Raw genomic sequence first — 57,671 nt, forward strand, 5'->3', positions numbered from 1 at the left:
CATCTTTTAGTCCTCCATATATGATCGCCAGGCGGAGGCTTTTCAGGCATCCGTGCAATTCGTATAAATCTAAGTTCCTATTATAGCATGTAGCCAGCGACTTGTTTTACTCTTTATTGTTCTTTTCAAGCAGCTGTATTATTCGGTCCAGCTTTTGTTCTACGCTCTTAGAATTGTCAGGTTTCTTTATAATAAGTGATCTGACAACGTAGAATACTGCAGAAACAATACCCATTAGCAAAATGAAAGAAATAAGCTGAAATAGTAAATCCCCAATGTTCAAAATACTTCCCGCCTCACACTGTATTTTCCATCATTATACTATATTGATTTACATTCCTCCTTCCCGGATTTACTATTAAATTAAATTCTGGACAGGGGTGGTATTTTTGGAAAAGTTTAGAGTGGGTATTATCGGAACGGGTTTTGGCGCAAAGGTACATGCACCAATGATGGATTATCATGAAGGGTTCGAGGTTGTGGCATTATCGAGTGTTTCAAGGGGAAACACGGAAGAAGCAAAGAAAGCAAGCGGGATTGAAAACATTTATACTGATTGGCGAAAGATGCTTGATGAGGAGAATCTCGACTTAGTGGTCGTCGCTTCTGCCGTCCATTTACATAAAGAAATGGTTGCCGCTGCTTTCGAGAAAGGCGTGCATGTTGTCTGTGAAAAACCAATGGCTTTGAATATCGATGAAACAGAAGAAATGAGCACAGAAAGAGATAAGTCGGGGAAATTCGGGCTGATCAACCATGAATTCCGCTTCCTTCCAGCTCGAACTAAGGTAAAAGAAATTCTGGATCGCGGGAAACTCGGGGAGATTTTGCACGTCCGTTATCAATGTTCATTTGCCAGCTACACAGGCCTTATTTCAAAACCTCGCGGCTGGCTGGGACAGGAAGACAAGGGCGGCGGAATGCTTGGCGCAATCGGCTCCCACATGACGGATGCTCTCCATTGGTGGATGGACAGCACTTTTAAAGAAGTATTTGCCCAGCTGCCGATCCATGTCCCAAATCAGACTGATGAGCACGGGAACACTGAACATCGGACAGCCGACGATGCTTTCCAGATTATCGGTTCTCTGGAAAACGGGGCAACCGTCACGCTCGAACTTCTTTCTGCAGCACTCCAGACTGAGCATACATGGCGGCTGGAGATTTTCGGAACGGAAGGAACACTTGTGATGCTGGATGACAACAAAGTCCTGCTTTCTGCAAGAAATTCCGCACTCGAAGAAGTCGAGTTAGCAGCCGATTTAGAGGCTCCTTCCACTATGCCGCAAATCGCAGCACGGTATTATAATGGCTTCCAAAGAGCTTTGGATGCGCTCCATGAAACGCTGCTTTCCGGAACCAAGCATCCCTATCTTGCTGATTTCGGGCATGGACATTCCACTCAAAAAGTATTGGATGCAGTCAGGACCTCTGCACGTGAAGGTCGAAAAGTAGAAGTGAATTGATAGATTCGCTGTTTCAAAAGGCATGAGCCAGGAACTTGACCTGTCTCATGCCTTTTGTTTTTTACATAGAAGACACACCTAATTCTCCAAGTCTTTCATCGGAAAAGCTTCCTAGCAGGATATTAATCAAACGTTTGATTAAAAGTGCCTAAAGCTATGGCCTATGGGAAAAATGGGTTTAATCAAACCTTTGGTCAATATTTTTACAGTTTGCTTGAATATCTGCTAACCAGGCATGAGCTCGTTTTTTTATCCAGCTCATGCCTATTTATTTTCCTTCGCGATATGGAAGGTTGAGCAGAGAAAGCAACAAAGTTTTACGAAAGAAGTCTCGCAAAAAGAAAAGCCTGATTCCTTTCCGGAATAGGCTCGGTTTGGTTTTCAAGAAACCTGGTTTCTACAGATTACCCGTTGTATTTTAAGGAGCTTTTTTTTCTACAGATCACGCAGGATTATATTCTTAAGGAGCTTTTCCCTACAATTCACGCAGCATTGTATTTAAGGAGCTTAATTCCTCTTCAATGGCAGCCAGCCGCTTCTCCAGTGGATGGAGATTTCCTTTTACCGATTCCAATTTTTCGAGATTATGCTGAAGCTGCAAGTACTCGTCCTTCAGTTCGACGATTTTATATTCAATTTCTTTTTTGTCCATTATATGAATCCCCCTGTTTTCGCTACTTCTTTCCTTTAGAATAGTCATCCAGAGAATTTTATTCAAGTTTCCTGGCACACAAAAGGCGTACAGGTTCAATTTCTGTACGCCTTTTCCGCTGATCTTTTATTCACTTTTGATAAAAGCGTGATGCTGTAAATAGCTGCGTGCCCTACAAGGATGTAGACCACTTTAGCGATTGGACGGTCCATGCCTCCGAAAAGACCGCCGACCAAATCCAGTTCAAATAATCCATCCAAAAGCCAATTTAAACCGCCCACATTAAGCAATACTAATGATACCACATTCAGAGTTTTCTTTTCGGCACCACCCATTGTATAATTTTTGTATAATCTTCCGAAATTAATTATACAATTTGCTTGTATAACTTATCTATAATGAAAAGTGGAGGTGAGGAATTGTATAGCATCAAGCAAGTATCAGAAAAACTAGACATTCCCGCCGTTACGATCAGGGCATGGGAAAACCGTTACAATGTCGTTACTCCTACCAGGACCGAGGGCGGCCATCGTTTATATAGCGAAAAGGATCTAAAGACACTCAAGTGGATTAAGACACAAATACACGAAAAAAACATGAAGATCAGTGACGCAGTCAGGCTGCTGCAGGCATCCCCTCCGGATCCGGCTCCTGTCCCGTCTTCATCACAGAATAATAAGTACGAAGAGCTGCATGAAAAGCTATATGAAGCCCTGGTTAATCTTGATACACAGAAGGCAAACCAAATTGCCGATCTCGCTTTTTCTCTGTATGACTATGAAGAAGTGTTCCATCACATATTAGTTCAGGTTTTGTATAAGGTTGGCGATGAATGGGAGAATGGTTCCATTAGCGTAGCTCAGGAACATTTTGCTTCCCAGTTCATTATCAACCGCTGCACCCAATTCCTAAGGATCCTTCCTGTCAATCCCGCACTCCAGAAAGTGCTGGCGTTCTGTCCAGAAGGTGAGCAGCATCAAATCGGATTGATGGTCTTCAGCTTATTTTTAAAGAAGAAAGGCCATGACGTTATCTACTTGGGCCCCAATACGCCATTTGAGGGATTGGCAGAATTGATAACATTGAAGGATGTCAGTGTAGTTGCGATATCGATGACCAACCAAGGTCCAATTGGCAAGGTGGAGGATTGGATTTCTTCCACACTAAAAATAAAGCCATCTTTGAGATTCATTGTTGGCGGCAGCTGCGTCAAAGACTGTCCAAAATCAGAGTCCAAATCTGTGACCTACTCCCTTGGGTTGGATTGGGATAAATGGTATGACTCGTTTATGCGTTGAAATTCATTAACAAAGTTGCCTTTTTTTGCAGAGAAATAGAATGGTAAGATTAAAATGGAATCTAATTAGGGAGGTTTACTAGTGAAAAAGCTGTTGTATCCAATTACGGATTGGGTTTCAACAAAGCGTGGAATGTGGATTACCATCATTGCCTGGCTGGTCCTCATGGTTGGCTTGAGTGCAGGACCAATGCTCAGTGAATATAAAACAACCAACTTCCAATCGCTTCCTGATGAAGCACAATCAATGATTGCTGAGAAAAAAACGGAAAAACTTTTTCCGAATGAACAAGGAACACCGGGAATCCTGGTATTTCATAATAAAAACGGCGACATCAATCTAGATGAAGTCAAAGAAATCCTTACCGGAATCATAGCGGAAGATATCGAGGGAATTGAAACAATCGTTGATATTAGCGCTCTTCCTCCTCAAGCGTTGGGAGGGTTCATCTCAGAGGACGGTTCGACAATGATCGTCCCGATGGAGCTGGAAAAAGGGCTCGGAAACAGCCAGTATTCTGAAATCAATGACAAGGCTCTGGAGACTGGCAATGAGATCACTGAAGATCTTGAAAGCACAGAGTTTTACATTACCGGTCCAGCCGGAATTGCCGGCGACACCGTCAAGCTGTTTGAACAAGCTGACTTTGTTCTGCTGATTGCAACCGTCCTGATTATTTTGATCTTATTAATTGTCATTTATCGTTCACCGCTGCTCGCAATCATCCCGCTGCTTGCTACTGTGATTGTTTATCAGGTCGTCAACCAGAGTGTTGCCTTGATGGGAGCGGGCGGCCTGGAGGTCAGCAGCCAGACATCTTCTATCATGAGTATCCTGCTTTTTGCAGCGGTCATTGACTACTCGCTGTTCGTCTTTTCACGTTATCGCGAGGAACTGAACAAGTATGAAAGCAAATACGAAGCAATGAAATATGCGATGCGCGCAACCGCTGAGCCTGTGTTTTTCGCAGGCGGCACAGTTCTTGCCGCGATGCTCATCTTATTCTTTGCTGATTTCCGCGATTACCTGAATTTCGCACCTGTTTTTGGTACTGCCATGTTCTTTATCATGATCGCTTCCGTTACCCTGCTGCCAGCTCTATTCACCTTATTTGGCCGCAAAGCATTCTGGCCGAAAGTTCCGAAATACGGCCAGGAAACCGAAGTGAAACATGGAATCTGGGGACCGGTCGCTCGCTTCGTCGTGACCAAACCTGGAATCTCAGGCGGAATCGTTGCCGCATTCTTAGTTCTAACAGCATTCAATGTCTTCAATCTCGACTTTGAATTCGATACCGTAAAAAAATTCCCTGAGGACCTTCCTTCACGAGTCGGCTACGAAATCGTCGAAGCAAGGTATGACAAAGGAGAACTGGCACCGACCACACTAGTGATTGAAAGTGATGAGGCTTTTACTGAGGAAGATACAAAAGCCATCGTTGAACAATGGCAAAGCTATGATGAAATCGCCTCCGTACGGTTGTCTGCTCAAACCAAGGATGCAAGGGCCATGAAGCTTAGTGTTGCGCTATCGATGAATCCGTACTCTACTGAAGCCATTGATTTTATCGGGGATTTGCGCTCGGAAACTCCAGAGTTATTGGAGGAACTATCCATTGATGGAGAAGCATACTATAGCGGGGTCACCGCCAAACTTTTGGACGAGCGGGAAATCAATAACCGTGATATCGTAAAAATCGTCCTTCTCGAAACGGTATTGATCCTGGTTCTTTTATACGCTCTCACCCGCGCGATAAAGATGTCCATTTACATGATGGGAACGATTTTGCTATCCTATCTATCGGCGCTGGGGCTGGGAATCTTCCTCGTCGACGTCTTGTTCGGCTTCGAAGCCTTAAGCTCGCGTGTCCCAGTCTACGCCTTCATCTTCCTGGTGGCATTGGGTATCGATTATAACATCATCCTCGCCTCCCGGTTCATCGAAGAGCGTAAGACGCACAAAGTTAAGGACGCCCTTGAAATTGCGATTCGCAATACCGGCGGCGTCATCTCATCCGCAGGTGTCATCCTGGCCGCGACATTCGCAGCGCTGACCACGATGCCAATCGCCGACCTGTTTGTCTTCGGCTTCATCGTCGCAGTCGGCATCCTGATCGACACCTTCCTCGTCCGCGGCATGCTGCTGCCAGCATTGATTCTTTTCTTTGAAAAAGACAAAGAAACATCCGCAGTAAAAGGAAAATAAGATAAAGGCAGTCCCAGCGGTGGGACTGCCTTTATTCGTGTGGTGAACTCCGTTGCAGAACCTTTGACGATGACGGACACTTTTTCTTGTTTGCCTCTGGTTTTTGTCCGTCATGGCTCTGATGACGGACATTTCTTCATGTTTCTCTCGAGGTTTTGTCCGTCATGGACCTGATGACGGACACTTCTTCATGTTTCTCTCGAGGTTTTGTCCGTCATGGACCTGATGACGGACACTTCTTCATGTTTCTCTCGAGGTTTTGTCCGTCATAGCCACGATGATGGACACTTTTTCAGGATGCCCACATGCTTTTGTCCGTCATAGCCATGATGATGGACACTTTTTCAGGTTTCCCACATGGTTTTGTCAGTCATAGCCATGATGACGGTCACTTTTTCAGGATTCCGACATGCTTTTGTCCGTCATACACCTATAACAGCGACATTGCCCACCTTAACGCTTACGTACCACAAAATGTACGATATGGTCTTGCTGCTGGTGGTGCAGGTTTGCAGTATTCTGCCTGTTCAGCTGAATGCTCATATGGGTTGGCAAGGATTTCGAGCAATTTCACCATGACACTCAAGTCACCGTTTACAGCCGCTTCCAACGCTTCCTCCACCCTATGATTGCGCGGGATGACGCCTGGATTGCTGTCGCGCATCAGCTCCTGTGAGTCTTCTTTTGATTGCTCCTGGCGACCGAGTCTTTCCTGCCATTTTTCATGCCACTTTTTGAACTCCTCAGCTCCGAACACCTCCGATCCTTCAAGCTGGTCGAATGTCAGGGCTTTAAACGTATTCGTAAAATCAGCTTTGTGTTGGTGCATCAGGTTCAATAAATCCGAAATAAGGCTTTTATCTTCTTTTTCCTCATTAAAAATCCCCAATTTCAATCTCATTCCAGATAAGAATTCAACCTCAAATATCTCTGGGAATTCAGAAAGAGCTTCCTCTGCCAGCTTTACAGCCTCATCTTCATCTTCATGCAGCAAAGGCAACAATGCTTCAGCGAAGCGTGAAAGATTCCAGCCGCCGATATACGGCTGGTTCCCGTAGGCGTAGCGCGCATCCCTGTCGATAGAACTGAAGACGGTCGCCGGATCATACGAATCCATGAATGCACAAGGTCCGTAGTCAATGGTCTCCCCGCTGATTGTCATGTTATCGGTGTTCATGACACCATGGATAAAACCAACATGCTGCCATTTCGCAATCAATGCTGCCTGACGCTTGATTACTTTTTTCAAAAAGGAAAGATAGCGGTTATCCTCCGCTGCGACCTCAGGGTAATGGCGCTCGATGGCATAATCAGCCAGGGCACGCAGGTCCTCTGTCTTACCCCAGTTCGCCGCAAACTGGAAGGTTCCAACCCTCAGATGGCTTGCTGCCACACGTGTAAGGACTGCCCCTGTCTGCATCGTCTCGCGGATGATTTGCTCTCCCGTTGTTGCTACTGCAAGACTTCTGGTAGTCGGGATTCCCAATCCAACCATCGCTTCACTGATGATAAATTCCCTGAGCATAGGCCCGAGCCCCGCCCGGCCATCTCCCCCGCGAGAATACGGTGTCCGTCCTGATCCTTTCAGCTGAATGTCGAACCTCTCACCATCCGGTGTAATCTGCTCGCCCAGCAGCACCGCCCTTCCATCCCCAAGCATGGTGAAATGACCGAATTGATGTCCGGCATATGCCTGGGCAAGTGGAGTTCCACCTTCTGGGATCTCGTTGCCGCCCAACAGAGCAGCACCTTCATCAGCTTGTAAGGCTTCTGGGTTTAGACCCAGCTCTTCCGCAAGCGACTCATTGAAAATGACCACTTCAGGATCTTCTACAGGTGTTGGACTCTGCAGTCTATAAAATATTCCAGAAAGGCGCGAATAGCTATTATCGATATTCCAGCCAGGTTGATTGTTCGTCATTTGGATTGCCTCCTTTTTCATACTGCTTTTCATTTAATATACCCTTCGCTAATGCAGGAAAGCGGTGTTTAACATAAAGGAATTTATACCCAGTACTATCCATATATTTATTTTACATCATCAGGGGAGTGATAAACACATGACAGCTTCTGCAAACTGTAAGGAAAGCCAGCTTCGCTTTGCCTCAACAGCAGCGATTATTGGTGGTTATTCCCCATCCTCCACCACCCCCCGCACACTTCGATACAGCTCGCTGCTCTTCATCCTTTAAACACCTATTTAAAATCTTATTTAATGGTCATTTTTTGCTCTCCTGCTCGTCAAAATGTCTAAGAAACTCCTTTTTATAGACATTTCCTTACCCTTCGCTTCCCAAAGTGTCTAAGAAACACCTTTTTATAGACATTTCCTTACCCTTGGCTTCCCAAAATGTCTTAGAAACACCATTTTATAGACATTTCCTTACCCTTCGCTTCCAAAAATGTCTAAGAAACTCCTTTTTATAGACATTTCCTCCCCTTCGCTTCTCAAAATGTCTTAGAAACCTCTTTTTATAGACATTTCCTTCCCTTCCACTTCCAAAAATGTCTAAGAAACGCATTCCTAAAGATATCTCCACCATTCAAGTTCCAAAATGTCAAAGAAACTCCTTCCTAAAGATATCTCCATCCTTCAAACTCCTCAAAATGCCCGTCCTCCTTCCTCATATGCTAAAATCCAAACCAATAATTGTTTGGTTTCCAATTAAAAAAATACTTTTTAAGAATAATAAATAAGGGTAAATAAATAGCAAAGAAAGGAGAATGACCATGAATTATAAAAACATCACTGTCGCCGGAAGCGGCGTTTTAGGAAGCCAGATTGCTTTCCAAACTGCGTATAGCGGTTTTCATGTATCTGTTTACGATATCAGCGACGAGGCAATAGAGGGAGCTAAAAATAGAATCATGCTCCTTAAGCCGCGTTATCAGCAGGATCTTGGTGCTTCTGAACAGGATCTCGATGCGGCCTACAATCGCATTACTTTTTACAGTGATCTTTCCCAAGCTGTAAAAGATGCTGATCTCGTTATCGAGGCTGTCCCTGAGGTTATCGGAATCAAGACTGATTTTTATACAAAACTAGGACAGGCCGCTCCTGAAAAAACAGTATTTGCAACAAACACTTCTACTCTGCTGCCAAGCCAGTTTGCCGAAGCGACTGGGCGCCCGGAAAAATTCCTCGCTCTGCACTTCGCAAACGAAATCTGGAAAAATAACACCGCCGAAGTCATGATGCATCCTGGAACAGACAAGGCCGTATTTGATGATTTATTGGAATTCGCTAAAGCTATCGGCATGGTCGCCTTGCCATTATACAAAGAGCAGCCAGGCTATATTTTGAATTCATTGCTTGTTCCATTCCTGGAAGCAGGTCAAATGCTGCTGATGAAGGAAGTCGCAGATCCGGAAACAATTGACAAAACCTGGATGATTGCAACCGGAGCACCGAAAGGACCATTCGCGATCCTCGATATCGTCGGGATTACCACAGCCTACAATATCGCCAATGCCAAAGGAGAGGCAGGCATCCCAGGCTTCAAGGAGCTGGCGGAATTATTGAAAACAGAATACATTGACAAAGGAAAACTTGGTGTTGCAACCGGTGAAGGATTTTACAAGTATCCGAACCCAAGCTATGAGCAGCCAGGTTTCTTGAAAGAGTAAATAGAAAATAGCCTAATCCAATTGAGGATTAGGCTGCTTTTATCTCTACCCTTGGACATACTCCATGCCGCGGATTTCTTTTTCAAATAGGAAGTAGTTTTGGATGATATCTTTGTCCGAATGCGGGATCCTTTCTCCTTTTACCAGCTGTGCCCCATTGATACACCCGCTGGTCAGGACAATCAAATCCTGTTCTCTGCTTAGATTTAGAGCGGCCAGGACACCTTCATGACGAGTAGGCGCTCTATGAATATTGCCAGCGCGCGGATTTTTAAAACCGCTAAGAACCTTATTGATAATATCCTCCGGATCATGAAAGCCCGGGTGATCAACCGAAACCACGATTTCATCGGCTTCTCCTTCAATTGCCTGGGCCATTTGCGGCATCTTCTCCCAATCCCTGATCCCGATTCCCGCGATCATCACAATCAGGCGGCGATGAGGCATTTTTTTCACCTCTTTGATCAGGTTTTTCAAGGCAGGAGGCGTGTGTGCGTAATCAAGGATGATGTTGCGATTGCCATATTCCTGCAACACTTCAAGCCTGCCTTCAGGGCTTTCAAGCATTGTGATTGCAGGGAGAATCTCCTGAACTGTGAACCCAGAATGCAGCGCGGTACATACTGCTGCCAAAAGGTTAGCGACATTATAATTGCCGAAAACCGGAGCCCTGACGATATAAGACTCTCCTCTGACGACCATTTCAAAAACTGTCCCTGCTGCAGACATTTTTAAGTTGCTTGCTTTCACGTCAGCCTTAGCATTTTTATCAAGGCTGTAGGTCAGCACCGGACCGTTGAAAATTTCCAGGATTTCAGCTGACATTCCCTCATCATCCATATTCACCACAGCCTGTTTTGCCTGGCGGAAAAGCTTTAGCTTAGCTTTGCGATAATTTTCAAATGTTTGATGGAATTCAAGGTGTTCAGGGGTCAGGTTGGTATGTATGGCAACATCAAAGACGATTCCCTCTACCCGCTTCTGTTCAATGGCCACAGAGGTTACCTCCATTGAAGCAAGCTCGTCACCCTGAAGATGCATTTGATTGAAAATCGAATGTAAATCAATGGATTCAGGTGTGGTCGGGGTTGTCTGGCTGAATTCAATCCGGCCCTTTGAAGTAAACATGCCAATCGTTCCAATATATCCGCTTGGCATGCCCAAATTTGTCATCAGCGACTTCACATATGCTGCAACAGTGGTTTTTCCATTCGTACCTGTGACCCCCACCGTTTGGATTTTTTCATGTACCCGGCCATGAAAGATGATGGAGATATTCGCCAGGAAGCTTCGCGCGTTTTCAGTTAAAATGAATGTCACTTCGGGATACTGCTGAGACCCTTCCTCAAGCCGCTCAGTGTTCTCACCGACAATGACAGCGGCTCCCCTCTCAACGGCTTCTTTTATATACAAATGGCCATCATGGTTTTCCCCGCTCATGCAGACAAACATCGATTCCTTTGTCACTTTCCTTGAGTCATAACAAATAGCTGATACTTCCTGATCTGTTTTCCCCCAAATCCTCTTAATTGAAAGCTGGCTGTGTTGTTTGAAATGAATATACATACTTTCTCTCCTTTTGAGTGGAATATCGTCGAAAGGTTTTCGGTGGATAGTCATCGTGGAGCAAAAACTGGAGATGCGGATTTTACTATTTAGTCTGCGTTTTTTTCCCAATCCTAGTCAGTCAGACTTTACCCTTTACCCAAAAGAAAAGTGGATACTCCCTTCCCGGCACATCCGTTACCTGCTTTTTGTTCATTCTTTCAGTTCCCTACTTCTCGCATCCTTACAATTTCCAGCAAATTTGTTAGCTCATCACTTTGCGCATTTTCAGTTTCCCTAAAAATCGCCCAATGCAGCTGCATGTACGAAAGCTTCACTCACATACGAATACAGCCTTTTCAACACAAAAAGACGAACAGTCCCAAAACTGTTCGTCTTTTAAAAACTATTCTATTATTGATTTCCGTTTTTAACCCATCCAGCAACCGTTACAGTGCGTTTAGCCTGATATTTTACCGCAGCTTCGACGTCTTCAATCATGTTGCCGTCCTGGTCTACGGTTACGCTTGTGCCATATGGATTGCCGCCGGCACCGAATGTTACCGGGTCGCTGTAGCCAGGTGCCGCAACGATTGCACCCCAGTGGTACATTGTCGTATAGAGTGACAGAATGGTCGCTTCCTGCCCGCCATGCGGGTTTTGCGCAGAGGACATGGCGCTTACGACTTTGTTCACTAGCTTGCCTTGAGCCCAGAGGCCGCCTGTTGTATCAAGGAATTGCTTCATTTGAGACGGCATGTTTCCGAATCGTGTAGGCACGCTGAAGATGATGGCATCTGCCCATTCAAGGTCGTCCGGAGTCACTTCAGGGATATCCTTTGTTTTTTCTACAGTCGCCTTCCATGCTTCATTGCCTTCAATCGCTGATTCAGGCGCTAATTCCTTCACTTTAAAAACCTTCACTTCTGCTCCAGCTTCTTTAGCACCTTCTGCAGCCCATTTCGATAGCTGTACATTCGTTCCACCCATGCTGTAAAAAATTACGGCTAATTTGACCATATTGATTGCCTCCCTTATTTAATACTACATTAAGGTATTTCCACTAATCTCCTATGACAAACTACCTTACAGATACTCTTTTTCAATATTACGTGAACTGCGGACTGTATCGATCGGGCGTACAAAGTCCTCAATCTGCTCCCGCTTCGATTCAAGGAACGGCGGCAATGACAATTTTTCACCGAGTGTTTCGTATGGTTCGTCACCCATGAAGCCCGGTCCGTCTGTTGCCCATTCGAACAAGATTCCCGGTGCAACACGGGCATACAAGGATTCAAAGAAGAATCGGTCAACATAACCAGATGTGCCGAACCCAGCAGCTTTCATATGATCGATCCACTCATAAAGAACCGATGTGTCGGCAACACGGAATGCTGTGTGATGCACGGTACCGAATCCCTGGCGTCCTGCCGGCAGCACTTTATTGTCCTCAACGATGACCTGCGCACCGTTCCCGCCTTCACCCATTTCAAAAAGATGCAGGGAACCTTCCTGTCCGACTTCACGCATATGCATGACTTTTTCCAGTACCTCTTTAAAATAGTCAAAGCGCGAGATCCGAATATGGATTGGTCCTAAACCCGTGATTGCGAACTCCAGCGGAACAGGTCCGTTTTGCCAAGGAGTTCCCGAAGCGACTCCCTCATTGAACTCATCCGATATCAGCATGTATTGCTGATCATCAAAATCGACGAATGAAAGAGTCTTTTTACCGAACAATTCCTTGATGCCCGTATGCTTGACGTCATATTTATCGAATCGCTTCACCCAGTAATCGAGGGCATCATCTGTCGGCACACGGAAGCCCGTTTTATAAATCTCATCCGTTCCATGGGACCCTTTTGGGATTCCCGGAAAATCGAAGAACGTCATATCTGTGCCCGCTGACCCTTTATCGTCCGCGAAAAATAAATGATAGGTGCGGATATCATCCTGATTGACCGTCTTTTTGACAAGGCGCATTCCCAGAACATAAGTGAAGAACTCATAGTTCTTCTCCGCACTGCTGGTGATGGCCGTAACATGGTGAATTCCTTTTAACTCGTTCAAGTTGTCTCCCCCTTTATCTCGAAACCGAGATATTAATCCAAAAAATATCTATTCTTACTTTATCCTTAACGACTTTGGAAAAAACACAATATCTTGAATTCGAGATAATTTTATCATGTGGATAGTTTCATGTCAACCTGGACAAAAGCGCACGTGCTTTAGTTGCCCTAACAATCGACGCCCATGTTCAAGAGCAAAAGCCTTTGAGCTGACCCAAAGGCTTTCAGGCTATTTCTTTAGAACTTCCTTGTACTCCGATTTTCTCTCGAATTCTCTTTGCGCAAAGGAACAGACCGGCTCGACTTTCAATCCTTCATATTTGGCCTTTTCCACAACTTGGCGAACCAATTCCTCTGCTACTCCTTGGCCGCGATTCGCAGGGTCGACGCCCGTATGGTCAATAATGAGAACTTCATCTCCATCACGCGTATAGGTTACTTCCCCTACCTCAAGTCCATCTGCGTCCTTTGCAACAAAACGACCATCTTCTTCTGTATATTCGAACGACATAATTCTTCCTCCTCATGGAAAAACCTTTTCTTCCTCTTATTCCCGCCAAAGAAGAGATTACTCGTCTTTCTACAATTTTTCCTAACGAAAAACTTTAGAAGGTACATCAAAAGTATTCCACAGAAAAACAACAAAAACAGCCGAGAAGATCCAGGCTAATAGCGGTCTATGAAAATGGACTTTCAATATAAAGAACATGACCGCATTAAAAAGAACGGACCAGCCAATATTCCAGCCATTGTAGTACTTGATTAAATGGAAATGCCAGTCGATCGTTTCATTGATATAATAAATCATCACCCATGCTAAATAATAAAACCATTTCATGAAGAGGCCTTGCCTGGGAAAATGAGCTAAATAGGCAAGAACTGTCGCAGGATATTTTAATAACATAATTGAAAACGAAATATGCGTATTGGTGATTCCTATTTCCCTGTCTGCAGATGAGGGTACATATTTCCACATTGGATAATGATCAGACAATAAGTACATGTAAATAAAATCACCGAGCATAAAGAATAGGATAGTCGGATAGTACCTTCTCCAGTTCCTCCAATCCCCCAATATTATTAAGATGCCCAGCCAAAAAATCGCATAAATCGCATTCGTCATGGTTTTGCCTCACAAATCATTATTTACAAATAAAGGAAACTCCCATCTATTATACCCATTCCACTGATGATTATATCTACATCCAGTTATTTGCTGGCAATAATCTAATCCAAAGGAGCAATGATACAAATGGCCGGAATTAGAAAATTAGCAAGCAGTTCTTTAATTGAAATGTCTAATCAAATAAAACAAGCAGGAGAACAATGAAGTTCCCCTGCTTTCTTTTTGCTTATTTAAGTTGTCATTTCTAGTTATTCTAGTTCTGCTTTGCTTAATTCGAGTCAACTTTGTTTATTTCAAGTCTTCCAGTTCTGCTAATGTCGCCTGGATGTCTTCGTCAGACAGTGGAGCGAATCCTGTTTCAGCCGCAACATCCTGTGCATTTTCCATTGTGAAGATTGCATAGTCAAGCACTTGTGGCTTTTCTTTTGCCATGTTCACGTTCAAGTATGTGAACACCGGACGTGTGAATGGAGCGTATTTTCCATCTTCCTTGATCGATTCAAGAGAAGGTTCAATAGGACCGTTACCGAAATCCACTTTTACAGCAGACAATTTGTCTTTGTTGCTTGCATAATATCCATATCCGAAGAAACCGATACCGTTCTTGTCTTTTGATACTAGATCAACAAGGGTTGCATAGTCCTGCTGAAGATTGATACCTTCTACAAGATCTTTTTCCTCGAGGATTTTTTCGAACATGAACTCATATGTCCCGTGGTTTTCGTTAGGGCCGTAAGTCTTAATCTCTTCAGCTGGGAAGTCAGCGCGGACATCAGACCACTTTTTCTTTCCGCCTTCAGCCAGGAAGATATCAACGATTTCTTCTTTTGTCAGTTCCTTAGCCCAATCATTCTCTTTATTAATAACGATGGTAATACCATCTAAAGCTACTTTCATTTCTTTTACATCGATACCTAGCTCTTCAGCTTGTGCTTTTTCTTCATCTTTGATCTGGCGTGATGCATCATTGTAGTCTGTTCCATCTTCAACTAGGAATTTCTTGAATCCGGCAGAAGTTCCAGAGCGGCTTACTTCTACAGAGACATCTTCTTGTTTGCTCATATAGTTCTCAGCCATTTTTGCCATGAAAGGGTAAACCGTACCTGAACCATCAATTACGACGCTGCCTTCAAGTTGAGTTTCAGTTTCATTAGAACCATTTGTCGCTTCTGCGTTGCTTTCTCCATCCGAACAAGCTGTTCCGAAAGCCATTACACCAGCAAGCATAGTAAACATCGCTAACTTTTTAAAACTCTTCATTCCTTAATTCCCCCTAATATTATGTCCCTTGCTACAAGAACAAGATTACTAGAGAGTTATTAATGTGGTTTTAAGGAGTTGTAAATAAATCGAAAAGGATTGTTAAGGATTGTTAACAATTGTAAAGTTGTTTGACCATCCAAACTTGCTCTTCCCATTGTTTAAATCCACATTCCGCTAATAATTCCAATAGCTCAGTATTCTCTTCGGGCGTATTGACCGTTGTTCTTTGGAAAGCCCTGTCCAGCGGCGAAAAAGAATATTTCAGGAGCCCCTTCATGATATCTTGCCGATCGTCCCTGCCTTTCGCGACTTCCAGCTGCAGCAGTCCGATACTTGAAACTGCCCCTTCTTTATAAAACTTTTTAAAAAGAGAGTAACCTGCAATCTCGTTCTGCTCATCCCACAGAATCACTGCATTCCCACCATGAACATTGTCTTTGTGATTTTGCCAAGAGGTTTCATGCCGGTAAAAATCAACCTTGTTTAATTCAATCGGTGCCACGAGCTCGGCATGATAGGTCGAGATGTTATTAAATATGCCTTTCGGAAATTGCTCATTATATTGTAGGAACATCATCTTCTTAACGAGTTTAAAACCAAGAGATTGATATAGTTGAATGGCACCTTCATTTCTGGAAATCGCCTCGAGAGTTGCGTACCTCACCTGGTTCTCCCTGTAAATATCCAGTGCCGTATTCATCAGTTGCTTCCCTATCCCCTTTCCCCTCAGCTCCTTCGCTACCCCGGTCCCGCCATTCCAGGCAATCACTTCACCATTAATTCTCTTGATACCGCTTAGCACTATTCCGGCAGGCTTGCCTTCATAGTAAGCAACAACAGAGTGCTCCGGCGAAATCCCTTCCAATCCGAAGCGGCTCGCAAATGTCTCAATCGTTTTTACCTGGTCGTAAAAATAACCTTCAAACCCTCGATTATAAGCCTCTACCCCATCTTTTAACGGACAATCACTCAACCTCTTGATTTCGACTTTCATGAAAAATCCCTCCTTAGCTTTTTAAAATAAACCGACTGTTTAGTTTATTTTATGATCTATTTTCATAAAATTGCAAAAATATATTTCGACAACATCCAAACTTTTCATTACGGAGGAACTTCTATATGCTTTTACTAAAGGATGTGATTTGATGAATTATGTACTGGAAACTACCAATACTGAGCAAACCATCACATTAGAAGAAGCCATTCAAGGCCGGAAAACAATGGTCGTATTTGTCCGCCACCTCGGCTGACCAATCTGCCGACAATACCTTGCGCAGTTGCGCGAGCGAATAAATGAAGTAGAAGCAGCAGGCTACCGGGTCATTGCGGTTGCTCCTTCAAAAGGAACATTTATCAAGCAATTTGTGGACCAGTTCGGTCCATTCCCTTTTCCGATTTTAGGGGACCCTTCGCGAAAAGCGTATCGGGGCATGGGACACAAAACGATGCCGAAATGGAAGCTTCTCGCGAAAGCAGGCATCGGGTTCATTACGGGACAGGTCAAGGATTTTATACCTAAAGAAGAAAAGCAGAAAGAATTCGTCATGAAATCGATGAAAACACAGGATGTGTATATCCAGGGAGGAACCTGGCTTTATTCAGCAGAAGGCAAACTCTTGTGGAAGCATATCGATGACTCACCAGAGGACCATGCCAAAATCGACGAAGTCTTGGAGCAAATGAAAAAACGCTGATCAGCTTAACCCGCGATCAGCGTTTTTTCTTATCATTTTTATCAGAAGCTTGTTCAAACAACTGTGAAATATAGCCTTTCAATTCAAAACCTTCTTCATTCATGAATTCCTTGATTTGTTTCATCTTAATCTACCTCCGTTATTAATATGCTGTTGGTTCTATTATTCCCACTCTAGCAAACTTTTATTCACCCAATTTTTAGAATTATTGGTAGTCTATTAGTTTAGACGGAGGATAGATTAAAATAGTTGCATAATTCAGTAAAAAATTATTCCTTATTTAGTGTCCACATGCTGTAATTGAGCTGAAGCGCATAAGCAACCCATGCTATATACGGCAGCATCAATCGGCCGGCAACTTTATCTTTTTGATAATATTGATAAGTTGTCAATGTAATCATGCCTAGTAACAAGCCAATCTCCGCAAACGCAACTCCGCGAAGGTTCCATTTAAAAAATAAGAACGACCAGAGAAAGTTCAATCCAAGCTGGATATCATACAGAGCCTCCGCGGTGGCAGTCGGTTTCTTCTTCATCGACACCCGGTAATTCGCCAGCCCCATCGTCGCGTACAGGCCCGTCCACATCACCGGAAACACCCATGAAGGCGGCGCATAATCCGGCCTCTCCAGCTTGCTGTACTTCTCCTTCGCCTTCCGGGTCGCAATCATACCCGTCACCATCCCGCCAACAACCGGAATCAGCAGCTCCTTCAGTAACTTGCCCTTATCGACCTTTCCATTTACCGAAAACACACTCATCTAGATGATCACCTGCCTTTATCATATATTTTCCTATTTTCGAGTAAAAAAACACATGCGACGGAAATGATTATGACTTGAGCCACCCATTCGGACAGCTTTTGCTTTGTTGCGCCATAACTTGTCTTAATAACTTCGGTTTCTTGACAGCTTTGGGCTTGTTGAACTCAAACCTGTCTTAATTCCTTCGGTTTCTTGACAGCTTTTTGCTTGTTGAACCCAAACCTGTCTTAATAACCTCGGTTTCTTGACAGCTTTGGGCTTGTTGAACCCAAACCTGTCTTAATTCCTTCGGTTTCTTGACAGCTTTGGGCTTGTTGAACCCAAACCTGTCTTAATTCCTTCGGTTTCTTGACAGCTTTGGGCTTGCTGAACTCAAACCTGTCTTAATCACTTCGGTTTCTTGACAGCTTTTTGCTTGTTGAACCCAAACCTGTCTTAATAACCTCGGTTTCTTGACAGCTTTTGACTTGCTGAACCTAAACCTGTCTTAAATTGCCCTTTCTTCTGACAACCTTCCCTCGTTTGACACCAAACCTGTCTAAACTTCCTCACCAGCGGCACGCAGAAACAACAAAAAAAGCGCCAGCCAATATGGCTAGCGCTCTCCCTTAATCAAGCTATTTTACAAACACATAAGGATTTCCGCCGATGGATTTCCTCATTTCTTCTGTAATGACGATGCTTTTTGGCTGGCTCGCTTCAGAAACTTGTTTGTTTTCTCCGTGTCCATCATAAAACATTGGCTTTGCTTGCATGTTCATTTCCCCCTAGAATGGTTTTGTTGACATAAGTACGATCAGTACAACGGCTGCGACATGAGCGATGCCGTTAAGCTTTGCGGCTTTTCTATCCAGCTGGTGATATTCTGGCGATAATTCGCCGTCATTGCTGTTCATGACGATATCGACCTGTTTTTCGATTGTCTTTGGAAGCATTCCTGCAACGACAGGCTGAATCAGCACATATATAACCAATGAGCCGATGAACCATCCTTGTGACCACAATGTTGGGTTGACAATCGCCATCAAAATCCCGCTTGCCAACAAGGTGAGCGATCCCACCTTGGCAAATACTTCTATCTTTTTATTAATCTCAAAACATACTTTTGCATTGGTTACTGATTTAGCACCGAACTTGGCGACAACCGGCATGCCAAAGCTCGCTCCTAAACCAACAACGGCCGCGATCACATGAATAAGCACAAATAATCCATATAATGTCATGTAAATCCCCCTAAACCTTTTTACCTATTATTTATACCATAAATATTCCTTTTTAAGGGTAAAAATTACTATATTTCCAACTTATTTATAGTGTTTAACTCACACTAAAAAAAGAAGCATGAAAAAATTCATGCTTCCTCATCCTTACTCACCGGCACTCAGCCACATTTCCATCGCCATTTCAAGCTCGGTATTCAAATACTGCTTCCTGCTATACAGCTGATCCAGCTCTTCATAATCCTGTTTGACGCCCATCACAAGATCAAGCTCCGTGATTTCTTTTTCCAGGCTTTCAATCCTTTTCAAAAGCTTCGCACCAGAGTCTGGTTTCGCTACTCGCTGACCCCTTTCCTTTTTTGCACCCTGGTCAGGTTGCCCAACTCGCTCCATCTTTTTCTCCTTCACACTCGACACCACTTCAAGCTTAGTTTTCTCCCTTTTATAATCATCATAATTTCCGGCATAGCTCTTCAAGCCGCCATCCTCAACGGCAATCACGCGCTCACCGATTTTATTGATAAAATAACGGTCGTGGGAAATGAAGAAAATCGTGCCCTTAAAATCTTCAAGTGCTGCTTCCAGTGTCTCAATGGAATCGATGTCCAGATGATTCGTCGGCTCATCGAGGATCAGCAAATTGATATCCTGATACATCAACATCGCCAGCTTTAAGCGAATCCTCTCACCCCCTGACAGGAACTTCACTTTCTTGAAGACACTCTTTTTGTAAAACATGAACTTCGCCAGGTACTCACGTGCTTTCCCTTCGACAATTGAGATATCCTCACGAAAACACTCCAACACCGTCAGCTCTTCATTTTTAAACTCGATCTTCTGAGGCAGGTAGGCGGCCATCACATTTGCGCCCAACTCAATCACACCCGCGTCAGGCTGTTCTTCACCTAGAAGCATCTTCAGGAGAGTCGTCTTGCCGCTGCCATTCGGCCCAACAAGACCGACTCGCTCACCGTAATGAACCATTAAATCAGCATTATCAAAAATCACCTTATCCTCATAACGCTTGGAGACTCCGATCGCCTTGATCGTCTCTTTTCCCGACCTCATACCATCGCTAAAATGAAGCCTCATATTCCTGCGCTCAAAAATCGGTTTATCGATGCGATCCAGCTTATCGAGCTTCTTTTGGATGCTCGCTGCCCGCCTGAAGAATTTGTTATTGTCCGCCCTCAGCGCCCAATCGCGCAGGCTCGTCACCTGATTCTCCATATTATTGATTTTCTTCTGCTGCTCGCGGAACTGATCGTATTGGACCCGCATGTTCTCTTCTTTTTGACTGATAAAAGCAGAGTAATTCCCTCTATAGCTGATCGTTTCCATATCTTCAATCTCGACGATCTTATTGACGACGTTATCAAGGAAATAGCGGTCATGTGAGACAATCAGCACGATGCCTTTATAATTTTTCAGAAATCCTTCAAGCCACTCAATGGAATCCATATCGAGATGGTTCGTCGGCTCATCCAGCAGCAGGATATCCGGCTGGTGTACCAGGATTTTCCCGAGACCCACAGTTGTCTTCTCCCCGCCGCTCAGTAAATCGAAATCCCTCTGTAAAAAGTCCTCGGAAAACTTAAGCCCAGTGCAAACCTTGCTCAGCTTCTCCTCCTGATCATATCCTCCTCTTGCTTCGTATAAATTCACAAGATCACTATATTTATTGAGCGCTTTTTCCAGAGCACCATCTTCCAACACCTGCATCTGTCCCTCTATCTCGCGCATCTCTTTTTCAATCCCGTGAACCTCTTCAAAAGCAAGGTTCAGCACATCGATTACTTTCAATCCGGCCGGATAAGATGGCATCTGCTCAAGGTAAGCAAAAGACGCTCCTCTAGGGCGATGAACCAGCCCCTCATCATATCCCGGGCTTGATGTCTGAGGGTAGCCGGGATAATAATGCATCCTCTCGATTCCAGCAATCACTTTGAGAACCGTGCTTTTTCCGCTTCCGTTCGCGCCTACGATTCCTACCTTATCCCCTTCAAATGCTTCCAATGTAAAATTGTTCACGACCAGCGTCGCTTCCATATATTTTTTGATTCCGTGCACTTTCAGTTCTAACATATCCATTCCTTCTTTCATCCATAATGAAGCTACGCTTTTATGGACAGCCAAGAAGAACTCATTTACTATTCGATTTTTCTCATATAAAAAAGACCGTAGAAACTCCTACAGTCTTGAATCAACATTTTTCAGCAAGCTCAAATAAGCCCATGCCAAAAATTCACGATCACGATTCAGTAAAGTAAGTTTTCTTCTAATTGCTGTGATCCCATAAAGAGCATAACGAAATAAACCTATGCATATAGGCTTTTTACACTCTGTACAAAATCCCTTATTAATAAAATTAATAATTAGCAATTAGATGTTGGTTCCATAAACTTACTTTCCCTCCTCAAACATTTGCTTCATTATCTCAGATTTACATTATTTTGTAAATAACAATGGATAATTTTTCATGATTCTTCTTCTTCCAAGACAAGCATAGGATGGTAAAAAACTTGTCCGCTAGAAAGGATTCTGTGCCATGATCCCGTTTCGAACTAAGCTTACCGCGTCTGTTTATGCTTTATTATCGATCAGTTTCTGGGGAGTTTCCTTTGTTTCTGCGAAAGCTGTACTCGGGAAGCTTGACCCCTATTCCCTATTGGTGCTTCGCTTTGGCATCGGTGCTTTGTTTTTATTGTTTATCCTGCTGTTAAATCGTTATCGTTTGCGGATTTCGATCAGATACATTCCTCATTTGGTAGTCCTCGGAATTCTCGGTGTATTCATTCACCAAGTCCTCCAGGCAACAGCCTTGTTAACAATCAATGCTTCATCGGCCGGATGGCTCATTTCGTTCTCTCCGATTTTCACCGTTCTGCTGTCGGTCCTTTTTTTGCATGAAAAGATGGATCTAAAGAAAGGAATTGGAATGGTGGTCGCTATAGCAGGTGTCTTTCTTGTCACCACCACCCGGAGCGGCCATTCCTTCGAATTCGCCTTAAACATCGGTTTCATTTTGATGATTCTGAGCACACTGAACTGGGCGGTCTATTCCATCCTGTTAAAAAGGCTGCAAATTCCCTATCCGGCTCTTTTGGTGACATTTTACATGAGCTTGATCGGCTTTGTGCTCACCCTCCCTTTTATCATCCGCAACAAAGGCTGGGAATCCCTGCCCTTGCTGACACAGACAGAGTGGGCACATCTTCTTTTCCTGGCGATATTCGTGTCTGGAATTGGCTATTGGTATTGGGGAAAGGCGTTGGAAGTATTGGATGCATCAAGGGTGTCCACGTTCATCTACCTCGAGCCTTTGGTCACCCTGGTTGCCGCCATCTTTCTTTTACATGAAAAATTCATCCTCATAAGTGCCATTGGCGGAATCATAATTATTATAGGAGTGGCCATTGTCAATGGCGGGCTTGCGCGCTTACTGGCAAGCACGATTTTAAAAAAATGAAGAAGGTGGGAGTGCCATGACTTTAAAACTTCAGGCAAAAAATGTGTTAGATGAATTACAAAACCCATCGAGACATGAGATGAAGGAAGCGCTGGAGGAGCTCAACCTGTCTATAGATGAGTTGATGCCGTTCCTTCAATCATCTTCCGGAAAGCCTTATTACCGGAAGCTCCTTTATAAAAGCGAGGATGTCGAGCTGCTCGTGATGAACTGGTCGGATTTAGAATGTGCTCCCCATGACCACGGGAACTCCCATGGATGGATCTACGTGCTGAACGGGACTTCCATCAACTCCGTCTACGAGGCCAAAAACAACAAACTTCCTAAAGAGCTATTCAAAGAGTATCATCATCAAGGCCAACTCTTTTTTGCCCCCAAAAAAGGTGTCCATAAAATGCAAGCTGGCACCACAGAGGGACTCGTCACTCTCCACCTCTACTCCCCGCCAATCAGCGGCATGAAAGTTTACGACCTTGAAAAATGCGCAGCCTGTATCGTATCCGATGATTGCGGGGCATGGTGGCCAGATGAACAGCGTCAGCAACTGAAAGAAATTAAGCTAAAAAAAGAAACATAGGGGCATCATTGCACCCTATGCTTCACTCCTATTCCCTATACTTCAGAGCCAAGCCCTTCAGGAAATTACGCGCGAATTTATCGCCGCATTCCCGGTAGTTTTTATGCCCCTCTTTTCGTAAAATAGCACCCAGCTCGCCTTTTGAAACACGGACTCCAGCCAGGTCAAAAAGTTCGAGCATGTCCTCACTCGTCAGCGCCAGAGCGATTTTTACCTTCTTCAACAGCTGGTTATTCACACTCTCCCCGGTCAGCGGCGGAGTGCCCGTCTCCCCAGGACGCTTTCCTCTTTTAAAAGTAACAAGACCATTCAAGAACTGCTCCATCATTGCATTGTTGACTCTTATGTAGCCCTCTGGGACAATCTCTTCACCAAATTCATCTTCATGGATTCTCTGCAGGATCATACGGACATCGTCCTTCGCAACGTTCACGCCGCCAAGCTTGAAGATCTCTACCATATCAGTATCTTTAATATCCAGTCCGTAACGCAAACGGATCATTATATCATTGTTAAGCATGAAAAAACCTCCTATTGAAAGCTGTACCATTAGTATTCCCGATTACCTACTGCAGTCTACCATTAAATAATGAAAAAGCCTATTCTTTTCAATCCCAAAGCGCACCAATTCACGGTTTTATACGAGGGTATGTATTTAATATCAAACATCAGCTGGGGTTTATAACCCCATAAGTCTTGAATAATAGATAAATCGTAATGATTACGAAAATCATTTACAAACACGAATTTCTGTTTTACACTTTAAATCGTAATCATTTCGATTAAAGAAAATATCGTTTAAGGAGATCACTATGAAAAGGACTAAACTATCACTTGGCCTACTGCTATTAGTAGGGTTGACACTAGCCGGCTGCTCTTCCAGCAAGGAATCGGCCAACAAAATTAATTCAGAAACTTCTAAGCTGACGGTCTATACAACGATCTACCCTCTTCAGGATTTCGCGGAAAAAATTGGCGGGGAATTCGTGGATGTAGAAAGCATCTATCCTCCGAATGTAGACGCCCACAGTTTCGAACCAAGCACGAAGGATATGATGAAGCTTGCTGAAGCAGATTTATTCATTTATTCCGGTGCGGGAATCGAAGGATTTGCGGAAAAAGCGGAGAAAGTTTTGAAGAATGAAAAGGTCTCTATTGTAAAAGCCGCAGAAAACGTGGAAATGATCGAATCCTCCCATAAGCATTCCCATGAAGGAGATGCCGCCCACTCCAATGATGAGCATCAAGATGATGACGCTGCTCACTCCGATAAGGAGCACCATGACGATGAAGCAGTTCACTCTGATGAAGAACATCATGACGATGAAGCCGCCCACTCCGATGAAGAGCATCATGACGATGAAGCCGCCCACTCCGATGAAGAGCATCATGACGATGAAGCCGCTCACTCCGATGATGAGCATCATGACGATGAAGCCGCTCATTCTGATGAAGAACACCATAACGAAGCTTCACGCTCAGAGGAGCATCATGATAAAAACTTAGATCCACATGTTTGGCTTGATCCTATCCGCTCTATTAAACTGGCATCAAATATCAAAGATTCCTTAATTGAGCTGATGCCTGATCGTGAGCAGGAATTTGAACAGAATTTCGCGCAGCTAGAGAAAGAGCTAAAGGAATTGGACAATGAATTCAAAGATGTGATTGACCAGGCTGAACACAAGCATTTGCTTGTCGCCCATGAAGCCTATGGGTACTGGGAAAATAGGTATGGAATCATCCAAATAGCTGTAAACGGGCTTTCTCCTACACAGGAGCCTTCCCAAAAAGAATTAACTAATTTAATTGAAGAAGCAAAAAAGCATGATCTGAAATACATTGCATTTGAACAAAATGTTTCTTCCCGCGTGGCAGAAATGATTCAAAAGGAAATCGGAGCTGAGACAGTTACCCTGTATAACCTGGAATCCATCTCGACCGAAGATATGAAGAATGAAGAGGATTATTTCAGCCTGATGCGAAAGAATCTTCAGACGCTAGAAAAAGTTTTAAATTAATTGTCTTTTTACTAGAAAATGCATAACTCTTCTATTCAACTTATATAATCTAGTAAACGTAAAAATAGGAGGAAAACATGATTCGATTAATCCGATCCAATCTTATGGATATTACAGGGTTTGCTGTCATTCTTGCATTTATGATGCTGTTAAGCCTGGGGATGGGGTTTCAAAATAAGCTGGAGATTCCGTCTTCCATTCTTAATTTGAATACAATATTCCTCAGTATTTTAATAGAAGCCTTCCCGTTCGTCCTGATTGGTGTGCTGATTGCGGGAATGATCCAGATTTTTGTTACTGAAGAACATATAAGCAGGTGGATTCCTAAGAACAAATATTTGGCGATTGTCATGAGCTGCAGTGTTGGCGCACTTTTTCCAGCCTGCGAATGCGGAATTGTGCCAATCATCCGCAGGCTAGTGGGCAAGGGCGTACCGATAGCCGCTGCGATTGGTTTTATGCTGACGGGCCCCCTTATCAATCCAATTGTCATTGCGTCTACATACATGGCTTTTGGCAACGATGTTAAAATTGCTGCGCTTCGAATGGGATTAGGATTTGCCATCGCGATTCTTGTTGCCTTTATGGTTGGGATGATTTTCAAAGGAACGCAGTTCAAAAAAAGCACCTCAATGCCTATCCATAGCCATTCTGGAAAACAGTCCTTTTTTGAAAAATTCTGGGCCATGCTCCAGCATTCGATTGATGAGTTTTTCGACATGGCCAAGTATTTGATCATCGGTGCATTCCTGGCAGCTTTAGTTCAGACTTATATGCCGGCGAAAACTTTATTGGAAATTGGCAGTGGTGCTGCATCCTCACTAGCTGTCATGATGGGACTGGCGTTCTTCCTGTCCCTTTGCTCTGAAGCAGATGCCTTCATTGGGGCTTCCTTCAGCAGCATCTTCCCTTCAACCTCAATCCTTGGTTTCTTGATTTTCGGTCCAATGATTGACTTGAAAAATACGCTGATCATGATGAGTGTGTTCCGGTTTAAATTTGTCATGACCGTCCTTGCGCTCGTCGCTGGGACTGTATTCACCATTCTCATGCTGTTTGGCGGCATGCTATAGGAGGTCTTGTCCATGCAATTCCTTGCACAGCAGGCGGCAAGGTCACTGATCCTGCTCGGATTTTCCGTCTTGATTTATATGCTGCATTTTACAGGAAAGATTTATTTATTCATCAATCCAAAGTATTTGCTTTTAAGCCAGGCAGCCGCGTTCCTATTCTTGCTCCTGTTTTTCATCCAGATTACACGAGTCTGGACAATAAAAGGGGCACATGACCACAACTCCTGCAGTCATGCGGGCGAATGCTGCTCTCATGATGATCACCATGATCATTTTCATGACCATGGGACAACACCTTTTTCGGCAAAAAAACTGGTGTCCTACTTGATTATCGTCCTCCCCCTGCTATCAGGCTTCATGCTGCCAGCAAAGGTTCTCGACTCTGCGATTGCCGATAAAAAAGGCGCAATGCTGTCAATTGCTGGTTCTAGCAAGAGCGGGCAGGAAAACCAGGCAAAAAGTGAAAAAACAGAACAGGCAGATAGCCAGGGAATTGGAGATGACACTCAGCCGCCAGAGAAGAGTGATGATCAGGCTGAACAAGGCTCTGCCATACCTGAAGGTACCGAGACTGCCACGGGTTATGAAAATCTCATGACAGATGAAGAATACAATAAAGAGATGCAAGAGTTGGAGTCAGAATCGACCATCTTTTTCAATGACAGTATCTATTCATCCTATTATGAAGCTATCAGCTCCGACATCGATCAGTACCAGGGCCGGAAGGTAAGCCTCTATGGATTCGTTTATAAAGAGGAAGGATTTGCAGAAAACCAGCTGGTCGTATCACGATTCCTGGTTACCCACTGTGTCGCCGATGCGAGCATCATTGGCTTTTTGTCAGAATTCCCGGATGCAGCAACAATTGAAAAGGACACATGGATTAAAATAGAAGGTTTCATCGAAACAGGGTCCTACATGGATACCCCTATCCCCCTTGTAAAAGTCTCTAAATGGGAGATTACTGAAGAACCAGAAGTTCCATATTTATATCCTGTCAGCATTCAAAGGAATTAAACAACGAGCCTTGATTCCAGAAATTGAATCAAGGCTTGTTTGATGCAGTGAATTGTTCGTTAAACACTACTTTTTTGCGATTTACATATGACAAATCCATAGAATATGAAGTGCAGGTCATCTGGGAGGAATATTTTTTGTATCCCTGCATTCGTGGCTTGCGTCATCATCACCATTGTTATCCTAGGATTCTTCACGCTGGCCGATGGACTGAGAAAACATTTCCAAAAAGGATATGAGTTCTTATGACATGAGGGTGTCCCAAAAGTATAAACTTTTGGGCACTCTCTTTATTTAATTTCCTGTCCAGCTCATACAGTAGGACATTGAATGAGCTTATACGAAATGCGTTAGCATTTTTGGAGGAGTCTTCGCGCCTCACTTCAACCTAAGGTTCCAAACATTAATTTTAAGCACTTATCACATAGATCTAATATTTTCATTCATGTCCATGTATCGGCAACACCGTAGAATCCTTGATTTCCCTTAGTGCCAGACTTGTTTGTATTTTGGTTATGCCCAATTCATTCAACTTTCTAATGAAAATTTCCAGCCCCTTGCGATCCTTGCAGGCAACCTTTAGCAAATAGTCATATTCCCCCGTTAAGCAATGACATTCTAAAACTTCCTTCATCGATTCCAATGTCGCTTCCAGGGATTCAAGCTTTTCAGCCTGGTGCATATTCGTGCTCATAAAAACAAAGCAGAGTAAATCAAAGCCAAGCTTCTCGTGGTTTAAAATCGCGACCTGCTTTTTGATATATCCTTCTGATTCCAGCCTTTTGATTCTTGCATGAACAGCTGGCGCCGATAAATTCACACGCTTTGATAATTCAAGATTGCTTAGCTGCGCATCCTTTTGAAGAAAATCCAGTATTCTTATGTCCACATTGTCCAAAACCTTGCTTACAATCGATTCCATGATCCATACTCCCTTTTCAATTATTCTAAATATACGGCAAACAACTATCAGAAAATGAATTTTTCAAACTAAAATTCTACAATACTTTTATTTATTTCAAATTACTTAAATTATACAAAATATTCTTCTGTCATTTAAGTAAAATGTTAAAATAATTCATATGAACAATGTCATTGTGCACAATGGCTCTTTTGGAAAGGGAGCTAAATGACGTGAAATATTATTTATTATTACTTCTGACCAGTTTTCTTTGGGGCGGTAATTTTATCGTGGGGAAAACGCTAGTTGAACATGCTTCCCCTGCCACCTTGACTATTCTCAGATGGGCCATCGCAATTATCTGTCTGATTCCGCTTGTCTGGTGGAAAGAAAAAAAGCTGATTCCTCCAAAAAAAGCCATCCTCCCATTATTCTTAATGGGAATCACCGGGGTGGCCTTGTTTCAGGCATTACAGTTCATGGCCCTGGAAAAAACCTCGGCTACGAATGTCGGTTTGATCTCGACATTAAACATGTTTTCCATCGCTGCATTCTCTTTCTTTTTTCTAAAAGAGAAAATAAACTCTCTACAGTTCTTTTCAATGCTTGTCTCACTATTTGGCGTTCTGCTCGTTCTGTCAAAAGGAAATTTCGAGTTATTGTTTTCATTGCAATTCAATACTGGCGACCTCTATATGATGGCCGCTGTGGGCATGTGGGGAATATATTCCGTTTGCAGCAAGTGGGCGATGGCAACTGTCACACCGATGATGTCCATCCTCTACTCTGGCATATTTGGCCTTCTCGTCCTCCTGCCTTTTAATATCACTGAATTCACGGTAAGAACTATCAATGCACCATTTATTCAATCTATTTTATATACAGGCCTGATTTCAACAGTCCTTTGCATGGTTCTCTGGAATATCGGAGTGAACAAACTCGGACCAAGTACCTCCGGGCTGTTCCTTAATTTCAATCCCATCTTTACTGCCGTTTTAGCCTTCGCCTTTTTAGATGAGAAAATGACCTGGACCCAGGCCGTCGGCAGCATCATCGTCATCGCAGGCTGTTTCTTATTTACCATCCTAAAAAACAAACCTGTTCCTTCAAAAGAAAAGCAGCTGGCCATTCCTGCACCTATTTTAGCTGGCGAGCCAATCAATCATAGGTAATAACAGAAAACAGCCTTATCCATAATCGGATAAGGCTGTTTTGTTTTACATACGATTAATCTATCTATTGATTATTCATCCATTACATTCAACACAAGCTCCAGCTTTGTCTCTTCATCATGGCTCCACTTCCCTATCGTGACTGTGATATGTTCGTATTGTGTATCGAAATAAGCTTCGTACACATTCTCTTCTGGCTGCCACTCATGAGAAGGTTTGCCAAGTTTACTTTGAAGCAGAGATAAGATCCCATTATACTCATTTTTAATATCAGATAGGCTCAGATCATTATATATACGTCTGTAGGCAGCGAACTGACGGTCAAATGAGATGTCCAAACTGTCTACAGGATAATCATCAAGTAAAGTTACATTTTCTTCGAAGTACATGGTTGATTTCTTATCATCCCAATAAAAAGGAATGTTGAAGAGAGTTTCGACTGAACTTGGTTTGGAATCCCACTTCAGCCCCGGGACCAACGCAGACAGATAGCGTGATGGTTTAGACAATACTATTGGTTTTAAACCAGGTGATTCCAGGTGAGTCATGGAATCGATCATAAACAACACTTCTGAGAATCTTTTTTGGAAATGGTCGGTTTTAAACGGATTATATCCTTTATCGACTTTTCCGTTTCGCATGTCATAATCCCAATAGGACAGAGTATATTCGTAAGGAACACCGTCTTGGTCGATGACAATATAAAGCTGAGATAATTGAATTCCCCCTCCCTTAACTGCACCAATAAACAAGACATTTTCATGAAGTTTTGGGTACGGGCTGAAGAGATCTTTCAAGTCATGATCTACAATAAGATCATTAATTCCCCGGTAATCAGCCAGTTCACTTTCGACTAAATCCCGGTCCAATCGTTCAATGGATACCTCTATATTGTTTGTTTCTGTATCCTCTGGAGTGGCTTCAAGCAATTGTCCGATGTTTTTACGATTATTGCGAAGTTCCATGTCCTTTGAGCTTTCATCAATTAGCCAAACCGAATATCCATAGAGTTGTTTTATCGAGATATTTGCTTTTTTTGAAGCAACAGATTCGAACAGCGTCGATTTCTCATGCCCATCAATGTACTTCACATCCACTCTTGGAGTGTTACGGATGGTCCTTAAGGCTGCCCAAACATTCGGTAGATCCTTGATGTTTTCATGAATGTCAGCAGCATATACCGTGATATCGTAATACATTTCATCCAACATTAAGTATGTATCATAATGTGTATAGGTGACTGGTTGATTTTTATGATAGGAATCTTTTGCTACAAATGTTTCAGCCGTATCCAAGAATACAATCGTCTTATTCTCGAAAAACGGATCCTTCATGGTAGATTGGTCTACTTCTACAGCTGCCTCATTGTATTCCATAAGGTCTCGAGAAAAGGAGATGAAGTTTTCATCTACAGCTTGAAATGGAAGGACATCTCTCTTCATTAGTTTCACAGATGCCTCACCACATTTAAATTCATAGGGGCTTCGTTCGTATTCAGTTTCTAAATTTGTGCAGCCCGGGGGCAGCTTAATCGTTAAATTCCGTTCTTTATCTTCAATAAGTGTATAGGATTCATATTCCACACCTTCCTCATAGAAAATCGGAATGGTACCTTCTGGTGCCTTTTGATCGTAAGCTGTTGCTCCATTCGAATTTTCCTCAGCTTTCTCTTCCGCTTTGGGCTCTTTAGGCTGTGTTCCCTCGCCCGAACCACAAGACGATAATGATACCAACAAAAAACTTAAAAAGAGCAATCTAAAAATAGTACGTTCCATGGGTTCTCCTTGCTTACTATGTATTTGCAAAATTGCAGAAATATTATTATAGCATAATAACCTTCTCTCAAAGGAAATTCTAGTAGTGTTTTCTAATGGAGTCATTCTTCACTTCCAATAATCCACATATTTTAACTCAAGATAAAAAGAAGAAAGCTGGGAATCCGTCCCTCTGCATCCACCTACACCGCAGCGATTGAATAAATGGACATCACAATCTACTGGTTAGACCCTCTAAATGGATGAACACCCCAGTACCGTTATGTGGCTGAAATATTTGTCAATGTGGTCGATAAAATCAAAAATCCGCTGATATATTATGAAATGTGGTCGATATATTGGAAATTTCGCCAATAAAATTAATTGTTGAAGCCAAATACCATGACTCATCTGGAATGATTCACCCGCCACTTTTCTTCATCTTCCCCTCCGTTAACGTAAAAACCCCTCTTTCGGTCACTAATCTTTAAACCAGACCTCAATTTTCCGTTATTCGAAAAAATAAAAACCCCAATAGGTGTTTTCCCTTACCTGTTCCCTACTTCCTGTCAAAAAATGTTCAAGACTTTTTGACAGAATTGTGATGGTGTTCTCAGATGTGAGGTTCGTCACACCTCGCATGTGATATAAATGGTTTATTAATCTTGTAAACACCCATTCAAAAATATTTGGAGGAATTAAAATGGCACGTATAAATAAATGGAATCCTGAAGACGATGGTTTTTGGCAATCCGAAGGCAAGAAGCATGCCCAGCGGAATTTATGGATCTCTGTTCCTTCCTTGATGCTCGCGTTCATAGTCTGGCAAATTTGGTCTGTAGTCGCAATTCGCTTGAATGATATTGGTTTTAGTTTTACTGATCAGCAGCTTTTCACTTTGGCAGCGATGCCTGGTCTTGTAGGTGCAACTTTACGATTTGTGTACACTTTCGGCGTAGGTATGATGGGTGGACGTAACTGGACGGTCCTCACAACTGCAGTCCTTGCCATTCCGGCTGTCGGTATTGGATTCGCCGTTCAGAATCCAGAAACACCTTACTCCGTGATGCTTTTGCTTGCTGCACTTTGCGGCCTGGGTGGCGGAAACTTTTCAAGTTCTTCATCCAACATCAGTTTCTTTTTCCCGAAAAAAGCACGTGGAACTGCGCTTGGCATTAACGGCGGTTTAGGCAACATGGGTGTATCAGTCGTTCAATTCGTTACTCCACTGATCATCACAACTGGAACTTTCGCATTTGTTGCTGGCGATGGACAGCAATTGTCTAACGGCCAGGAAGTATGGCTTCAAAACGCAGCGTTCATCTGGCTGATTCCGATTGCAATCGTTACAATCGCAGCATGGTTCGGCATGGATAATCTGCCTGGCACAAAGCAATCATTCTCAGATCAGTTCGTCATCGTAAAAAGAAAGCACACTTGGATCATGACTTGGCTTTACGTGGCAACATTCGGTTCATTCATTGGATACTCAGCGGCATTCCCGCTATTGTTGAAATCTCAATTCCCTGAATATATCTCTTTAGCATTCTTAGGTGCATTCCTTGCGGCAGCATCCCGTCCAGTAGGCGGATGGCTGGCTGACAAGATGGGTGGCGCGAAGCTGACAGCAATCGTATTGGCTGTCATGATGGCTGGTGCAGGAAGCGTCATTTACTTCCTTGGCACTAAGCAGTTCGGCGGCTTCCTGGCTTCATTCTTGATCTTGTTCATTGCTTCCGGAATTGGATCTGGTTCAACATTCCAGATGATTCCTGGAATCTTCGTCCCGAAAGAAGCAGCACCAGTGCTTGGTTTCACAGCTGCATTCGCAGCCTACGGATCATTCTTGATTCCAAAGCTGTTCGGCTGGTCCGTCAATATTTCCGGAGGCTATGCACCAGCATTCTTTATCTTCATCGGCTTCTATGTACTGTCCATCGTCCTCAACTGGTACTACTACCAGAGAAAGACTTCCGATGCACTCATTGGAGTTAAAGAGACTGCATAAGAACTTCAAAAGCCTTGCCCGGTCAAATTGGGCAAGGCTTTATTTTTCGAAGATTTAAGATGCCCAGAAATCAGATCGCTGCTCTATGTCATTAAATGCAGTATAATTTTGAAATTTGGGATGTTTGGCAAAAAAATTACCGGAAGAACTCCTCTTAAATTGAAAACGACCCTTATTTCCTTAAGAATAAGAGTCGTTTTTTCGTTTATTTCATTCAAATCGATGAATTTTGTCCTTTTTACAGCAGTTAACCGGAATATCTCCGCTAATTGCTGCTTCCAAAGCACCCTCTAATAACAATAGCCGGAAATTCTCCGCCTATGTATTCTCCTACCTACACGAAAATCAACAATGTACTATTTTAAGAAAGCTGGTGTTCCTGAGCTTTCTTAAGGTTCTCAGCTGGTGCAGGTCTCCCGAAAAGATACCCCTGGAATAGTTTATAGCCCTTTTCTTTCAGCCAGTCAAAGTCTTCCTGCTCCTCGATTCCCTCGGCCAGTGGTACTGAACCAAGCTTTACGGCTTCCTCTAAAAATGCGAGTGCCGTTCGCTGTTTTTGCTGGTCATTGGAAACTCCCTGGACATATTTCATATCCAGTTTCATATAATGCGGCTGCAGGTCGGCAAGCAATTCCAGAGTACTATACCCCTCGCCTACATCATCCAGCGCATAGCGGAAGCCCTTTTCTTTGTAGAAAGCCAGAATCCGTTTCAAATGATCTGTGTCTTCCACATTTTCCGTTTCCACGACTTCAAAGACTAGACGGCCTGGGTGCACTCCTAAGCGATGAGCCAGCAAGGTGGTCGACCTCAAACAGAATTCCGGTGAATAAATGGAGGTCGGAATGAAATTAATAAAAACCTTTTTATCTGTAAAAGCTGCCGCCCTTACTGCAGCCATCCGGCAAATTCGGTCAAGTGCATACAATCGGTCCCTTTTCCTCGCCGCCCCAAAGATCTCCCCTGGATAAATCATTGACCCATCTTCACGATAGAATCTCGCCAGCATCTCATACGCATAAACTTCCCCTGCTCCATTAAGGATCGGCTGAGCGTGACAGGTCACCAACTCTTTGCGGATTACCTCATCAATCCATTGGCTCTCGAGGACATCTTCCGCTTCAGCGACCAGCAGCCAGCCCTTGCCTTCCAGACGGAAAAAAACCCTCTCCGACTCCATATGGTCCCGGCAAAAATCAAGAAAATCCCTCATGCCTGATTCCTTTACCGCCAATGAATCATCTTTAACCCAGAGCAATTCGCCATTACGTTCCATATGCTCAATGACTTCAGGAAAGATCAACAAATTCCGTTCCCCTTCGACCTTGATCTCAAACTGCAAACTCCCAACCGAACATGCATTACACTTCATGGATTTTAGCTTCCTCTCAAGTTAGTTATTTATCACTATATCATTAATAGGTAAAAGGAACCAACGGCAAAGAAAGCTGCAACGGTCCAACCTGTAAAAATAGGGGGAGAGGAATAGGCGATTGTACGGCGCTCATGTATAATGTAATGGTTTTTCTAAATTAATCACTAAGGAGCCAATCATGTCATACATACAAACCATTTCCCCTCAACACGACCCCTGGGAAGCATATCTTGATGTTGAACAATATGGCAGCCCTCAACTCACCAATATTGAATTCACGACTACAACCCTTTGCAATATGCGTTGCGAGCATTGCGCTGTCGGCTATACATTGCAGACCAAGGACCCTGCCGCACTTCCATTGGAGCTGCTTTTGCACCGTTTGGAGGAAATCCCGAAGCTCCGGTCTTTGAGCATTACCGGCGGAGAGCCGATGCTTTCCCTTTCTTCTGTAAAAAATTATGTTGTGCCGATTTTGAAATATGCTTCTGAACGTGGCGTCCGGACGCAAATCAATTCCAATTTAACAATGGACCTTTCGCGGTATGAGTTGATCATTCCCTATTTGGATGTTCTCCATATCTCCCACAACTGGGGTACTGTCGATGACTTCGTTCAAGGCGGTTTTGCGATGATGGAAAAGAAGCCTGACTACCAGCAGCGCGAGAAATATTTTACAAGAATGATAGAAAACAGCAGAGAGCTCGTCAAAGCCGGAGTCATGGTGTCCGCAGAAACCATGCTCAATAAACGTACCTTGCCTTATCTTGAAAAAATCCATCGGCAAATCGTTGATGATATGCACTGCCAGAGGCATGAGGTGCACCCTATGTATCCTAGCGATTTTGCCAGCAGCCTGGAATCGCTGACGCTGGAAGAAACTCGCCATGCCATCCACCATCTGCTCGACATCCGTGATGAAAATGTGTGGATGTTGTTTGGAACGCTGCCTTTTTACGCCTGCAGCAGCCAAAAGGAGGACCTGGAACTCCTGAAACGTCTATACAGCAGCAAGAACGTCACCGTCAGGAATGACCCAGATGGACGTTCACGACTTAATGTGAATATTTTCAATGGCGATATCATCGTCACCGATTTCGGCGACACCCCTCCCCTAGGCAATATCAAGGACACGAGGCTAGAAGACGCCTATCAAAAATGGCAGGAAACCGAAGTCGCCAAGCAGCTAAGCTGCCACTGTCCAGCTGTAACCTGCCTGGGCCCAAATATACTCGTAAAAAACAGCTACTACCAGGAGACCGACTTCAGCAAGAGGCAGCATAATATTACTAAATACTAATTTAATAGGCCCGATCCAATTGGATCGGGCCTTGTTTTAGATCATAAAGCTTTCATCGCTTCAGCTGCCGCTCGTTCGGCTGCTTGAAGTGCTCCTTCCAGATGCCCGCCATGTCCAGATGCCGTTTCTGTACCCGCGAAAATAACGCTCTTTTCCCACGAAATCAATCCTGCCGGCAGGCCGTATTCCGGAAATGAGGTCAATGGTTGTGCATCTTCCTCCACAGCTGTTGCCTGATCGATCGCCCAATCTTTGTAAAATAGAGCTAGAGGTTTTTCTGCTGAAGGGCCAAAGAGCCGTGTCAATTGGTCGATGACAAGCCTCAAAATTTGTTCTTCTCCTAGTTTTTGCCGCATTTTAGCCGTAATGCCGAAAAAGCCAAAAAGTGCGCCATATTCTTTGTCAGGTGAGGCGTCATGGATTTCCTGCAACGGACCTGCCCAGCTGGTGACTTGTCCGGAAAGACCATCCTCCCTCCAAAATGGCCGATCATAAACCGCAACCACTTTCGCCTGTCCGCCCATCCATGTCGGCTTTCCTTTCAGGCTGGCCATTAGTCCATCATTTAGCGGCGGAGAAAAAGCAATCCTTCCTGCCACGATTCTAGGCGGCAATGCCAGGATCACGGCTGGCGCAGAAATGGTTTGCACGGTTCCATCCATTTGCTCAGCTTCAATTGTGACCCCGCCAGCCTTCTCCAGATGGATTGCCTTTACCTCGGTATTCAATTCAACACTGCCATCTGGAAGCGATGCTGCCATGGCCTCAATAAGGGATTGAACACCTCCGGCCAGCCTTACAGATCTCTCAACAGCACCATCCGGAAGGACATGCCGCTGCACAGGACCAGATTGCGATTGTTCAAAAAGCATGGCTCCTGCGGTATGCTGGTCTATCGTAGGCAGCTTAAGGTCTGTGACCAATTTTGTTATGGTAGGCTCATGATCCGGCCAGAACCAGGTGGGACCTAAATCATACCTGCCCAACTCGGGCCGATCTTCGGACGACATACTTAAAATCCTGCCCCCGATTCGACTTCTTGCCTCCAGCACTTTGCAGCTTATTCCTTTTGAAACAAGCAAAGCGGCTGCACGAAGGCCAGACAAGCCAGCCCCAACAATCACGACCTGTTCTTTCATCATGTTTTCCTCCATTTATTTACACCTCGTTTCAGGTGAGATCCAAGAATGGACATTTCGTTCCGCGCTTTTTCGTCCGCAGCAAGGTCAAGTCTTCCCACACTGCCCGCTAAGAAGCTTACCTGCTTAAAGTTCAATCTTCTTGATCACCCTTGCTGGATTGCCGCCAACCACGACATTATTCGGCACATCCTTCGTCACGACTGCCCCTGAAGCAATCACGGCATTGTCACCAACCGTCACTCCCGGGTTGATGATGGCACTTCCGCCAATCCAGACATTGTTTCCAAACGTAATCGGCTTCGCATATTCCCGTCCCGAATTCCGTTCAGTCGGGTCAAGCGGATGGGTGGCTGTATAGATTTGAACACCTGGTGCAAGCATGCAATTGTCGCCAAAACGGACTTCACAAACATCGAGGATCGTACAGTCGAAATTGGCAAAGAAATTCTCGCCGACATGAGTGTTATAGCCATAATCGAACCTAATATTCGGCTCCATCACGACGGTCTCACCTGTTGAACCGAGCAATTCATTTAGTAACTTCGTCCGTTTTTCGCCTTCTGTTTCTAATGTTTGATTATAGAGTCTCACTTTTCGCCTTGCTTCTTCACGCTCTTTAACCAATACCGGGTCTGCAGGGTTGTACATTTCCCCTGCCAGCATCTTTTCTTTTTCAGTTTTCATGTTGATGACCTGCTTTCCAATCAAGTATAGAAGACGTAAAAAAAAATGGAAGCGAAAGGAACGTCCCCTTTGCTTCCATTTTATCAATAGTAGCGAAACTTATAAAATGAAGGACCGCAGTAATCTACAGTTCATCAAATCCATTCTCATCGGAGGTCTTGGTGTACTGTCTTGATTTTTGCTCAAAGAAGTCTGTCTTTCCGAGGTCCACTTCCTGATAGGCGATGATCCATCTTAGCGGATTGGTGCGATACCCTTCGAAGGGAGCAGCAAAGCCCAGTTGTTCTGCCCGTTTGTTAGCCATGAATTTTATATAGGCTTCAAGGTCTGATATGAGCAGACCGTCAATCTCGTTGCCGATGATATACTCTGCCCAACCGATCTCCAGCTGTGCTGCTTCCCGGAAGGCGACAGTGCCAAATTCCCTCAAGGAGCTAGTATCATACTCTGTATTTTCATGCAGGATTTCCTTGAAGATTTTTTCAAAAAGCCCTACATGAAGCTGTTCGTCACGGTTGATATAATTAATCATCGTGCTCGTGCCGACCATCTTCTGATTACGCGCCAGATTATAAAAGAAAGCGAAGCCTGAGTAAAAAAACAATCCCTCAAGTATGACATCATAAACAATGGAATGCAGCAGGTTTTCAATGCTAGGGTTCTGTGCAAAACCTTTGTAACCGTCCGTGATGAATTCGTTTCGTTTGCTTAAAGTCGGTTCTGTCCTCCAGTAGTCGAACACTTCCTCCTGCTTCGATTTGGAAACGATGCTTGACAGCACATAGCTGTAGGAATGGTTATGAATCACTTCCTGCTGTGCCAGCATGATCATCAGCGCATTCAAACTCGAGTCGGTCAGGTAATCAGCCACTTTACCAGCATAGTCAGTTTGAATGCTATCGAGCAATGCGAGCAGCCCAATGATTTTCAAAAATGTATCCTGCTCCTTTTCGGAAAGTGTGGAGAACTGCTTGATGTCCTTTGACATATTGATTTCAAACGGAGTCCAGAAGTTCCCGAGCATCCGCTTGTATTTTGGATAGGCCCACTGGAAGCGCACGTCATCCCAATTCAGGATATTCGAACTCCTTCCATTGATAATTCCCGTCGAAGCATTAGGGGCTTCGACATCAATCAGTACTCTTTTTTCCATGGATTTTTCCCGTCCCTTCCTCTTAACTATGGCAGCTTTCACATTCCACAAAATCACTGCTCGATGTGGAACGCACATAATATGTGGTCTTCAATCCGGATTTCCAGGCATCGAGATGCAAATCCAGGAGCGCCTTTGCTTTGATCGTATTTTTCACATAAAAATTAAATGAGATGGATTGGTCAATATGGCGCTGGCGACTTGCATTCTGCCTGATGCTCCAGTGCTGGTCCACGTTGTAGGCCGTCTTGTAAAACCACAACGTTTCCGCTGTCAGGTCTGGTGCAGTCACTGGAATCTTGTAATCTTTCTTCTCCTCAGAGTACTCGAGCCTGAAAATCGGGTCTATGCTTGCTGTCGACCCTGCCAGGATCGAGGTTGAAGAATTCGGAGCCACTGCCATCAAGTAACCATTCCTGATTCCATGCTCTTTTACTTCCTCTGAGAGATTCTCCCAGCTTTCGCCTTTATACTGTCTCTTCTCGAAAAACTGTCCTGTACACCAATCGGAACCTTCGAAATACGGATAGGCCCCTTTTTCTTTTGCCAGCTCCAGGCTTGCGCTGATCGTTAAATAGGCGATTTTTTCATAGAGAGTATCACAATACTCGACAGCCTCTTCACTCTCCCATTTGATTCCTTCCAGAGCGAGGAGATGGTGCCAGCCGAATGTTCCCAGTCCGATTCCCCGATAATTCTTATTGGTCAACTGTGCCTGCAGTACAGGGATTTCATTGATATCGATGACGTTATCAAGCATTCGCACCTGTATATGAATCACTCTCTCAAGAACCTCATCCATGACACTTTTCGCCAGGGAAATCGAGGATAAGTTACAGACGACAAAGTCGCCTGGCTTTTTATAGATTAAAATCTTCCCATCCTCGACTGTTTCTTCTTCCAGGAGGGTCGGGCTCATGTTCTGAGTGATCTCCGTACAAAGGTTGCTGCAGTAAATCATGCCCTTATGATGATTGGCATTCATCCTGTTCACCTGGTCCCTGTAAAACATATAAGGAGTCCCGGTCTCAAGCTGAGAGATCATGATGGATTTAAAGATTTCGATGGCAGGGACCACTTCATGTGACAAGTCTGGATGATAGACGCATTCCCAGTACTTGTCCCGGAAGGAGCCTGTCCCCTTCTCCTCGTCAAAGAAATCCTCTAGCGAATAGCCCATGACGCGTCTTACCTCATGAGGGTCAAACAAATACCAGTCCCCGCGTTTTTCTACTTGCTCCATAAAAAGATCCGGGAGGCAGAGGCCTGTGAATAAATCATGTGTCCGCTGGCGCTCGTCCCCATTGTTCAGCTTTGCGTCCAGGAATGGGAATATGTCTTTATGCCACACATCCAGGTAGACAGCGATTGCACCCTGGCGCTGCCCCAATTGATCGACCGAAACCGCTGTGTTATTCAGCTGCTTCATCCATGGAATGACACCTGAACTGATCCCTTTAAAGCCCTTGATATCACTGCCGCGGCTCCTGATTTTTCCGAGATAGACACCAATGCCTCCTCCGTTCTTGCTTAAGGTAGAAATGTCCGTGTTGGAATCATAGATGCTCCTTAAATCATCAGCCACCGTATCGATAAAGCAGCTCGACAGCTGGCCATAGCTTTTGCCAGCATTGGCGAGCGTTGGAGTCGCCACAGTCATATAGAGGTTTGAAAGCGCCCAGTAAGCTTCCTTCACTAGTTGAAGCCGCTTTTCTTTCGGCTCTTCCGCCAGCAGGGTCATGGCGATGATCATGAACCGCTCCTGCGGCAGTTCAGCCACATCGCCTGTATGCGTGCGCGCCAGGTACCTTTCCGCCATCGTTAAGAGGCCTATATATGTAAATAGTTCGTCTCTCTCGGGCTCAATGACTCTTTCAAGAAAATCGATTTCTTCCCGTGAATAAGATTCAATGATTTTACCATCATAGATTCCTATTTCTATCAACCTATTGATCAATTCATAGAACGATCCGTAACCAGCTGCTCCTCTAAAGCCTGAACTAAGCTTGTACAATCTCTTCTGGTAAAGCCGTGCTGCAACATAGGTCCAATCTGGCTCATTCCGATCAATTCGTTCGACTGCGTTCAGAATCACCATGGTCTCGACCTGGTCATCTGTCATATTTTTTACCCGAAGAGCCTGGTCCATTTTTTCTTTGAAATCTGAAAAATCCAGCAGTGGGAATGATTGTTCCATTTCCTCGATCTGCTTCACGGCTCTATCCTCTTTTACTTGATTGCTCATTCACGATTCCTCCAACTTGATTACTTTTCCTCATTTCCAGCCTATGCTTCCTTCTCATATCGGCCGTGTTGAACAGCTCCCATTCCTCTGCATTCTCCGGAATCACCCTTGCGACTGGAACCGGAGTGCCATTTTCATCCTTAGCGACCATGGTCAGAATCGAGGTGGTCGTCAAAGTCTTCTTGCAGGTTTTCAAGTTTTCGCTTTCCACCTTCACGAATACTTCCATTGATGTTCTGCCTGTCGAAATCACCATTGCTTCCAGGGTCAAGATATCGCCTACTACTGCGGAAGAGAGAAAGTTAACCGAGTCGATCGAGGCCGTGACGACAGCTGTTCTGCTGTGTTTCATTGCCGCAATCGCGGCGATTTCATCAATATAGGATAGTACCGTTCCGCCAAAAATCGTTCCGAGATGGTTTGTGTCCGGAGGCAAAACAAGCACATTCTGAAAAGTCCTCGACACATTTGTTGATAATCCTTCCATTCCTGACCTCCTGTTTGTAAAAATACTCCCTGAAAAATGAGAAAAACCCATCTCGAAAGATGGGTTAAAGTTAACGTTGATGTCATGAACGCTCATATGAAACTAAAAAACAGCATGAGCCTGTCAATTGATCCCCGTAATACCTTCCCAATTCCCGAAGAAGATAACACGAATAAATATGGCAGGTCTCCTGACTTGTGCTTCACCCTACTTTGAGGCCTTCCCATCTATTTGTTAGACAGTGGTTCTTCCTCATTTCGTCAGCACTTACAGTTGCGGGAACAGTTCTGGATTCTCACCAGATTCCCTATTAAGTCTTATTCAGACACCATATTTACCGGTATATTCAATATTTAGTTATGAAACTACTTATCTAACACAATATATCGTGTTATGAAATGATAGTATATCATCTTTCATTCTTTTTCAACTATTTTTCATCGAAGCTTAATCCACGACAATGTATGTTGCTTTGACAGGTCCGTGCACTCCGACTATCAGGTTCATTTCGATGTCGGCACTGTTGCTTGGGCCGGTGATGAAACTGACATAGGAAGGGACGTCTTCGCCGCTGGCCTGTGCCTCGTGGATGTGTCTGGCTGCCTGAGTCATCCGTGGCACGAGGGTGCTTTTCGGAATGATGGCAATGAATGTTCGCGGCAGCAGACTGATCGATCGCCCATTGTCTTTCGTATTGAACAATGTCACAGTGCCAGACTCGGCAAGCGTGATGTCGCTGAACACAAGCCCTACATCCGCTCGTTCCGCAATCTTTTGATTTTCCTTGCCAAGCGCTGGATTCCACACATGGACATCCACACTGTCTCCCTGTTCTTCGAAACACTTCGTGATCCCATACTCCTGATGGCGGACATCATTGGATGTGACAATCGCCTTGCCTTCATAGGCCTGAAGCGTTTCGTTCAAAACTTCCGTCAGGCCGGCACGGTCTGTCCTTTTAAAAGTGGTATGGATGACCTGGCAATGTTTTTCAAGCACTTCAACCAATTCGTCCTGGCTCATACCTTTGAACACTTCATCCTGAGGAGTAACGCTCCATTGCGGCCGCTCGACTCCTTCTGTCCGCCGCTCCCGGCCTAGTCTGGACGCCAGTTTATCTAAAAAGGCTTCTCGATTCTGGATGTTCATTTGGATTCACCGTCCTTCTGTCTTTGCTTGAACCACGAACGGAACGACTGTCCCTGTGGAGCATAAAAATCACGGACTTCGGTCCACGCCTTCAGTGGCCCTGGCCCGTTTTCAATCATTCCATCTTTCGTCCATGGCCCAAGTGCCGGCTTGGCCATTTTCGCACTCATATTATAAACCGACGGATTAGAAGCCCAAGCGGAAAAACCTTTCATCATCAACTTTTCTGCCGTTGGGGTCATATTTTTTTCCACAATGATCTGTCGGTGGCGGATCAGATGCTCATGCAGTGGAATTTTAACAGGGCAGGCTTCCGTACAGGCTGCACACAAGGTCGATGCATATGGAAGCTCTTTATGATCCTCATAACCTTCCAGCAGCGGTGTGATCACAGCACCGATTGGCCCCGGATAAATTGAGTTGTATGCATGCCCGCCGATATGACGGTAAACCGGACACGCGTTGATGCAGGCCGCACAGCGAATGCAATGCAGAGCCGACTGAAACTCGGTTCCAAGGATCTTGGAGCGTCCGTTGTCGACAATCACCAAATGGAATTCCTCAGGACTGTCCACTTCCTGCTCAAGGCCAGCACCCGTAATCGCCGTGATATAGCTCGTCAATTTCTGACCAACCGCCGCACGTGTCAATAGACTGACTAGGACCTCCATCTCTTCCCATGTCGGTACGATCCGTTCCATACCCATCACCGTGATCACGGTATCCGGAAGACTCGTCACCATTTCGGCGTTCCCTTCATTTGTGACCAGCGTGATCGATCCAGACTCCGCAATCGCAAAGTTGCAGCCAGTCACACCGACATCAGCTGATAAAAAGTCCTGTCGCAGCTGCTCACGGGCAAAGGCAGCCAGTTCCTCCGGCGTGTCAGATCCTGTATAGCCTTTTTTCTTCGCGAACGTTTCGCGAATCTGCTGCTTATTTTTATGAAGGGCAGGGGTCACGATATGCGATGGCGGATCTTCATCCAATTGCAGAATCCACTCACCAAGGTCGGATTCGACCACTTCAGCGCCAACTTCCTCAAGCGCTTTATTTAAGCCGATTTCCTCAGTGACCATCGATTTTGCTTTGACAACTTTTTTTGCATCTTTCTTTTGAATGATGCTTTTCACATACTGGTTCGCTTCTTCTGCTGTCTCGGCAAAAAATACATGGCCGCCGCGTCTTGATACTTGCTCACTCAATTGATACAGGTAATAATCGAGGTTTTCCAGCGTATGGGTGCGGATTTCCTCACCTAAATCGCGCCAGTCCTCCCAGTTTCCAAGCTCAGCCGCCTGTGTAAGCCGTCCGGTCCGGAATCTGCCTTGCGCGGAGGAAACAGCCTGCCGCATAAAATCATCTTTAATTCCTTTTTGGATTCGATCTTTATAAGGAACCTCACCAATTTTGATGCTCATCTCTTTTCCCTCCGTTCCTTAGTGTGTATTTAAAATTTCTGTGATGTGGATGATCTTCACTTTTTTGCCTTCACGCTCCATGCGGCCGCCAATATTCATCAGGCAGCCCATATCAGCACCGACAAGATACTCCGCTTGCGTCTCTGAGACATGGCGCGACTTTTCACTGACCATCTCTTGAGAAATGACCGGATTCTTCACGGCAAACGTTCCGCCGAAACCGCAGCAATCCTCTTCCCACGGCAAATCCACCAGCTCAACACCCTTCACATTGTGCAACAAGATTTTCGGCTGTTCTTTTACCCCAAGAAGGCGTTTCATATGGCAGGAAGAATGGAATGTCACTCTTCCTTTAAAAGTAGAGCCCAAATCAGTGATGCCCATTACATCCACAAGGAACTCGGTAATTTCATAACACTTAGCAGCGAAGACCTTCGCTTCTTCTTCCCACTCAGGGTCTCCTTTAAAAATATGTGGATATTCCTTCAGCATGCTCACGCAGGAGCCTGATGGCCCGACCACATATTCCGAGTGACGAAAAGCCTTCATCATCTGTTTCATAGATTGCTTAGCCTCTTGTAAATACCCGCTGTTATAGGCAGGCTGCCCGCAACACGTCTGTTCCATCGGGTAATCCACTTCACATCCAACTCGCTCAAGGATTTCAAGCGTATTTTTTGCCACATCCGCAAAAAGAATATCGCTCAGGCACGTACTAAATAAGGATACTTTCATGATTGTCCACCTCTGGTAAAAGTCAGCGAATCACCGCGCTAATCACTCAATGCATTTAAAAAGTCGGTCCTGCACTTTCTGTAAATGCTCAAACATGGCTTGGCGCGCTTCATCTGACTGTCGATTTTTTATTGCTTCAAAAATCCGTCGATGCTCAAAATGCAAGTCATCAACAATGTTATCTGAATACAGGAGTACCTTCCGGGTTTCCTGAATGGTTTGTGAATTCAGCGCTGAGACGCTGCTCATCAGATTGATCAGTAATTTGTTATGTGTCGCATTGGCGATGGCAACATGGAAATCCAGATCCGCTGTCGAAGCGAGCTCCTCATTTCCATTGGCATGCTCCATCACGATCAACGCTTTTTCGATCGCCAGCAAATCTTCCTCCTGGTGTACAGCAGCAGCATGAGCCGCCGTGCCGCTTTCCAGAATCTTTCTGACCTCATACAGTTCCTTCACATCTTCAAGCTTCATCAAGAAAGCGCTAGTGACGGGCAATTGGAATTTCGAAGGGTCAAAGGTATTCACAAACGTTCCTTCTCCCTGGCGCATCGTCACCAGCCCCATTGTCCGCAGACCACTCAATGCTTCCCGAATCGTGGAACTCCCAACGTCAAAGCTTCTTGCCAGCTTTTCAACTGAATCTAATTTATCACCGGGTTTTAACTCACCCGTTTTTATCAACTCAATGATTGAGTCAGCAACTTGTTCATAAACTTTTTTAATCTTAACTCTTTTGTATGGCATGTCGTTCATCTCCCATCTATTCCTTATTATTATACAGAGAATTTAGTTCTCCGAAAGATAGTGGGACCTTTTGGATACTATAGAAGGTTTAAAAAGATAAACCCAGAAATTCCAGCGAGGATTCCATAGAAAATCGCAGGTGCTAATGTTTTACGAATGATCTCGCCTTCTTTGCCGGATACTCCAACAACTGCACTTGCAGCAACGACATTATGCACACAAATCATGTTTCCAGCGGCTGCTCCAATGAGCTGGACAGCCAGCACGATATTCGACTCGAGGCCAACGGAATCTGCGACATTGAATTGGATCGGCGAAAACGTCAGCGTCGAAACTGTGGCACTTCCGGTAATGAACGCCCCCAGCTCACCAAGGAATGGAGCAACGAAGATCCATACCGAGCCCAGTGAGCTTGCGAAGGACTCCGCAATATACTGCGGCATGCTGATCAATTCATTCATGTTCAATCCTGAGTTCACAAATACTTGCACCATCGATAGCGTCGCAATCAATGAAATCGATGTCATTTTCATCGTCGATAATGACTCCTTCGACGCATTGGCAAAGGTTTGATATGATTTACGCTGGAATAAGAACGCTAAAACCGCCGCAGCAGTAAGGATGGTGCCTGGAGAATATAAAAATTCCCAGGCTGATGTCACGCCCTCAACCCCTAAAATATTGCTCCACGTAAAGTCGATTGTTGTTCTCGTAAACTCTTTCAGCGCAGGAACAATCCTTGTAAGCAGCAATAAAAGAACGACAACAACATATGGTGACCAGGCTGTCACAATACCCATCTTTGACTTTTCAGTCGAAACAACAAAGTCTTTACGCATCGCTGCTTTCCATTCTGTTTTCGGAAGCAAGAATCCTTTCTTAGCAGTCACAGTCGCCACCGCCAATGTGATGAGCGACGCAAGAATCGAAACAAATTCATGTCCAAAAAGACTTGCTACCAGGAACGCACTGCCTGTGTAAATGAATCCAATCATTAGTGTCCATGGAAGCATCGGCAATGCATCCTTGATACCGCTTCCAAAGAACACCGTTAACACAACCATTAAAACAAATGGAATAAACGAACCTGCCAGCAGATCAAGACTTGTCACTGTAACGGCAATGTCATGGAAGAATGGCGTATCGGCACCAGGAATATTGCTCAATCCAACAGCCACTGGCGTCCCAACCGCTCCAAACATAACCGCAGTACTATCGGCAATCAAGGCAATCGTCGCAGCTGCAATTGGCTGGAAACCTAAAGCCAGCATCAACGGACCTGTCACCATCGCCGGCGTTCCAAACCCTGCAGCTCCTTCAATTAATGAACCGAATAAGAAAGCAACGATGATGACCTGCACCCGCATGTCACCAGAAATACTTTGGAATCCCTGATTAATCCTCACAACCGCTCCTGTATTTCGAAGCGTGTTCAATAACACCAAAGCACCAAATAAAATCCAAAGAATCGTCAACGTCTTATGTACCCCTTGAAAAATCGATGCCAACACCACTTGCCCTTCCATCCCCCAGGCAGTAAGCGCTAACAAAATGACGATCAATGAACTCAATGTCATCCCCTTAGCTGCCGGCATCCGCATAATCACCAAGAATAAAAACGGAGCAATAATCGCACTTAAAGCAATCAGCAATAACATCTGTACCCTTCCCCCTAGTTGCTCATATTGAGTTTTCATAGCTTCATAGTTTCGTTTGCAAACCCTCTTGTCATGTGGTCATCAGATGACCTCATTATTTTTTCACACTTTTTAAGAGAATTCAATAAGAAAAATCACACATTTTGGTTTTAACTCTATTTTTAGCGAGGGAGAGTGCAGGCAACAAAATAAAGCATAATCACCAATGGGAAGGCTATGTTGATGTTTATAAGCATTTATAAGCGGACCTTTCCGGCTATTATTTATAGGGGATGTTTATGGTGGAGAAATAAGCGGAGAATTTCCGGCTATTGTATGTAGAGGGTGCTTATGAAGCATAAATAAGCGGAAAGATTCCGGTTATTATATATAAAGGATGCTTATGATACCGAAATAAGGGAACATATTCCGGTTAACTTCAATAAAATGGACAAAAATCAACGATTTTATGAAATAACCGGAAAAACAACCCTTATTTTTAAGAAAAAAAGGGATGTTTTCGATTTAAGCGGAATTTCTCCGGTTATTTTTCAAACTCTGTAGGTCCAAAAAGGTATATCCATAAAAAATAGATAGCAGACCCATTGATCTGCTATCTACTAAACTATTTATTAATGTTTTAACGCCAATTCCGAATTCTTACGGGCCTGTTCACTCAGGTCAAACCTGTCTGCATTCATGACCTTGACCCAAGCTGAAATGAAGTCGTGCACAAACTTTTCTTTGTTATCATCCTGAGCATACACTTCGGCAATCGCGCGCAGCTGTGAGTTAGAACCGAAAACGAGGTCGACTCTGGTGGCTGTTCGAACTAGGTCACCTGTCTTGCGGTCACGCCCTTCATATACAACACCGTCTACTGGCTTCCATTCCACTCCCATATCGAGTAGATTCACGAAGAAATCATTTGTCAGTGTGCCGATGGAATCTGTGAATACGCCATGTTTTGTGCCACCATGGTTCGTACCAAGGACGCGCATCCCGCCAATTAATGCCGTCATTTCCGGTGCACTAAGGTTCAACAGCTGCGCCTTGTCCAGCAGCAGCTCTTCCGGACTCACGCCATACTGTTTCTTCTGATAGTTGCGGAAACCGTCGGCATATGGCTCCAGCACCGCAAAACCCTCTGCATCTGTCTGCTCTTCTGTCGCATCCCCGCGGCCAGCAGCAAAAGGAACGGTTACATCAAAGCCTGCAGCTTGAGCGGCTTTCTCGATGGCAGCACTTCCGCCTAGTACAATCAAGTCAGCTAGACTGACTTTCTGGTCCAGTCGACTTTGAATGTCTTCAAGTACACCAATCACCTTTGCAAGCTGTTCCGGCTGATTCACTTCCCAATCCTTTTGCGGAGCCAAACGGATGCGGGCACCATTCGCTCCTCCGCGGAAATCAGAACCACGGAAGGTACTTGCCGAAGCCCAGGCAGTCGTAACCAACTCACCGATAGTAAGCTCGGAGTCAAGGATCAATTCCTTGATCTTTTCTGCTTGTTCATTGGTTAATTCATAGTCAACAGCCGGAACAGGGTCTTGCCAGACAAAATCTACTTCTGGAACTTCCGGACCTTTATATCTTGATTTAGGGCCCATATCACGATGCAATAACTTGAACCATGCCTTTGCAAATGCATCCGCGAATTCATCTGGATTTTGATGGAATCGGCGGGAGATTTTTTCGTATGCCGGGTCATGCCTCAAGGCAATATCAGTTGTGAGCATCATGGTTGGAACTTTTACAGAAGCATCTTCCGCATCCGGTGCAAGATCCTTCTCAGCAGGATCTACCGCCAGCCATTGATAGGCACCTGCCGGACTCTTTGTCAGCCACCATTCATAGCCAAACAATAAGTCAAAGTAACCATTATCCCATTGTGTAGGATTTGCCGTCCAGGCTCCTTCCAGGCCGCTCGTAATCGTATCGTGTCCTTTGCCGCTGCCATATGCATTTTTCCAGCCTAAACCCATTTCTTCAATTGGAGCAGCTTCTGGTTCCGGACCGACCTTGGCCGCGTCCCCTGCTCCGTGAGCTTTTCCAAATGTATGGCCGCCAGCGATCAGGGCTACTGTTTCTTCATCGTTCATACCCATCCGCGCAAATGTTTCGCGAATGTCCTTAGCTGCTGCCAGTGGATCCGGCTTGCCATTCGGTCCTTCAGGATTCACATAGATAAGACCCATTTGCACCGCAGCAAGCGGATTCTCCAGCTCGCGGTCGCCAGTGTACCGTTTATCGCCAAGCCATTCAGACTCAACTCCCCAGTAAGTGTCTTCTTCCGGATGCCAAATATCCGGCCTTCCTGCGCCGAAGCCTACTGTCTTGCCGCCCATCGACTCAATGGCCACATTACCTGCCAGCAAAATCAAGTCAGCCCAGGAAATCTTGTTTCCATACTTCTGCTTAAGCGGCCATAACAGACGGCGTGCCTTATCAAGATTGCCATTATCAGGCCAGCTGTTAAGCGGCGCGAAACGCTGCGAACCCGTTCCGCCGCCGCCCCGGCCATCACCAATACGATAGGTGCCTGCTGAGTGCCAGGCCATCCGGATGAACAACGGCCCATAATGACCATAGTCAGCCGGCCACCAATCCTGACTTGTTGTCATAAGGTCGTGCAAGTCCTGCTTCAGAGCATCATAGTCCAGCTTTTTAAACTCTTCATTATAATTAAAATCTTCTCCCATAGGATTGGATTTTCTGTCATGCTGATGGAGAATATTCAATTGTAACTGGTTCGGCCACCAGTCCCTATTCGTCGTCCCGCTAGTTTTATGACTAGTAGCACCCCCGTGCGTAAAAGGGCATTTTCCAACCTTTGCAGTATCCTTGTCCATTTTCTTTCCCCTTTCGTTTAAATAAAAATAATTAAAGTTTCACCATTAATAACTATGAAAGAGGCAAGAAATTTAGTATCTATAATTGGAATATTTTATGATTTGAAGCAACTGAGAATGGAATTGGAGGAAATAAGATTGGTTGAAAGACCGCTAGCCAAAATAGACTTCAACACTTTTTTCTTTCTGTGCCGTTTCTAAACAGCTTTGGATAAAGAGGAAGATTTGTTTTTGATCCCAGGAAGTACAATCACTTTCCGACGGTGCAGCAGTTTTAAAGAATTTTTTATAGCCTTTCATAGCCTTTTCAACTTGTTGCAGCGAAAAGATCGAGCTCTTACCTGACCCACTGACTCCGGCATAGAACTGGTAGGCATCTAGGAAGCGATACAGCAGCAGTGCATTATGATTCCCCATGCTAAAACGCGCATAAGCAATTTCTTCCCTTGCTTTATTCAAACCGTAAATATCATGACCCATTCATGTTACCTCCTGTTTTAAAAATAAATTTATAATAGAAGTGCAGTTGGGTAGTTTACATGGGTAATCACTCCCTTCGTGTAGGTATTGCTGTTAGGTAATTTTTGTTTAATGAAGAGATGGCTTTTAAAAAAATTGAGGGTTGGTTGTTCAGAAAGGTTTGTATCCTAAATCTAGCAATTGTGTGAGTTTATTAGGGAAATTAGGAGGGTATTACGCTTTTCTTCTTCTTATAAAAGAATACCACATTAGGTATATTATCGATTTGAGTTTTTTATAAACTTATCGACAACTTTGTGAATGATAATTGACATTCCTCCCTTATCAGCTTTCCCCCAACACTTTCTCCGGTAACTGATAACGCATAAGGTGCTTTTGTTAATACAAAAAACGGAACCAGTTTCACCTGATTCCGTTGATAATGTCTGATTTATTCATAGCTTAATATCAAATATCCTCAGTCGTAATCTATTGGGTCTCATCGCATTCTGATCAGGATTGGACGATTCATTATTTTCACTCATTCAACCATTCTTCTTTATTAATCAATCTTCCTTCTTCCGAAGATGTTCGTGCCAGTTCGATCAACTTGGTCACTCTAAGTGCCTCTTCCATTGAAACGACCGGTTCCCTTTTCGATATGCTATCTGCAAGTAATGAAAAGAAATGATCGTATCCGCCAGATTCAATGGTGACCTCTTTGGTTTCTTCTCTATAGATTGTACCCACTTCTTTTTCTTTTCCTTGATAAAAGGTCCCATCTGCCAATTGAGGTTCCTGCTTGTCTAGCCCATATTTTACGAAACTGCCTTTTAATCCATGCAGTTCAAAACGAGGGTAGGCAGAATTAATAAATGAACTTGAGCGCAAATAGACTCGTTTCTGGCCATAATGAAGCACGATGAGAAAGCCATCATCCGTTTCGCCATTCTCCCGTTGAGTCATTATTTCTGCGTATAATGCATCTGGTTCACCGAACAAAACAAGTGCTTGATCAATTAAATGTGAGCCTAAATCGTATAAAATGCCCGATCCTGCTCCTGGTTTTTCTCTCCAGCGGTTACGTATAACAGGTCTGAATCGATCAAACCGTGATTCAAGGACTTTCCAATCTCCGAGCACTTCTTCTTTCAATAATTTTGTTAGTGTTAAAAAGTCTCCGTCCCAGCGGCGATTTTGGTGTACCGACACTACTGACCCGCTATTCTGGGTAAGCCGAATGAGTTCTTTTCCTTCTTCAACTGTTAAAAACGCCGGCTTTTCGACAAGCACGTCTTTTCCTGCAAGAATACATTGTTTCAACATATCATAGTGCATGTCAGATGGCGTCGTGATGACATATAAGGTTGCCTCACTTTGAGTAAGTGCCTCTTCAACCGTTGCATATACCGGTACATTGCTTACAACACTATGGTCTTTGGAAGATCCTGATCTTGAAATAATTCCGACCACTTCATATTTATCAGAATGAATCAAGTGCGGCAAGTGGAATACCTTTGCGGCAAAACCAAACCCGACAATTATTGTTTTTATCACGAAAAAACCTCCTTCAATCTCGTTGTTATAAAATCATTGTTTAAAAAAATACCAACCGGGTCTATTGATCATTCCCCTATCTTTCCATAAACCTCTTCTCGCAGATGAAACCCATCAGCAATAATGGTGTCATCTATATTATTTTTATCTACAGCAATTGGCGCAAGGAGGAGCGATGGTATCTCTAATTTCCCGTTATTCATCTTTCGATTCGTTGTAATGGTTTCTCCCTCTGCCATTTTGATAGCTGCTCTTGCAGCTTCGTATGCTAATGTTTTAATAGGTTTGTAAATGGTCATTATCTGTGTCCCTTGCACAATACGCTGAGCTGCTGCTAAGTCTGCATCTTGTCCGGCAACTGGAATTTCCCCCGCAAGACCTTGTGCTTCAAGTGCTTGTATGACTCCACCTGCTGTGGCATCATTTGCAGCAATAACAGCATCTATCTCATTATTATTTATTTTCAAAGCGGCTTCCATATTTGACTGTGCATTTTCAGGAGTCCAATTTTCAGTCCACTGATCATACACAATCTGTATGTCCCCCCTATCAATGAATGGCTGGAGGACATTAAAAACTCCTTTTTTGACTAAATGAGCATTGTTATCTGTATTTGCTCCGCCGATATATACATACTTCCCTTTTGGAACTAACTCTGTAATCGCCTCAGCTTGAAGTTCTCCGACTAACTCATTGTCAAAAGAAATGTAAAAATCAACAGATGAATTTTTCACTAAACGGTCATATGAGATAACTTTAATGCCGGCAGAGTGGGCTTTGTTAACGATCGTTGCAACAGCCTCTGCATTATGCGGCACGATCACAAGCAAATCAATCCCCTCGCTAATTAACGTTTCTGCCTGAACAATTTGCAAGGTATCGTCACCCTTCGCTTCCCGTATCACGACTTCCGCTCCTAATGCCTCTACCGCTTCTTTAAATAAGTCCCTATCTCTTGGCCACCGTTCCTCTTCTAATGTATCCATCGAAAACCCGATTTTAAGCTTGTCTTCAAAATCAGTAACCCTTTCATGCTCGGATTCATTGTTTTCATTCTGTATTGGAGACGCCCCTTCTTCGCAAGCCGCCAATAACATTAGCAGGAGGATCAGATTCAATAAACCAACATTCCTCAGCTTTCTTACCATCTTTTTCCCTCCCTTCCCCTGCGGCATTTCTGTTTCGCTTCGGCATTATATTAATAGATTGCTTTTTTAAAAGATAGGCTCTGTTAAACAAGACTGTTGATTTTCGTTCCAGGCGCTTCGCTTTCCCCGGGTGGCTCGGGAAGCCTCCTCGTCGTTACACTCCTGCGGGGTCTCCCCTGACCCATGCTCCCGCAGGAGTCTACGCGCCTTCCACTACAATCAACAGGATGCTAAAAATCAACATTGAGCTATAACAGAGCCAAAAGGCAAGAAAGTATAAAATTTACTTCGAGAATTCTCCACTCCAGTTCTAGTCAGGGCTGACAAAGGCGCTTGCGCTTTTCTAATACAAAAGAGACTATTCTTTTATTCCAAGCAGTGTTTTACGATATTCTCTTGGGGATACATTGCACATCTTTTTAAATACTTTGCTAAAATAATTTGGTTCATGATAGCCGACTTCAATTGTAATTTCCTTAATGCTCTTTTCCGGTTCTGCTAACATTTTCTTTGCTTTTTCAATGCGGCACTCAGTTAAAAAGTCAATGTAATTAATCCCTAGTTTTTCTTTAAACATTTTACTGATATAAATGGGGCTTAACCCGACTTTATTACTAAGCGTTTCTAATGAAATATTCTGTTGGGAATTTTCCATGATGTATTGCTTGATCCGATAAATTGTATCCGCTTCCAAACTAATATAATGTCTATCATAAGAATCTTTTACATCCATCAGAAGATTGACCGTTTCAGAACGTAATTGACGGTAATTTGACGCTTGATAATGGTAAATTGGAGTTGCTGTCTCAATCCCCAAGTCGCTTATAATCGACCAGATTGACCATAATGCTTCTAATACGAATTGTTGTGCTTGCTGGATTTCTATCCCATCCATCTCGTATGCCTGGATCAGATGGCTAATGTTCGATTTAATTTCGTCCCACTGTCCAAGACGAACCTGGTCGGAAAGATCTTTTTTTAAAAACTTCGCCTGTTGCCAACTGCCTGTTTCATTCAAAACAGGTATATCTTGATAAAAACGATATTTTACCGGAAGCGTCTTATTGCTCGAAGCAATGATTGCCTCTTGATAAGATTGACGAATTTTCTCTAATGAGCTGCAATCATTACCGATCCCAATGAACCAGCCAGCTTTCTGCTCCTTATTTACTTCTAATAAAATATCTCTTGCTAAAGAAGTTGCTTGTGATCGATAAGGTTGCCCGTTTCTAAAGATAATGATCGGCAGCTGGCCATCGTATAGAGCACCCATCCAACCACTTCTTGTTTTCCTTACTTTTTCTTTAATCCGTGAGTAAAGATGCTCCTGTCCATCTGGTACAATCACATTCATGACAAATACCTGACTTGTTGATTGAATTTCGAGCATTTCCATTAGCATATTTAAGTGAACTTCATGCACATGATCAAATAGCAGCTGCGTTACAACATCTGTTTCAACGAGAGCTAATGTTCGTTGAAGCATTTCACGCTGCATGCTGTTTTCTGCTTGTAACTCCCTCTCGTTTTCTAATTCTTTCAATACCTTCCCGACCGTTGCCCTTATTTCACTCACCTTACTCGGCTTTAAGATATAATCTTTTGCTCCAAGCTTTAAGGCTGACTGCACATAATTAAACGTATCAAATGCGGTTACCATGATGAATTTAGTAGTAGGAAAATCCGCAAGTATCTGCTCTACGGCTTCCAGGCCGTTGATGCCAGGCATTTGGATATCCATTAATACTAAGTCTGGTTTGAAACTTGCTGCTAACTCTACTGCTCTACTCCCATTATTGGCTTGCTCAACAATCAGGTCCGGGAATGCCCGATTTAAAATGGCTTCCATCCCTTCCCGTTCTATTTGTTCATCATCCACAATCAAAAGTTTAATCATGCATTTCGCCTCTTTGTTTCGGAATTTTCAGTAGAACTGACGTGCCGCTGCCTAATGTGCTCTCAATATTTATGACGTCATCCCTCTCATAAAAAAGGCGCAGACGCTTTACCACATTACTGAAACCTATTCCTGTTGAATGTCCTGCTGGCTGCACTTGACGTTCCATTAGAATTTGATTAATGATTTCCTCAGACATGCCGATTCCATCATCCTCAATTTGAATCAGGACGGATTCATTCTTTTCTTTCATGCGAATTGTGATGACACCCCCGTTAATATTGGGCTCTATTGCATGAATGACAGCATTTTCAATAATCGGCTGCAGGGTAAGTGCGGGAATCGCAACATGTAAGCATGATTCATCAATGTCTAATTGCAGTTGAAGTCGATCTGTAAAGCGCGCCTTCTGAATCTGCATATATTGATTGACAACCATTAATTCATCTCTTAATGTGACAGAACGATCAATTTGCTTTAAATTGTAACGTAAAAGATCTGCCACGCTGACGAGCAAATCACTAATCTCTTCCGACCCTTCCAGATACGCTTTTTTCGATAGCGTATTAAGCGTATTAAACAAGAAATGCGGATTCATTTGGCTTTGCAGACTGCGGAAATGACTTTCCTGCAGCAAAATTTTGTTCTGCTGCAGTTCATGTTCCAGCTTTGCTTTTTCCTTTATTTGCTGAATCAAATTATTTATATTCGTCCGCATATGATCGAATGTCTTAGCAAGAAAGGCAATTTCATCATTCGATTTGACTGTTATTTCATTATCGAATCTCCCCTTCGCCAGTTCACTTGCAGCCTTTGTTAATTGTTGGACCGGCCTTGTGATGCTTAAGGAAAACCAATAAGTAGCCAATAATAACAGTAAGGATGTTAATAAAATCATCCATATGGCAAGCTTCACTAATTCAATTGATTGCTCCATGATCCCACGATAGAATGGCTCATGTGTTTTGAGTTCCATATCGATCAATGTGAGCGTCATATCGGAAATATAGTTACTAATACGTGTCGTTTCTGCCAGGTCTTTTACCGCGGCCTCGGAATCTCGTTCGAGTCCCATCAAGCGGTCCGTTGTCTCGATTAAACTGCCCATTAAATGAATGTAATTTGTTAATGTAAAATCATTCACTTCATTTCTTACCTTAAATACTTCATATCTGGCAGATTCCAGCGACTTTTTGCTGCTCTCTAATTTTTGTAGGTTTTCTGGTGTTGATTGGTTCATATAGTTATTCAAGTCTGTGATTACTTGATTGCTGGACCTCGAGACATCACTCAATATTAAGTATCGGTTTAAGATGTCATTATACTTTACTTGTGTTTTATAGTTATAGAATGTCAAAGTGATCCAAATGACGGACATGATGACAATGACAATAGTTGTGAATGTTAATATTTTTCTTCTAATGCTGTTCATTTCTGTTGTCCTTCAATATGCGTATGTTTGTGAAGTAACCTTTAATATCAAGCGGGACCGTCTCCCCATTCAGCCAATTAACAAGTTGCTCTACACTGACTTCACCCATTGTTTCTGGGTCTTGCTCGACGACTCCGTCAATTTTGCCTTCTTCAAAAAGCGGTAACGATTCTGGTCCATCATCAAAGGTATAGATAAAATAAGGTTCAACTTGGGAGCGCTTTCCTATTTCCTGGACCATTGGACCAATCATGTTCGCGTTTACCGCGATGAACGCATCCACATCCGGCATTTGATTTAACTGGTCTCTCATCGTGGTGGTGACCTGATCCTTAGACTCTGCTGTTTCCGCATATTGTATTTTAATATTTGGATACACTTTCAAAGTGTCATAGATGCCTTTTAATCTCTCATTTTGGTAATACTCTTTCTGCCTGTCAGAAAGGAGGACAACATTCCCTTCCGTCCCCATATCACTTAACAACTGCCTTGCTATTAATCCTCCAGCACGAAATTGGTCTGAACCAACATATGTTCTTCTTAAACTCTCTTTCATTGGCACATCATTTGCTACCGTAATAATCGGAATTCCATTAAACGCAGCCTTTACTTTTGTGAGCTCTTTGAACTCGTCTGTATCAAGCCCTTGTATGATGATACCATCCACTTTGGAATGGATAGCCAGCTCCAGCTTTTTTAAGAATTGTTCTGAATTATTGCTATAGCTTCCCCATATTTCAAGGCTGGCTCCTTCTTTCACCGCCTGTCTCGCTGCTCCCTTGCCAACCTTATTCCAAAATGTCGTGTCCATGTCTCTCGTGATGAAAACTAAGCGATAGTGAGAGTCTGTTTCCTTCTTTGCTTTAGGTAAGGAAACGTCATTACTAAAGACGATGTTGGCTGATACGAAAATGAGATAACAAAGGGAGACAAATACAAGGCCCAGTATGGTATACATATACTTTTTCATCTTTGCTTTCTCCCCTTTTTCTTTCTCTGACCGTCTGGATGTTATTTAACTTGATTCTATCAGCCTGGCTATTAAACCGCATTATAAAGTTAAAGGTAATTATGCAAGAAAAACGCAAGCGCCTGGATCAGCCCCGACAAGCGCTGGAGAGCGGACCTCGAGGAAGTACTTTCAGGGATGAAAGCTGGCTAGGCGCTGGAGCTAGACAATTCTCGACGTGAATTTTACACATTCTTATATGTCAAAAAAGGCTTCCCCAATTGTCTTGGTGAAAGCCCGCTAAAAAAGGGTGTTAGTTTCCTTTTCTTCTTGTCATGACGTCGAAGATTACGGCTAAGGCTAAAACGCCACCTTTAA

General features: G+C 43.9%; 51 protein-coding genes and 1 riboswitch (2 of these 52 cut by a window edge). Of the genes, 13 read left to right on the forward strand and 38 right to left on the reverse strand.

Annotation, left to right across the window (positions count from 1 at the left end; translation table 11 throughout):
- Positions 1-3: the start of a hypothetical protein gene (locus tag AB5I83_RS18640; RefSeq protein WP_448977490.1), read on the reverse strand. 207 nt of this gene lie to the left of the window's left edge; only the first 3 of its 210 coding nucleotides appear in the window; the start codon lies at positions 1-3; the stop codon falls past the left edge of the window.
- A 103-nt stretch (positions 4-106) separates the two neighbouring features.
- Positions 107-283 carry a DUF4083 family protein gene (locus tag AB5I83_RS18645; protein ID WP_448977492.1) on the reverse strand — a complete coding sequence of 59 codons (177 nt, stop codon included), beginning with the start codon at positions 281-283 and terminating at the stop codon, positions 107-109.
- Between the two features lie 106 nt (positions 284-389).
- Here AB5I83_RS18645 and AB5I83_RS18650 point away from each other — a divergent pair, with 106 nt between their 5' ends.
- Positions 390-1,466, forward strand: coding sequence for a Gfo/Idh/MocA family protein (locus tag AB5I83_RS18650; protein WP_448977494.1), 1,077 nt, complete (start codon positions 390-392; stop codon positions 1,464-1,466).
- A 475-nt stretch (positions 1,467-1,941) separates the two neighbouring features.
- On the opposite strand, the gene AB5I83_RS18655 is transcribed toward AB5I83_RS18650, so the two are convergent.
- Both AB5I83_RS18655 and AB5I83_RS18660 read right to left on the reverse strand, forming a co-directional pair.
- Positions 1,942-2,118: an SE1832 family protein gene (locus tag AB5I83_RS18655; RefSeq protein WP_448977496.1), complete on the reverse strand. Its 177-nt coding sequence runs from the start codon at positions 2,116-2,118 to the stop codon at positions 1,942-1,944.
- Between the two features lie 95 nt (positions 2,119-2,213).
- Complete coding sequence (locus tag AB5I83_RS18660; protein WP_448977498.1) at positions 2,214-2,453, reverse strand: DUF378 domain-containing protein; 240 nt, start codon at positions 2,451-2,453, stop codon at positions 2,214-2,216.
- 84 nt (positions 2,454-2,537) lie between these two features.
- Between AB5I83_RS18660 and AB5I83_RS18665 the strand changes: the two genes are divergently transcribed.
- Both AB5I83_RS18665 and AB5I83_RS18670 read left to right on the forward strand, forming a co-directional pair.
- Positions 2,538-3,416, forward strand: a complete 879-nt coding sequence (locus tag AB5I83_RS18665; RefSeq protein ID WP_448977500.1) for a MerR family transcriptional regulator — start codon at positions 2,538-2,540, stop codon at positions 3,414-3,416.
- 81 nt (positions 3,417-3,497) lie between these two features.
- Entirely contained in the window at positions 3,498-5,621 is a 2,124-nt protein-coding gene (locus AB5I83_RS18670; RefSeq protein WP_448977502.1) for an MMPL family transporter, read from the forward strand.
- Positions 5,622-6,081: 460 nt separating this feature from the next.
- Here the strand turns inward: AB5I83_RS18670 and AB5I83_RS18675 are convergent, their stop codons facing one another.
- Positions 6,082-7,542, reverse strand: coding sequence for a protein adenylyltransferase SelO (locus tag AB5I83_RS18675; protein WP_448977504.1), 1,461 nt, complete (start codon positions 7,540-7,542; stop codon positions 6,082-6,084).
- A gap of 809 nt (positions 7,543-8,351) precedes the next feature.
- Here AB5I83_RS18675 and AB5I83_RS18680 point away from each other — a divergent pair.
- Positions 8,352-9,248: a 3-hydroxyacyl-CoA dehydrogenase gene (locus tag AB5I83_RS18680; RefSeq protein ID WP_448977505.1), complete on the forward strand. Its 897-nt coding sequence runs from the start codon at positions 8,352-8,354 to the stop codon at positions 9,246-9,248.
- 45 nt (positions 9,249-9,293) lie between these two features.
- On the opposite strand, the gene AB5I83_RS18685 is transcribed toward AB5I83_RS18680, so the two are convergent.
- The 7 genes from AB5I83_RS18685 to AB5I83_RS18715 all read right to left on the reverse strand — a co-directional run bounded on the left by AB5I83_RS18685 (position 9,294) and on the right by AB5I83_RS18715 (position 16,245).
- Positions 9,294-10,814, reverse strand: a complete 1,521-nt coding sequence (locus tag AB5I83_RS18685) for a UDP-N-acetylmuramoyl-L-alanyl-D-glutamate--2,6-diaminopimelate ligase (protein ID WP_448977507.1) — start codon at positions 10,812-10,814, stop codon at positions 9,294-9,296.
- A 393-nt stretch (positions 10,815-11,207) separates the two neighbouring features.
- Positions 11,208-11,819: an NAD(P)H:quinone oxidoreductase gene (wrbA, locus tag AB5I83_RS18690; RefSeq protein ID WP_448977638.1), complete on the reverse strand. Its 612-nt coding sequence runs from the start codon at positions 11,817-11,819 to the stop codon at positions 11,208-11,210.
- Between the two features lie 60 nt (positions 11,820-11,879).
- Positions 11,880-12,863, reverse strand: coding sequence for a ring-cleaving dioxygenase (locus tag AB5I83_RS18695; protein WP_448977509.1), 984 nt, complete (start codon positions 12,861-12,863; stop codon positions 11,880-11,882).
- A gap of 228 nt (positions 12,864-13,091) precedes the next feature.
- On the reverse strand, positions 13,092-13,373 hold the full coding sequence (locus AB5I83_RS18700) for a GNAT family N-acetyltransferase (protein ID WP_448977511.1): 282 nt from the start codon (positions 13,371-13,373) through the stop codon (positions 13,092-13,094).
- A gap of 81 nt (positions 13,374-13,454) precedes the next feature.
- The gene (locus AB5I83_RS18705) at positions 13,455-13,985 is read right to left on the reverse strand and encodes a CBO0543 family protein (RefSeq protein ID WP_448977513.1); all 531 of its coding nucleotides are present in this window, start codon (positions 13,983-13,985) and stop codon (positions 13,455-13,457) included.
- Positions 13,986-14,276: 291 nt separating this feature from the next.
- On the reverse strand, positions 14,277-15,248 hold the full coding sequence (locus AB5I83_RS18710) for a PstS family phosphate ABC transporter substrate-binding protein (protein ID WP_226646869.1): 972 nt from the start codon (positions 15,246-15,248) through the stop codon (positions 14,277-14,279).
- Between the two features lie 112 nt (positions 15,249-15,360).
- Positions 15,361-16,245 carry a GNAT family N-acetyltransferase gene (locus tag AB5I83_RS18715; protein ID WP_448977515.1) on the reverse strand — a complete coding sequence of 295 codons (885 nt, stop codon included), beginning with the start codon at positions 16,243-16,245 and terminating at the stop codon, positions 15,361-15,363.
- Positions 16,246-16,504: 259 nt separating this feature from the next.
- Here AB5I83_RS18715 and AB5I83_RS18720 point away from each other — a divergent pair, with 259 nt between their 5' ends.
- Positions 16,505-16,945 (forward strand): AhpC/TSA family protein, encoded by a 441-nt coding sequence (locus AB5I83_RS18720; RefSeq protein ID WP_448977640.1) that lies wholly within the window; start codon positions 16,505-16,507, stop codon positions 16,943-16,945.
- Positions 16,946-17,214: 269 nt separating this feature from the next.
- On the opposite strand, the gene AB5I83_RS18725 is transcribed toward AB5I83_RS18720, so the two are convergent.
- The 4 genes from AB5I83_RS18725 to abc-f form a co-directional block, all read right to left on the reverse strand.
- The gene (locus AB5I83_RS18725; protein WP_448977517.1) at positions 17,215-17,706 is read right to left on the reverse strand and encodes a TspO/MBR family protein; all 492 of its coding nucleotides are present in this window, start codon (positions 17,704-17,706) and stop codon (positions 17,215-17,217) included.
- A 620-nt stretch (positions 17,707-18,326) separates the two neighbouring features.
- Positions 18,327-18,464: a hypothetical protein gene (locus AB5I83_RS18730; RefSeq protein ID WP_448977519.1), complete on the reverse strand. Its 138-nt coding sequence runs from the start codon at positions 18,462-18,464 to the stop codon at positions 18,327-18,329.
- Positions 18,465-18,476: 12 nt separating this feature from the next.
- Positions 18,477-18,932, reverse strand: coding sequence for a DUF2269 family protein (locus AB5I83_RS18735; RefSeq protein ID WP_448977521.1), 456 nt, complete (start codon positions 18,930-18,932; stop codon positions 18,477-18,479).
- A gap of 144 nt (positions 18,933-19,076) precedes the next feature.
- Positions 19,077-21,014, reverse strand: coding sequence for a ribosomal protection-like ABC-F family protein (gene abc-f / locus AB5I83_RS18740; RefSeq protein WP_448977523.1), 1,938 nt, complete (start codon positions 21,012-21,014; stop codon positions 19,077-19,079).
- Between the two features lie 463 nt (positions 21,015-21,477).
- On the opposite strand from abc-f, the gene AB5I83_RS18745 reads away from it, so the two are divergent.
- Complete coding sequence (locus AB5I83_RS18745; RefSeq protein ID WP_448977525.1) at positions 21,478-22,398, forward strand: DMT family transporter; 921 nt, start codon at positions 21,478-21,480, stop codon at positions 22,396-22,398.
- Positions 22,399-22,414: 16 nt separating this feature from the next.
- Positions 22,415-22,975, forward strand: coding sequence for a cysteine dioxygenase (locus AB5I83_RS18750; RefSeq protein WP_448977527.1), 561 nt, complete (start codon positions 22,415-22,417; stop codon positions 22,973-22,975).
- A gap of 28 nt (positions 22,976-23,003) precedes the next feature.
- Here AB5I83_RS18750 and AB5I83_RS18755 read toward each other — a convergent pair whose 3' ends face one another.
- Positions 23,004-23,495 carry a DUF1456 family protein gene (locus AB5I83_RS18755; protein WP_448977529.1) on the reverse strand — a complete coding sequence of 164 codons (492 nt, stop codon included), beginning with the start codon at positions 23,493-23,495 and terminating at the stop codon, positions 23,004-23,006.
- A 292-nt stretch (positions 23,496-23,787) separates the two neighbouring features.
- On the opposite strand from AB5I83_RS18755, the gene AB5I83_RS18760 reads away from it, so the two are divergent.
- The 3 genes from AB5I83_RS18760 (at position 23,788) to AB5I83_RS18770 (ending at position 27,086) form a co-directional block, all read left to right on the forward strand.
- Entirely contained in the window at positions 23,788-24,996 is a 1,209-nt protein-coding gene (locus tag AB5I83_RS18760; RefSeq protein WP_448977531.1) for a metal ABC transporter solute-binding protein, Zn/Mn family, read from the forward strand.
- Positions 24,997-25,073: 77 nt separating this feature from the next.
- Positions 25,074-26,069, forward strand: a complete 996-nt coding sequence (locus tag AB5I83_RS18765; protein ID WP_448977533.1) for a permease — start codon at positions 25,074-25,076, stop codon at positions 26,067-26,069.
- 12 nt (positions 26,070-26,081) lie between these two features.
- Positions 26,082-27,086 carry a TIGR03943 family putative permease subunit gene (locus AB5I83_RS18770; RefSeq protein ID WP_448977535.1) on the forward strand — a complete coding sequence of 335 codons (1,005 nt, stop codon included), beginning with the start codon at positions 26,082-26,084 and terminating at the stop codon, positions 27,084-27,086.
- A gap of 439 nt (positions 27,087-27,525) precedes the next feature.
- On the opposite strand, the gene AB5I83_RS18775 is transcribed toward AB5I83_RS18770, so the two are convergent.
- A complete protein-coding gene (locus AB5I83_RS18775; protein WP_448977537.1) occupies positions 27,526-28,008 on the reverse strand; it encodes an Lrp/AsnC family transcriptional regulator in 483 nt (160 codons plus the stop codon).
- Between the two features lie 182 nt (positions 28,009-28,190).
- Between AB5I83_RS18775 and AB5I83_RS18780 the strand changes: the two genes are divergently transcribed.
- Positions 28,191-29,159 carry a DMT family transporter gene (locus tag AB5I83_RS18780; RefSeq protein ID WP_448977539.1) on the forward strand — a complete coding sequence of 323 codons (969 nt, stop codon included), beginning with the start codon at positions 28,191-28,193 and terminating at the stop codon, positions 29,157-29,159.
- Between the two features lie 71 nt (positions 29,160-29,230).
- Here AB5I83_RS18780 and AB5I83_RS18785 read toward each other — a convergent pair whose 3' ends face one another.
- Complete coding sequence (locus tag AB5I83_RS18785; RefSeq protein WP_448977541.1) at positions 29,231-30,934, reverse strand: hypothetical protein; 1,704 nt, start codon at positions 30,932-30,934, stop codon at positions 29,231-29,233.
- 682 nt (positions 30,935-31,616) lie between these two features.
- Here AB5I83_RS18785 and AB5I83_RS18790 point away from each other — a divergent pair.
- Positions 31,617-32,921, forward strand: a complete 1,305-nt coding sequence (locus tag AB5I83_RS18790) for an MFS transporter (RefSeq protein WP_448977543.1) — start codon at positions 31,617-31,619, stop codon at positions 32,919-32,921.
- Positions 32,922-33,282: 361 nt separating this feature from the next.
- Here AB5I83_RS18790 and AB5I83_RS18795 read toward each other — a convergent pair whose 3' ends face one another.
- Positions 33,283-34,293, reverse strand: a complete 1,011-nt coding sequence (locus tag AB5I83_RS18795) for an EAL domain-containing protein (protein WP_448977545.1) — start codon at positions 34,291-34,293, stop codon at positions 33,283-33,285.
- Positions 34,294-34,474: 181 nt separating this feature from the next.
- Here AB5I83_RS18795 and yfkAB point away from each other — a divergent pair, with 181 nt between their 5' ends.
- A complete protein-coding gene (yfkAB, locus tag AB5I83_RS18800; RefSeq protein WP_448977547.1) occupies positions 34,475-35,596 on the forward strand; it encodes a radical SAM/CxCxxxxC motif protein YfkAB in 1,122 nt (373 codons plus the stop codon).
- A 41-nt stretch (positions 35,597-35,637) separates the two neighbouring features.
- Here the strand turns inward: yfkAB and AB5I83_RS18805 are convergent, their stop codons facing one another.
- The 18 genes from AB5I83_RS18805 to AB5I83_RS18890 form a co-directional block, all read right to left on the reverse strand.
- Positions 35,638-36,738, reverse strand: coding sequence for a flavin monoamine oxidase family protein (locus AB5I83_RS18805; protein ID WP_448977549.1), 1,101 nt, complete (start codon positions 36,736-36,738; stop codon positions 35,638-35,640).
- 123 nt (positions 36,739-36,861) lie between these two features.
- Complete coding sequence (locus tag AB5I83_RS18810) at positions 36,862-37,422, reverse strand: sugar O-acetyltransferase (RefSeq protein ID WP_448977551.1); 561 nt, start codon at positions 37,420-37,422, stop codon at positions 36,862-36,864.
- A 124-nt stretch (positions 37,423-37,546) separates the two neighbouring features.
- On the reverse strand, positions 37,547-38,575 hold the full coding sequence (locus AB5I83_RS18815) for a ribonucleotide-diphosphate reductase subunit beta (RefSeq protein ID WP_448977552.1): 1,029 nt from the start codon (positions 38,573-38,575) through the stop codon (positions 37,547-37,549).
- A gap of 22 nt (positions 38,576-38,597) precedes the next feature.
- A complete protein-coding gene (locus AB5I83_RS18820) occupies positions 38,598-40,820 on the reverse strand; it encodes a ribonucleoside-diphosphate reductase subunit alpha (protein WP_448977554.1) in 2,223 nt (740 codons plus the stop codon).
- Complete coding sequence (locus AB5I83_RS18825) at positions 40,795-41,307, reverse strand: acyl-CoA thioesterase (protein WP_448977556.1); 513 nt, start codon at positions 41,305-41,307, stop codon at positions 40,795-40,797. The genes AB5I83_RS18820 and AB5I83_RS18825 overlap by 26 nt, the downstream gene beginning before the upstream one ends.
- A gap of 163 nt (positions 41,308-41,470) precedes the next feature.
- Positions 41,471-41,655, reverse strand: a riboswitch (cobalamin riboswitch).
- 99 nt (positions 41,656-41,754) lie between these two features.
- Entirely contained in the window at positions 41,755-42,456 is a 702-nt protein-coding gene (locus AB5I83_RS18830) for a LutC/YkgG family protein (protein ID WP_448977558.1), read from the reverse strand.
- Complete coding sequence (locus AB5I83_RS18835; protein WP_448977560.1) at positions 42,453-43,877, reverse strand: LutB/LldF family L-lactate oxidation iron-sulfur protein; 1,425 nt, start codon at positions 43,875-43,877, stop codon at positions 42,453-42,455. Before AB5I83_RS18835 ends, AB5I83_RS18830 begins: the two co-directional genes overlap by 4 nt.
- An 18-nt stretch (positions 43,878-43,895) precedes the next feature.
- Positions 43,896-44,612 (reverse strand): (Fe-S)-binding protein, encoded by a 717-nt coding sequence (locus tag AB5I83_RS18840; RefSeq protein ID WP_448977562.1) that lies wholly within the window; start codon positions 44,610-44,612, stop codon positions 43,896-43,898.
- 42 nt (positions 44,613-44,654) lie between these two features.
- On the reverse strand, positions 44,655-45,362 hold the full coding sequence (locus tag AB5I83_RS18845) for a FadR/GntR family transcriptional regulator (protein WP_448977564.1): 708 nt from the start codon (positions 45,360-45,362) through the stop codon (positions 44,655-44,657).
- A gap of 77 nt (positions 45,363-45,439) precedes the next feature.
- Positions 45,440-47,020 (reverse strand): L-lactate permease, encoded by a 1,581-nt coding sequence (locus tag AB5I83_RS18850; RefSeq protein ID WP_448977566.1) that lies wholly within the window; start codon positions 47,018-47,020, stop codon positions 45,440-45,442.
- Between the two features lie 611 nt (positions 47,021-47,631).
- Positions 47,632-49,851 (reverse strand): catalase/peroxidase HPI, encoded by a 2,220-nt coding sequence (gene katG / locus AB5I83_RS18855; RefSeq protein ID WP_448977568.1) that lies wholly within the window; start codon positions 49,849-49,851, stop codon positions 47,632-47,634.
- Positions 49,852-50,004: 153 nt separating this feature from the next.
- Positions 50,005-50,331: a hypothetical protein gene (locus AB5I83_RS18860; RefSeq protein WP_226086474.1), complete on the reverse strand. Its 327-nt coding sequence runs from the start codon at positions 50,329-50,331 to the stop codon at positions 50,005-50,007.
- 516 nt (positions 50,332-50,847) lie between these two features.
- Complete coding sequence (locus AB5I83_RS18865) at positions 50,848-51,867, reverse strand: Gfo/Idh/MocA family oxidoreductase (protein WP_448977570.1); 1,020 nt, start codon at positions 51,865-51,867, stop codon at positions 50,848-50,850.
- Positions 51,868-51,935: 68 nt separating this feature from the next.
- On the reverse strand, positions 51,936-53,015 hold the full coding sequence (gene xylF, locus AB5I83_RS18870) for a D-xylose ABC transporter substrate-binding protein (protein WP_448977572.1): 1,080 nt from the start codon (positions 53,013-53,015) through the stop codon (positions 51,936-51,938).
- A gap of 358 nt (positions 53,016-53,373) precedes the next feature.
- Positions 53,374-54,912: a response regulator gene (locus tag AB5I83_RS18875; protein ID WP_448977574.1), complete on the reverse strand. Its 1,539-nt coding sequence runs from the start codon at positions 54,910-54,912 to the stop codon at positions 53,374-53,376.
- Complete coding sequence (locus tag AB5I83_RS18880; protein WP_448977576.1) at positions 54,905-56,344, reverse strand: sensor histidine kinase; 1,440 nt, start codon at positions 56,342-56,344, stop codon at positions 54,905-54,907. The genes AB5I83_RS18875 and AB5I83_RS18880 overlap by 8 nt, the downstream gene beginning before the upstream one ends.
- Entirely contained in the window at positions 56,331-57,314 is a 984-nt protein-coding gene (locus tag AB5I83_RS18885; RefSeq protein ID WP_448977578.1) for a sugar ABC transporter substrate-binding protein, read from the reverse strand. Before AB5I83_RS18885 ends, AB5I83_RS18880 begins: the two co-directional genes overlap by 14 nt.
- A gap of 292 nt (positions 57,315-57,606) precedes the next feature.
- Positions 57,607-57,671, reverse strand: partial view of a sugar ABC transporter permease gene (locus AB5I83_RS18890; protein WP_448977580.1) — the end only. The gene runs 1,111 nt beyond the window's last position; 65 of the gene's 1,176 nt are visible here — the last part of the coding sequence; its start codon lies beyond the right edge, outside the window — the gene reads right to left on this strand; the stop codon is at positions 57,607-57,609.

Source organism: Mesobacillus sp. LC4, from assembly GCF_053543455.1.

Bases quoted from the DNA above. Each gene is read 5' to 3' on its own strand.
- AB5I83_RS18655 (WP_448977496.1), bottom strand. From the start codon at position 2,118: ATGGACAAAAAAGAAATTGAATATAAAATCGTCGAACTGAAGGACGAG.
- AB5I83_RS18660 (WP_448977498.1), bottom strand. From the start codon at position 2,453: ATGGGTGGTGCCGAAAAGAAAACTCTGAATGTGGTATCATTAGTATTG.
- AB5I83_RS18675 (WP_448977504.1), bottom strand. From the start codon at position 7,542: ATGACGAACAATCAACCTGGCTGGAATATCGATAATAGCTATTCGCGC.
- AB5I83_RS18680 (WP_448977505.1), top strand. From the start codon at position 8,352: ATGAATTATAAAAACATCACTGTCGCCGGAAGCGGCGTTTTAGGAAGC.
- AB5I83_RS18685 (WP_448977507.1), bottom strand. From the start codon at position 10,814: ATGTATATTCATTTCAAACAACACAGCCAGCTTTCAATTAAGAGGATT.
- AB5I83_RS18700 (WP_448977511.1), bottom strand. From the start codon at position 13,373: ATGTCGTTCGAATATACAGAAGAAGATGGTCGTTTTGTTGCAAAGGAC.
- AB5I83_RS18705 (WP_448977513.1), bottom strand. From the start codon at position 13,985: ATGACGAATGCGATTTATGCGATTTTTTGGCTGGGCATCTTAATAATA.
- AB5I83_RS18710 (WP_226646869.1), bottom strand. From the start codon at position 15,248: ATGAAGAGTTTTAAAAAGTTAGCGATGTTTACTATGCTTGCTGGTGTA.
- AB5I83_RS18715 (WP_448977515.1), bottom strand. From the start codon at position 16,245: ATGAAAGTCGAAATCAAGAGGTTGAGTGATTGTCCGTTAAAAGATGGG.
- AB5I83_RS18725 (WP_448977517.1), bottom strand. From the start codon at position 17,706: ATGAGTGTGTTTTCGGTAAATGGAAAGGTCGATAAGGGCAAGTTACTG.
- AB5I83_RS18730 (WP_448977519.1), bottom strand. From the start codon at position 18,464: ATGCAAGCAAAGCCAATGTTTTATGATGGACACGGAGAAAACAAACAA.
- AB5I83_RS18735 (WP_448977521.1), bottom strand. From the start codon at position 18,932: ATGACATTATATGGATTATTTGTGCTTATTCATGTGATCGCGGCCGTT.
- abc-f (WP_448977523.1), bottom strand. From the start codon at position 21,014: ATGTTAGAACTGAAAGTGCACGGAATCAAAAAATATATGGAAGCGACG.
- AB5I83_RS18745 (WP_448977525.1), top strand. From the start codon at position 21,478: ATGATCCCGTTTCGAACTAAGCTTACCGCGTCTGTTTATGCTTTATTA.
- AB5I83_RS18750 (WP_448977527.1), top strand. From the start codon at position 22,415: ATGACTTTAAAACTTCAGGCAAAAAATGTGTTAGATGAATTACAAAAC.
- AB5I83_RS18755 (WP_448977529.1), bottom strand. From the start codon at position 23,495: ATGCTTAACAATGATATAATGATCCGTTTGCGTTACGGACTGGATATT.
- AB5I83_RS18760 (WP_448977531.1), top strand. From the start codon at position 23,788: ATGAAAAGGACTAAACTATCACTTGGCCTACTGCTATTAGTAGGGTTG.
- AB5I83_RS18765 (WP_448977533.1), top strand. From the start codon at position 25,074: ATGATTCGATTAATCCGATCCAATCTTATGGATATTACAGGGTTTGCT.
- AB5I83_RS18770 (WP_448977535.1), top strand. From the start codon at position 26,082: ATGCAATTCCTTGCACAGCAGGCGGCAAGGTCACTGATCCTGCTCGGA.
- AB5I83_RS18775 (WP_448977537.1), bottom strand. From the start codon at position 28,008: ATGGAATCGATTGTAAGCAAGGTTTTGGACAATGTGGACATAAGAATA.
- AB5I83_RS18780 (WP_448977539.1), top strand. From the start codon at position 28,191: ATGGCTCTTTTGGAAAGGGAGCTAAATGACGTGAAATATTATTTATTA.
- AB5I83_RS18785 (WP_448977541.1), bottom strand. From the start codon at position 30,934: ATGGAACGTACTATTTTTAGATTGCTCTTTTTAAGTTTTTTGTTGGTA.
- AB5I83_RS18790 (WP_448977543.1), top strand. From the start codon at position 31,617: ATGGCACGTATAAATAAATGGAATCCTGAAGACGATGGTTTTTGGCAA.
- AB5I83_RS18795 (WP_448977545.1), bottom strand. From the start codon at position 34,293: ATGAAGTGTAATGCATGTTCGGTTGGGAGTTTGCAGTTTGAGATCAAG.
- yfkAB (WP_448977547.1), top strand. From the start codon at position 34,475: ATGTCATACATACAAACCATTTCCCCTCAACACGACCCCTGGGAAGCA.
- AB5I83_RS18805 (WP_448977549.1), bottom strand. From the start codon at position 36,738: ATGATGAAAGAACAGGTCGTGATTGTTGGGGCTGGCTTGTCTGGCCTT.
- AB5I83_RS18810 (WP_448977551.1), bottom strand. From the start codon at position 37,422: ATGAAAACTGAAAAAGAAAAGATGCTGGCAGGGGAAATGTACAACCCT.
- AB5I83_RS18815 (WP_448977552.1), bottom strand. From the start codon at position 38,575: ATGGAAAAAAGAGTACTGATTGATGTCGAAGCCCCTAATGCTTCGACG.
- AB5I83_RS18820 (WP_448977554.1), bottom strand. From the start codon at position 40,820: ATGAGCAATCAAGTAAAAGAGGATAGAGCCGTGAAGCAGATCGAGGAA.
- AB5I83_RS18825 (WP_448977556.1), bottom strand. From the start codon at position 41,307: ATGGAAGGATTATCAACAAATGTGTCGAGGACTTTTCAGAATGTGCTT.
- AB5I83_RS18830 (WP_448977558.1), bottom strand. From the start codon at position 42,456: ATGAACATCCAGAATCGAGAAGCCTTTTTAGATAAACTGGCGTCCAGA.
- AB5I83_RS18835 (WP_448977560.1), bottom strand. From the start codon at position 43,877: ATGAGCATCAAAATTGGTGAGGTTCCTTATAAAGATCGAATCCAAAAA.
- AB5I83_RS18840 (WP_448977562.1), bottom strand. From the start codon at position 44,612: ATGAAAGTATCCTTATTTAGTACGTGCCTGAGCGATATTCTTTTTGCG.
- AB5I83_RS18845 (WP_448977564.1), bottom strand. From the start codon at position 45,362: ATGCCATACAAAAGAGTTAAGATTAAAAAAGTTTATGAACAAGTTGCT.
- AB5I83_RS18850 (WP_448977566.1), bottom strand. From the start codon at position 47,020: ATGTTATTGCTGATTGCTTTAAGTGCGATTATTGCTCCGTTTTTATTC.
- katG (WP_448977568.1), bottom strand. From the start codon at position 49,851: ATGGACAAGGATACTGCAAAGGTTGGAAAATGCCCTTTTACGCACGGG.
- AB5I83_RS18860 (WP_226086474.1), bottom strand. From the start codon at position 50,331: ATGGGTCATGATATTTACGGTTTGAATAAAGCAAGGGAAGAAATTGCT.
- xylF (WP_448977572.1), bottom strand. From the start codon at position 53,015: ATGGTAAGAAAGCTGAGGAATGTTGGTTTATTGAATCTGATCCTCCTG.
- AB5I83_RS18875 (WP_448977574.1), bottom strand. From the start codon at position 54,912: ATGATTAAACTTTTGATTGTGGATGATGAACAAATAGAACGGGAAGGG.
- AB5I83_RS18880 (WP_448977576.1), bottom strand. From the start codon at position 56,344: ATGAACAGCATTAGAAGAAAAATATTAACATTCACAACTATTGTCATT.
- AB5I83_RS18885 (WP_448977578.1), bottom strand. From the start codon at position 57,314: ATGAAAAAGTATATGTATACCATACTGGGCCTTGTATTTGTCTCCCTT.